Genomic DNA, 48,400 nt, shown 5'->3' on the forward strand with positions numbered 1-48,400 from the left:
GAGGATTTTGGTTGGTTTTCGTCAAAATATAAAAGTGCTATTTTCGGATTAGGAGCAGGGGAAGATCAGCCAGCATTACATCATTCCGATTACGATTTTCCCGATGAACTCATAGATACGGGGCTTTTAATGTTTAAAGGTTTAATTGCCGATATTTTAGGAAAATAGGTATCTTTAAGACAACCCACCTATCCACTAAAAATGAAAAATTCCTTTTTATTATTCTTTGTGGCTATTCAGCTTTTTTCTTGTCAAGATGAAAAGAAAATTGAAGAGCCTATAGCGCATAAACCAAACATTATTTACATTTTAGCTGATGATTTGGGATATGCCGAAATTGGTGCTTTTGGTCAAGAGAAAATAGAAACTCCTAATATAGACGCCTTATCACAAGAAGGCATGATTTTTACCCAGCATTATTCTAGTGCTCCCGTTTGCGCTCCTGCCAGATATATGTTTTTGACCGGTAAGCATGCAGGCAATTCTTTTATACGCGGTAATGATGAGTGGAATGATCGTGGGGATGTTTGGAACTATGAAGCCATGGCAAAAGATTCGACCTTAGAAGGACAAAGACCCGTGCCAGTAGGTACCAAAACGATTGCCAATTATTTAAAAGAAGAAGGGTATAAAACAGGTTTGGTTGGTAAATGGGGGTTAGGCGCTCCACATACACACTCCATACCCAATGAAATGGGATTCGATTTTTTCTACGGATTAAATTGCCAGCGACAGGCACATACGTATTATCCGTTGCATTTGTACAAGAATAGAAACCGCGTGCATTTGGCGAATGATACCGTGGCGCCAAGTTCACCCTTCCCAAAAGGCTTAGACCCAAAAAATCCTGAAAGTTATAGAGATTATACGCTTACAGATTACGCTCCAGACTTAATGCTCAAAGAGCTTACGGGTTTTGTGGCAGAAAATAAGGATAATCCATTTTTCTTGTATTGGGCAACTCCCATTCCGCATGTAGCATTACAAGCGCCGCAGCGTTGGGTAAATTATTATGTGGAAAAATTCGGACCAGAAGAGCCGTATTTGTCAGGTAATGGAAATGGATATTTTTCGCACCAGACTCCCCATGCCGCTTATGCTGCCATGGTTTCGTATTTCGATGAGAATGTAGGTAAGTTGGTACAGCAGTTGAAAGACGAAGGAATTTATGAGAATACGTTGATCGTATTTACATCAGATAACGGACCAAGTTATGCAGGCGGAGCAGATCCTACATTTTTTGAAAGCGCAAAACCGTTTGATGGTGTATATGGTAGAGGAAAAGGATTTGTTTATGAAGGCGGAATAAGAGTACCCACATTTTTTACCTGGCCAGGCAAAATAAAGCCGGGTACTACAAGCGACCATGCATCTGCACATTACGATATGTTGGCAACCTTTGCCGATATCCTAGATTTTGAAAAACCGGCTGATACAGACGGAATTAGCTTTTTACCTACGTTATTGGGCGAGGAGAACCAAGTAGCGCATGAGTTTATGTATTGGGAATTCCCCGAATATGGCGGACAAGTGGCGATTAGAATGGGCGATTTTAAAGTAGTTCGTCAACATTTAAAAGATGACGAGCAGCCAACTATAGAACTGTATAATTTAAAGAACGATCCAACTGAAAAGCATAATATAGCTATAGATCATCCTGAGATATTAGAAAAAGCGGCAGCAATATTCAAAAAAGAACACACCAAACCAGATACCGATCGTTTTCAGATTCCACTGCTAGAAAACGGATTATTAAGTGATTAAGAACATAGTATTTGTTAATGCATCATTTTATATGGTCTACAACATAGTATCCTTTTCAAATTCGCAAGTTTAATTGTATTTTGCAAGGATGGAATATTTGGTAGTATCTGAAATACTTAGGCACTAAAATGTGAATTTCTATAGATCACAATAGCTAAAATGCGAAATCATTATAATAATAGTGAATTAGCACAGATTGAAACTAACACACTTGAACAACTAGAACATGAAAAACTGTATTAAAATTTGCGTACTCGGCATCTTTTTATTCACTGCATTTATAAATGCACAAGCTCCGAAATGGGAAAATCCGGAGTGGGAGAATCCTGAAATTTTTCAAATAAATCGCGAAGATCCAACGGCATCTTTATATCGTTATGAAAATGCAACGTCGGCTCTTGCAAATGAAAGCTGGGAGAATTCCTCTTTCTATCAGTCTTTAAATGGGGAGTGGGATTTTAACTATGCGGCAAGCGTACCAGAACGCCCAACTACTTTTTTCAATGCAGGTTTCGATACATCAGGTTGGGATAAAATTACGGTTCCATCTAACTGGGAATTAAAAGGTCATGGTACACCAATATATACAAATGTGGTATATCCTTTTCCGAAGAATCCGCCATTTATTCCTCACGATATCAACTCCGTAGGGAGTTATAAACGCAGTTTTGAAACTCCTAAAAATTGGGGTGGTAAAGAAGTGTATTTGCACTTTGGCGGTGTAAGTGGTGCCATGTATGTATATATAAACGGAGAAATGGTGGGGTATAGCGAAGGCAGTAAAACGCCTGCAGAATTCAATATTTCGAAATACCTGAAAGAGGGCAAAAATGATTTGTCCGTTCAAGTATTACGTTGGTCGGATGCCAGCTATTTAGAAGATCAAGATTTTTGGCGTTTAAGCGGTATAGACAGAGATGTGTATTTATATGCGACCAATAAAGCGACCATAAAAGATTACACGGTGGTGGCAGATTTAGATGATACGTATACCAACGGTAAATTCAGTTTAAATTTAAAACTGGCTAATACAGGCAAAAAGCAAAAAGGTGCTCAAGTAGAAGTTACCTTGTTAGACGGTGCTAAAGAGGTATTTAAAGTAGACCAGAAAATAGATGTTGTTGAAGGGTCGACCACGATAAAATTCGCACAAGAAATTCCCAATGTAAAAATATGGAATGCTGAAAAGCCTAATCTATACACGCTACTTTTTACATTAAAGGATAAAAAAGGAAATACTACAGAAGCGATCAGTTCTAAAATCGGATTCAGAAAAATCGAAATCAAGAACAATCAGTTTTTGGTAAACGGTATGCCTGTATTGATAAAAGGGGTAAACCTTCATGATCATGACGAAGTAACCGGTCATGTTATTAGCGAAGAAATTACCTTGAAAGATATGGAGGTAATGAAGCAAAACAATATCAATTCCATTCGTTGTAGTCACTACCCTAAAAATGAGTTTTTCTATAGAATGGCAGATAAGTACGGCTTTTATGTAGTTGATGAAGCCAATATTGAAATTCATGGTATGGGAGCGACCAACCAAGGTTTAGATGGTGATGAAGCTGCAATTGCCATTCACCCGGCATATCGCCCAGAGTGGAGAGAAATGCATTTAGATAGAACGATTCGTATGTTCGAACGTGATAAAAATTACACTTCTATTGTTACATGGTCATTAGGAAATGAAGCCGGTAATGGTCAAAACCTTTTTGATACGTATGACTGGTTGAAAGCTCATGATACTACCAGACCGGTACAGTATGAAGGAGCGACTAATTTCTCGAATACAGATATACAGGCACCTATGTATGCAAGGGTAGATGAAACAATTGCTTATGCGGAAAATAACCCAAAGCGCCCTTTAATTCAATGCGAATATGCACATGCGATGGGGAATAGCGTTGGTAACCTACAAGAGTATTGGGATGCTATTGAAAAGTACGATGTATTGCAAGGTGGATTTATTTGGGATTGGGTAGATCAAGGTCTAAAAGCCACCAGTGAAGATGGTGTGGAGTTTTATGCCTTTGGGGGTGACTTAGGTGGAGCAGAATTACAGAATGATAATAATTTCTGTCTGAACGGATTGGTAGATCCTGATCGTTCTGCGCATCCTGCTTTATATGAGGTAAAGAAAGTATATCAATATGTGAAGTTTAAAGCTGAAGATCCTAAATCGGGAAAAATCAGTTTAAAGAACATGTATGATTTCACCAACTTATCTGAATATGCTTTTTCATGGAAATTGCTAGATAATGGGGTAGAAGTAGGGAAAGGTAATTTGGCAGATGTAGATATCGCCCCGTATGAAACTAAAGAAGTTCAAATAGATTTACCAGCATTATCGAATGCAGGTTCTGAATATCATTTGAATGTATATATGACTACAAAAAATGAAAGTGCTTTAATACCAGCAAATTATTTATTGGCTTATGAGCAGTTTCAGTTAACTGATTTTAATCCATCTGTTTTTGAAGAAAATATAGAGGGCTTGAAGGTGACTAAAATTGATGATACCATAATTGTAAAAGGTGACGGATTTGAAATAGGATTCAACAGTAAGAACGGAACCCTATCATCTATCGATTATGGACAAGGGAATCTATTACAAAAAGGACCGACCGTAAATTTCTGGAGAGCACCAAACGATAATGATTATGGCTACAATATGCCTAAACTTTTAAAGAAATGGAAAGAAGCTACCGACACCCAAAATATTATGAGTTTAGAAGTAAACTCAAATGAGGGTAAAAAGATTATAGATGCTGTTAAGCTAACTGCTAATCCGTTTAAAATTAGAAAAGACTTAAAGCTGAGCGCAGATTACCAATTACCTTCAGTAAATGGTCAAGTAAATGTAACCTATACCATTAATTCTAATGGAGAAATATTGGTTAGCACCCAGTTAAAAGGTATTCGCAGCGATTTGCCAATTATGCCAAGATTTGGTAATAATCTAATTATTGATAACAGCTATGACCAAGTAGAATGGTATGGTAGAGGAGAACACGAAAATTATTTAGATCGTAATACTTCTGCTTTGGTAGGTGTGTATGATGCCAATGTTTCCGATTTGTATTTCGAATATATACGTCCGCAAGAGAATGGAAACAGAACAGATATCAGAACCTTGTCATTCGAAAATAAAGAGGGAAAAGGAATAAAAATCACCGCTCCAGAATTATTCTCTTTTAGTGCGCACCATCAGTTAAATTCAGATTTTGATGAGGGTATGCAGAAAAGACAGCAGCATACTTATGATATACCAACAAGAGATTTAATCAATATCAATATTGACCATAGTCAAATGGGTGTTGGTGGTGATAATAGCTGGGGATTACTACCGATGGAAAAATATCAGATTCAACCTGAGAACCTTTCTTTTGAATATGTAATTAGTCCTATTCGTTAAAATCACAGTATTTGACTAGAATTTAAAGAAGAGAAAGTATATTTAGCGCATGAATAAAAGTGTACAGTTTTTAGGTTTGGGTTTACTGATATTTGTAATGGTAAATTGTAAGTCAGAACCCAAAGAAAACAAAGTCCAAGAAAAAGCTGCTGCGAAGGTTGAAGAAACCGCACAGGTAGTCAAACATACAATTTTGAACGAAAAGCCGGAAGGAGTAACTGCTCCCGATGGAATGGTATGGGTTTCTGGTGCGACTTTTAAGCAAGGAGCCGTAGATGCTGATAAAGCGGCAATGGATCATGAAAAACCAGCAGTTGATGTAATAGTTGACGGATTTTTTATGGATGTCACAGAAGTAACCAATGCCCAATTTGCAGCATTTATAAAAGCTACGGGCTATGTAACAGTTGCCGAAAAGGGAATTGATTGGGAAGAACTGAAAAAGCAAGTACCTGCAGGTACCGAAAAACCACATGATTCCATATTGCAACCAGGATCATTAACGTTTAAAAAAGCGAAGTCAACAGTCCCGAATCTATATGACTTCTCACAATGGTGGAACTGGACGATTGGTGCAGATTGGAAACATCCAAACGGACCAAAAAGTAGCATTAAAGGCAAAGATAATTACCCTGTTGTACAAGTATCTTATGAAGATGCATTGGCATATTGCGAATGGGCAAATAGACGTTTGCCAACCGAGGCAGAGTGGGAGCTGGCATCTAGAGCAGGTTCTTATGGTACCATATATAATTGGGGTGATGACGAATCTGTTTTAAAGGAAAAAGCAAATACTTGGGAAGGTGAGTTTCCTGTGAAAAATACTATTGCTGACGGATTCGAGTTGCGTGCCCCTGTAAAGTCATATCCTCCAAATGCATATGGTTTATACGATATGGCAGGCAATGTTTGGGAATGGACGAGCGATTGGTATAACACCAACTACTATAAAGAAGTAAAAGATAGAAATACGGTTTTGGTAAATCCTTCAGGAGCAGAAGCTCCGTTTACACCAAATAATCCACTAGCAAAAGAACGCGTAATAAAAGGCGGTTCCTTTTTATGTAGTGCATCGTATTGTGCTAGTTACCGAGTGTCTGCCAGAATGGGCTCTAGTATGGATTCTTCTTTAGAACATACAGGGTTTAGAACCGTTGCAACGGTTGATATGATAACAGAATAGTCGGTTTAATCGATGCAATTTAAAAGCCGGTCGAGTTCAACTATTTTGGCTCGGCTAATCGGAATTTTCTTGTTCTTGATTTCAATGAATTCATGGTTATAGCGTTCTACCATTTTTAAATTAATGATGTACGATTTATGAATTCGAATAAAATTCTCTGACCCAAGTCTTTTATTAAAAGCATTCATGGTAGAGAGAATAATATAGTTACGTTCTCCGGTCACCACTTTAACATAATCGCCCAAAGCTTCGACAAATAAAATGCCATGCACATTAAGCTCAACCTGCTTCAGGTTATGTTTTACCACTAATTTGCTCTCAGGTTGTTTGTTTTTAATAGATTTAATCTTGTCAATAGCTTTACCTATAGCAGAATCGAACCGAGCAGTACTAAAGGGTTTTAATAGAAAATCGGTGACATTGAACTCAAAAGCCTCAAGGGCATATTTCTGCTCTTTACTAGTAATAATAACCTGCGGATGAATTGTTAGTCCGGCTAAAAATTCGAATCCGTTCATAACAGGCATTTCAATATCAAGAAATAAGAAATCTATTTTTAAAGCGTTTACCTCTGCTAAACTTTCAGAGCTGGCACTAGAAGAATGTAATAGTCTCAGGTTTTTATTTTTCTCAATAATTTGCTCAAGAAGTTTTCTTTGGGTGTTAGAATCTTCTATTATAGCGCATTTAAAAGTTTTCATTCATTATCGATATAAGTTCTAATATACATACGTAAAGAATGGGGGAAGGTTCATTTTCATCAATTTTAATGCAAACTAAAAGTTGTAAAAACATCCGAAAATTACTAAATAGTTATCTTCATTGCTAATTATCGTATAAAAACTTTTGATAACTATATTGTAAGTTTTTAGCTCAAAAACCTACTTTTGTAGTAGAAAATAAGAATTGAACCACTTGATATGATGTCTGATAAAATAGAACGTGTAAAAACATTAATTATAGGATCTGGCCCTGCCGGTTATACTGCAGCTATTTATGCTGCCCGTGCAGATTTAAAACCTGTTATGTATACAGGTATGGAGCCAGGAGGTCAATTGACCACCACAACTGAAGTAGATAACTTTCCAGGATACCCAGAAGGTATCGATGGCCCTACGATGATGGTGCAATTGCAACAACAAGCTGAGCGTTTTGGTACAGAAGTTAGAATTGGTATGATAACTTCAGTTGAGTTTTCGAAAGAAAAAGGAGGTATTCATAAAGTAGTTGCAGATAATGACAAGCAAATAGAAGCTGAAACTATTATTATTTCTACGGGTGCATCTGCTAAATATTTAAATATACCTAGTGAGCAACGTTTACGTGGCGGCGGTGTATCTGCTTGTGCAGTTTGTGACGGCTTTTTCTATAAAGGACAAGATGTAGCAATCGTTGGTGCAGGTGATACGGCAGCAGAAGAGGCGTCTTATTTAGCTAACATTTGTAATAAAGTAACGATGTTGGTACGTAGAGATGAAATGAGAGCTTCAAAAGCAATGCAACATAGAGTTCATAGCCTTAAGAATATCGATGTACGATACAATACTGAGGTAGATGAAGTATTAGGTGACCAGGTAGTTGAAGGTTTACGCATGGTAAACAACCAAACAGGCGAAAAAGAAGAAATTGCCATTACTGGTATCTTTATCGCAATCGGTCACAAACCAAATACCGATATTTTTAAAGGTCAATTAGATATGGATGAGACAGGTTACCTTATAACACAAGGTAAATCTACCAAAACTAATTTACCAGGGGTCTTCGCTAGTGGCGATGCTCAAGATAAAGAGTATAGACAAGCGGTTACAGCTGCTGGATCAGGTTGTATGGCTGCATTAGATGCTGAGCGTTACTTAGCATCTATTGGCTCTGTTGAAGAAGCAATTGCAGATAAATACTAGTAATTAGTATAAAATATAAAAGAGCCCATTCGTTAGAATGGGCTCTTTTTTTGTTGAATATGTTGAGTTAATCTATTCGCACGTAGTTTTCAGAGAATGTTCTGTTACCTTCTTCGTCTAAGCTTATTTGGCTAAATCTATCATCACTAAGTTGAAGTTCAAAGGTGAAAATGCGCATGGTATCCATAGCTTGGATCATTTCATTATCACCATATTCTAGCGTTTCCATTAGTCTGTCGTCGGTAATTGAATAAGTGCCGTAACCGAATCTACCAATTTTGTCAACCGGTACATATCTGCTCCACATAATTTTACCATTGTAGTACATTTTAACCTGTCGGTACCCATCAGCAGTTGGTACGGTGTCGATAACTTCTTGTCCGTCATAATTATAAAAGCTTTCTAGTTCCCAAGTACCTTGAATGGTATGCATGTAATTTTCGTTGATGGAATTTGTTGAGGCAGCTGATACCAATATGAGCATCAACAATACCAATCCTATAAATTTTTTCATAGTGGTAAGGTGTTAGTTAATAAAAGAGATGAATGTGTACTAAAAAGATACGAATTAAATGTTAGAATTTAACAAAAAATAGCATCAATAATTACGAATAACATAGTGATAGTTAAGTAATTGTAATAATTACTGAAGGTTTGAAGTATATGCATTAAGAATGGCGCAAAGCTTTAAAATGTCTTCATTGGTGTGTGAGGCGCTTAAAACTATACGACTCATTAGGGAATCATTTTCTGTCGGATACCTGAAATTAGTAACTATGATACCATTTTCTTCCAGATAATTAGCAAGTATTTCATTTTGAAAATTAAAGGTCGGATGTCCTTCCGCATAAACAAAAAGAGACCTATTTAATATGTTTTTCAAGAATAGACTTAGATTTTCTGCCAATTGTATTCTTTTAGTTGTGATAAGTGAACTGGCATCTCTAAAGGTTGCTAAAGCAGCAGGTGTAGCGGGACTGGCGCCTCCAAAAAACTGTGTATTTTTTAACGCATTAATCATATTATTGGTGCCAAATATCGCTCCGGCTTGAATTCCAAATCCTTTTCCTAAAGAGCAAGAAACCAAAAGTTCTTTTGTTGCCAGCGATTGTACAAATTTGAAACTACCTCCACCATTTTCTCCGGTAATGCCTATTCCGTGAGAATCATCTACAACTAGAATTATATCTTTCAGCGGTAGGTTTTTAAGAAAGTTATACTGCGGATAATTATCACCATGAAAATCGATACTATCTAAAAAGAGAACAGGTGTTTTATCGGTAATGGTTTTAATGGCATTTTCAAGCTCCATCCAGCTTTGAAATATTTCTTGCTGATTTCTAAATAAAGCAGAATGGGTATTTGGCGCATAATATAATTGGTAATCGGGTTGACTAAAATAGTTGCACACCAACTGACCGGCGAGATAACCAGACGACATCGTTACACAATCTTCACTACCAATTATTTCAGCTAAATGGGCGTCTACTTCATCAAAAATTGATATTCTAATATTTGATTTACGGGAAGCGCTGTATGCAGTACCGTATTTTTTAATGTTATTGATGAACAACGATTGAAACTCGGCATCGGTTTGTAAACTTAAATATGAGGTGCCGCCAAAGTATAGGTATTCTTTATCTTCAACGCTTATAGTTCTATCGGGAAATTCATCTATAGTAAACATCAATCTAATAGTTGAACACCGCTACCGGCAAGTTTAGGGAAGATAACTTTTCCGTCAGGTTCAATATGAACTCCAGTTGCAATATCACTTTTCAATAACAAAGCACCATCCATATCCACATAATCTAATTGCGGAATCAGCTGCGCAATGGCAGAAATACCAACGGTCGATTCTGTCATACAACCTACCATAACACTTATACCTAATTCTTTAGCTCTTTTTATCATCCGTAGGGCAGGGGTTAGTCCGCCACACTTGGTCAACTTGATATTTATACCACTAAAATGTAATGCACATTTTTCAACATCACTTTCTACAATACAACTTTCATCGGCAATTACGGGTAATACGCTGTGGTGCATCACTTCTTCCATACCAGACCAATCATCGGCTTTCAAAGGTTGCTCTAAAAACTGTACACCCAGTTCCTTTAAAAGCGGAGCGTTAAATATAGTTTCTTCAGCCGTCCAAGCGCAATTGGCATCTACTCTAAAAATAGCATCGGTATGTTCTCTTAATTTGCGAACAATGGCAACATCATCGCTAGTACCTAGTTTAATTTTATAGATAGGCCATGGCATTTCTTGCATTTTGGCTAGCATAACATCAATAGCTGCAATACCTATAGTATAGTTTGTTGTTGGGTAATTTTCGATGCTTGTACCCCAAATCTCATAGAGCGGCTTGCCAAGTAATTTTCCATACAGATCATGGGCAGCCAAGTCTAAAGCACAAATAGCAAAGTTTGATAAACCTTTACTCACTAAAAACGCGTGAAAGATTTCAGGTTCGGTAAATGAAAACGATTCAATTTCAGAGGATATGGCATTGATTTCATCCATCATGCTCTGCGTTGTGATTTTATAATACGGATTAGAGGTCGCCTCACCATACCCGGTTTTTCCATCTAAAGATAAAGATGCAATCATAGTGTCTTGAAAATCATGAGATTCTCTAGAGATACTAAAAGTATGTTTTAACGGTAATGTATATTTCTTAAGGTGTACTTGCATACCACTAATATACAGATGAGTTCATTAACTAAAAAATGAAAACCCACTGATATTTCAGTGGGTTTTAAAGTTGAATTGATTGAGGAATAATTTAGTATTTATGAACACTACCAGAAACCGATTTGTTCTTTTGAACAGATGGGTCGCCTTTGTATGATATATTACCACCGCTAGAAGCTTCAGCGGTTAAATCATCGGTAACATCGATGCTAATATTTGCTCCACTACTAGCATCTGCAGTAGCTACCAAAGTTGATAAGTCTTTAGCTCTAATATTTGCTCCGCTACTTGCGTCCACATAAACTTCTTTTGCAGAACCTTCTAATGAGATATTTGCACCGCTACTGGCATCTATATCCATATTGGTAACAAGCACATTTGCATTTATAATAGCACCGCTACTAGCATCGACCTCTAATTTGTCTGACTTAATCTTATTTTCAGTAGTTAAGTGAGCTCCGCTCGATGCACGTAAGCTGGTTACATTAGGCATGGTTACGTATACTTTTTTGGTTGCTCTACCAATATTCTCTATACTGTGGATTCTTAATTTTCCATTTTTAATATCTGTACCAATTAAGTCAATGATATTCTCGTCTGCTTCTACGGCAATATCAAAGTCTGCGCCTTGGGTAACAAATACTTCTAAACCTTCAGAACTTGAAACTTCTGTAAAATCGCCAGTAATTTCTCTAGTTTCTTCAACGACTACGCCGTTGCCTTTTTCGCCAGATCCAAAATCTCCGAAGTTAATATCAAAGCCACAAGATGAAAGTAATAGGGCTAATACGAGTGCTACTGTTATTCTTACTAATGTTGTCATGATTGTTCGTTTTTTGATTGATTACTATGTTATGATGATGTAAAAATGATTGTTTTTTAATTCCTTTTCTATTTATAAATACTGAATTGTTGTTTTAGAGGTCTGAACTGTAATTAGTTGATACTATCGTTAGTGTTAACCTTTACTCCATTCTCATCTAACTTCATTTTAAACGATTCTCCGTTATCATTTACGTCGATATCAATTCCGTTTTCATTGATAATAATTTTCCCTTTATCACCATTATCATTGATATTGATATCGATGCCATTTTCGTTGATATTGATGCGATTAGAGCCCGTATCATCTTCATCTTCCATTTCAATAAAATCAGGACAGTCTTGACATTCAAGTTCTCCGCTTTCGGTCATTTTCCAGATATAGCCTTCTAGACCTTCAACATCTCTATCGGTGTTTACAGTGGTAATCCAGTCTCGAGAATTTGTCTGGTCATAAGTTAAAATGGTACCTACTGGCAAGAATATGTTTACTCGAACTTCTTGATCTTTAAACTTAGGACCTTGTGTGGTCAAGTAATCATCAAAAGAGATTGTATTACCGTTTACTTCATATTCATAGATGATCTGACTAGCAATATCTTTTGCTTCTCTATTAGATGGTCCGTCAGCTTCTTTTCTAATTTGAACACGAACCAAGGTGTCTTTCGACTTACGAATACGGAATCTAACATCATCAGAAACCAAAACCTTGTTGCCAGCTTCATCATAAGAAATAAAGGTATCGCCCATGTGCATATCCTTTTCATAATCGTACTCATCTGTACCTACTAACCTAATATTTAAAGTATCTGAAGGCATGATAGAAGTAATTTCACTTTCTACAGAAGTACTACCAGTATACGCATGTGCTGCAGCTTCTCTAATACCAAAGACGACCAAACATATAATGGAGATCAGCCATAACCCTAATAAAGAGAATTTGGCAACGGTACCAATAGACTTTAAGTTGTTTACCAATATTTTTAATCCTAAATACATTAAGAAGAAAAACGGAATACCGATGGCAAAAAATGCAAGTAATGAAACGACCCAAATAGGTAGGTTGGTAGAGTTAACTACATTATAGAAATCAATGCCAGGTACATGAATGATATCTAAAATACCTACGGTGAACATCCCTACAAAAAGACCTATCAATGTAGCAGCACCAATGATAACTAAAAGTATACCAATGAATTTGCCAAAGATTTTAAAAAGGAACATTACGATATCACCAAAGGTGTCAAAAATCGTTTTACCTCCTTTTTTGACGGTATTGCCTACTTTTTCATAGTCAACACTTTTTACACGATCCGCTACGTCATCAAAACCCTCTTTAACTTTACGCTCAATATTGCTGATGTTCACCGTTTCGCCGCTCATATCTAATTTTTGAGCAGTTGTTCTAGCTTCAGGAATAAGGATCCAAAGTAAACCGTATATAAAGATGAATCCGCCCCAAGTAAAAATGGTCAAGAAAATCCAGAGTAAACGAATCCATAACGGATCAATACCAAAGTAATGTGCTAAACCAGACGATACACCGGCAACATATTTCTTTTCGGTATCTCTATATAATTTCTTTACTCTTTCTTTATTTGAAGAAGAAGTTTTGACTCTGGGCTCATCTTCAAAGATGTCCTCATCTACCATATAATCTTCAGGTTGCCCCATAATGGCGATAACCTCGTCTACTTCTTTTTGAGTAATTACCTGTCTTTCATTTTCTAATTTATCATGAAAAAGTTCGGCTATACGAGCTTCTATATCGGCAATGATTTCATCGCTGCCCGGTGTGTTGGCAAAAGAACGTTTTACAGATTCTAAATACCTACGCATTATATTGTATGCTTCTTCGTCTATATGGAAGAGCATGTTTGCTAAATTAATATTTACTGTTTTGTTCATGATTAGCTGTTTTTTGAGTTGGTTACCAGGTTGGTGGCTTTTCTTAATTCGTCCCAAGTGGTATCTAATTCTTTAAGGAATATTTTACCGGTCTCGGTTAATGTATAATATTTTCGTGGTGGTCCAGATGTAGATTCTTCCCAACGGTAGTTCAGAAGTCCCGCATTCTTTAATCTGGTCAGTAATGGATAGATTGTACCTTCCACTACAAGCATTTTTGCATCTTTAAGCGTTTCTAAGATTTCAGAAGCATATTTATCATGCCCATTTAAAATGGACAGGATACAATACTCCAAAACCCCTTTACGCATTTGTGCTTTTGTATTTTCTACATTCATAATCTCTTTTTGCTTTTTATGCAGTCCCTCTTTCGGAGGGGATTGCTCCATTGTGTCTGTTGTCTGCATAGGTTAACTGTTCGTTTTTTGTTCGATGAATAAACATCCTGATTGATTTTTTGATTGATTAATAAACTCTTTAGGGTGTGATGAATACCCGATATATAATGTAAGCTGATGATGTTATTTAATAAATTTTATAGTGAAGGGATATTCAAATACTTCCCCTTCATTTGTTTTTATAGTTGCTAAAATGGTATAAACGATATTGATGATAAATAGGGCTGATTGTGCAAGTCCCAATAACGCTACAGGAACCATCCACGGACCAAAAAAGTCATCAGAATCAAAATTAAAATTGATGTTATTGAAACTGTGAATATTTGAAAAGCTGAAATGATCAAAGTCAAAAATATTTGGAAGAAAGCCGCCTAAGAAAAAAGGGATACTCACCATACCTACAAGAATAGAGTAGAGGAGTACACTAATTTGAAAATTCAGTGCTTGTTTACCGTTATGATCTACAAATTCATATTCCTTTTTACTTGCCGTCCATAATACAAGAGGAATGATGAAGTTCCCGAACGGAAAAAAGAATTTAGAAAAAGTACTCGCATGTATGAGTGCGGAGAGGTTTCTTTCGTGTTTTGTTACTGATTCTGTCATGATTGATTCGTTACTGATGATGATTGATTATAATACTATGTAAAAGCCAATTACTTTGATTACCTATTAACTTCCTATGCAAATATATGTCTAAAAAAAGGTACTATGTAACACATAGTACTAATATTTAACAATATTTTAACATTTTAGAATGGTGTAAATAATAGCTATTTTTATCAAAATTTTCAGATAAAATGGCGGTAACACCTAGTAAAATCAATATGTTCTCATTTTTTAAACTACCGTCAGCATGGTGGTGCGGGGTACGTTTAAGAGAATTAGATAAAATCCGTGCAATAGTAACGGTAAAGCACCGATGGTTCAATCAGAATCCGTTTAATTCGATGTTTTGGGCAGTGCAAGGTATGGCAGCAGAGTTGACCACAGGCGCTTTAATAATAGATCAAATCGAAGCATCTGGAAAAAAAATTTCGATGTTAGTAGCAAACAATACCGCTAATTTTTCAAAGAAAGCAACAGGTAGAATTACCTTTACATGTGAAGACGGACATTTAATTAAAGAAGCTCTAGATAAAACTATTGCTACTGGAGAAGGACAAACCGTTTGGATGAAATCTGTCGGAGTAAATTCAGATGGCGTAGTGGTCAGTACCTTTAAATTTGAGTGGACGTTGAGGTTAAAGCAGAAAAAATAATTAGAATGAAAGAAGGGGTACAGTTTAAGGAAACGCAAAAATTTACACAATGGTGGTTGTGGTTGATTATACTTGCTCCAATAATTATAGCAGCTTTTAATCTTATAAGTAGTATTCTATATGTATTTGGCGGTTACTCTTCCAGTGATTCAGGTAATGTAAGCATGTCATGGATATCGGGTAGAATTTCTATGTTTCAATTTATATTCATAGTAACTTACATAATTACCATTTTATTTTTGGCTTTATCAAAACTAAAAGTAGTGGTCTCAGATAGTGAAATAAAAATTCGACATATTTTGTTTTTTAATAAAGTCATTGATTTAAGTGAAGTAAAAGAACAACATATCATTGATTATGATTTTGTAGGTTATGGTATCAGAAAAACTAAGATGTACGGTACTGTTTATAATGTAAAGGGTAAAGAAGGAGTTGCTTTCACACTTAAAAATGGAGATAAATACCTTATTGGGTCGCAAAAGGCCGAACAGTTTTTGAAATCTCTTTCAAAATAATTAGACATAGTTGTAACAAAAGTACTTTAGGTAGCAACTAATAAGCATCAATCAAAAACAAAATACACATGAACGCACACGAAATAGATTACGAGATTTTTGGAGAAGAAATGCAATACGTTGAAATAGAGCTAGACCCTCAAGAGGCAGTTGTTGCCGAAGCTGGTAGCTTTATGATGATGGATACCGATATTAAAATGAGTACCATTTTTGGAGATGGTAGTAATCAGGATAATAGCGTTTTAGGGAAGATTTTCTCTGCAGGTAAAAGAATGTTGACAGGCGAGAGTCTCTTCATGACCGCCTTCTTAAATATAGGTCAAGGTAAAAAGCAAGTTAGTTTTGCTTCTCCGTATCCTGGTAAAATTCTTCCTATTGACTTATCTGAAATGGGTGGTCGTTTCATTTGCCAGAAAGATGCCTTTCTATGTGCAGCTCAGGGAGTTTCCGTAGGTATAGAATTTTCAAAGAAACTGGGTCGCGGTCTTTTTGGTGGTGAAGGTTTTATCATGCAAAAATTAGAAGGTGATGGTATGGCATTTGTTCATGCTGGTGGTACATTGGCAAAAAAGACTTTGGCACCCGGTGAGGTTATAAAAGTAGATACCGGTTGTATTGTAGGTTTTACCAAAGATGTTGATTATGATATTGAATTTGTAGGTGGAATTAGAAATACCGTTTTCGGTGGAGAAGGATTATTCTTCGCAACCCTACGCGGTCCGGGAACTGTGTACATTCAGTCCTTGCCATTCAGTCGTCTTGCAGGTAGAGTTCTAGCATCTATACCGAGAGGAGGAAAAGATAAAGGAGAAGGTAGTATTCTTGGTACTCTAGGAGATATTGTTGGTGGAGACAATAGGTTTTAAAAATTAAGGACAAGGTACGAGGTACGAGGTACAAGGTAAAAAGTACGGAGTATTAAGTAGTTTGTTTGTATTGTGAGAAGAGAATATAGAGTATAGAGAATAGACTTGTTTTGATTCAGGCATTTTAGGAGAATTTAGCGAAACTAAATTGTAGTTTTTGCAAAATCCAAAATCCAAAATCCAAAAGCCAAATGTAGAAAGTACAAAGTATCAAGTACGAAGTACAAAGAACATTTGATTTTTGAACTTGAACTTGACTCTTGAACTTGAATTTTTTCCAACAACCAACAACCAACAACGAATACATGAGTTTCAAAAACCAAATAGAATTCCTTAAAGACCTGCAGAAAAACAATGCTAAGGAATGGATGGATGCCAATCGTAAATGGTACAAGCAAGTACGTGATGAATATATCGATTGGCTTAATAGTATGAATAGGAGACTATCTGATATTGATGACGAATACTATGATACTCCCGGTAAAAAGGGAATAAATCGTATTAATAATAATCTGATGTTTCATCCTAACAAACCGGTGTACAAAGACCATTTCGGAGCGGGATTCGACAAGAAACCAAAGACGGCGGATTTCTATTTTGAACTGGGAATTGAACGTTGCATTTTTGCTGGAGGATTATGGAGACCGGAGTCAAAAGTATTACGAAGTATTCGTGATGCTATTGATTATGATGGCGAAGACTTTGTCAAAATATTGGATAAGAAGTCCTTTAAAACTCGCTTTGGCGGACTCTTTGAAGATGTGAAACTAACAAACGCACCTAAAGGATTTGCCAAAGACCATAAACATATTGAATTACTCAAAAACAAAACCTTTGCCGTATTCCAAGAGTTTGATACTAAAGAAACCAACAAGGCCAATTTTGAAGACGAATTAATAGACGCCTATAAAGAAATGCTTCCATTTAGGCGTTATTTGAATAAAGCGATTACAGTTTAATTATTTAGCATCTGCAGCAGGTATCCACCTAGTTTTTAAATCTGGCTGAGTCATCAAACTATCTAAAGGAAACATAGGTCTCTTAATTCTTTTATATCCTAAACGATTAAGGTCTTGATCCACTCCACCAGGAGTAAGTGCCATGGTCCAATCGCCACGCATATCGTACAATTCTGGGACTAAGTATCCAATTTTAACGACAAAAATATCAGCATTTTTAGGGTCTAACCCCAAATTTGTAAAATCGCTCATGTGGTGGTAAGGCTTTCTCTTTTTGGTTACGATAACATCAATATTACCCACTTTTACAACCACTTCAATTTCTGCATTTACATCACCTTCTTTAATGGCTGTAATTGTTCCGTCCAATATTAAAGGTCCGGCAAATCTATAATCTACGGCTGCACCAGCTTCCGCTTTAATTTTTCCGCCAATACCTATTTTCATTGCTTTTGCTACAAATTCTGGTCCCGGTATAGAGGCATAGATTAACGACTTTCCATTTTTAGATTTAAATTCAGGTCTAGCCAATAACTCTTTCAAAGTCCAAGTTACATCACCTGAGCCACCAGCAGTTGGATTATCGCCCATATCACTGATTATGTAGGGTTTCTTATCACTTGCCAGGGCAAGTTTTAAGCTTTCATCTAACGTAGTTGTAGGTGCTACAAATTCAAAATCATTACGAACATCCCAAAAGCTTTGAGCTAGTTTTTCGGCACCTTTTTCAACATTTTCTTTATCATCACCGGTAACCATAACGACTGCATGGTTACGTGGTTCGTCAGCCCAAGCATAACCGATCCAAATAGCGGCATCAATAACGCCGTCTTGATCGGCAACGGTGGGCACTTCTGCATAAAGACTTTTACCAGGTTCTATACGGGTGCTGGTTTTCTCACCGGGTAAAAGTATCGGTACAGGAATCCACGCTTTATAGGCTGGTTTACCTTTTCCACTTTCTAATCGGTCAATTAAATTAGTAACTGCTCTCTTTTTAGATTCTATTGCATCTTCATGTGGCGCCATACGGTAACAGGTAATTAAATCGGTATGCTGAGCAAGTCTTTCCGATACATTTCCATGCAAATCCATCGACGTAGAAATTAATACATCATCACCAATAACTTCACGAATACGAGTAATCAAATCACCCTCGGGATCATCTAAACCAACAACACTCATTGCCCCGTGAATATCAAAGAAGAGTCCGTCATAAGGCATATTCTCCTCAAGCATTTTCAAACTTTTAGTCACCAAAGACTCGTAAGCTTCGCGTGTTACGGTGCCACCAGGTAAAGATTTGCCAACAAGTGTAGGCACCCATTCGGCTCTTGTTCTGTTTAATGAATCTGGTTGAAGAAATGGGTATCTAGAGAAAACAGAATCGCCCACTTTAGCATGAAAAGCCTCTTCGGTAGATAATGCAGGTGAAAAGGTGCTACTTTCAATGCCTAGCCCCGCAATGGCAATCTTGGGTAAATCTTTTGAATCTTTAGTGTTTTGACCTTCTTTACAAGAAGTAACTAAGCTTAGAATTAAAATGGAGTAAATGTAGAGTTGTTTCAAGGTAGTTGGTAGTTTAGACTTTCGTATTGAAAAGATAAATAAAAAGTGTTTTAAATAGCAAGAGTTTTTGCTAGACAACTATTTTCAGGCTATTAAGGTAATCGCAAAGAACATGTAAGCAATTTATTTACGATTTACATTGCACTAGTTTATCTTTATAAACGAATACAAAATTCAATTGAATTGAAAAACGGAAGTATTAAAGACGTAGAAAAAAAACTACTTTCTGATAATTGGTATACGCTAAATAAATATACGTTCAAGTATCAACGACCTGATGGCACTTGGGAAAAACAAGAACGTGAAGCTTATGATAGAGGTAATGGAGCAGCTATTTTATTGTATAACTCTAAAAAACGGACTGTTGTGCTTACCAGACAATTTAGAATGCCCACGTATGTAAATGGTAATGAAGACGGAATGATGATTGAAGTTTGTGCAGGACTTCTAGATGGTGATAACCCCGCAGATTGTGTTCGCAAAGAAACGGAAGAAGAAACAGGTTATAAAATTAGTAACGTACAGAAAGTATTTCAAACTTATATGTCGCCAGGTTCGGTGACCGAGATAGTGTATCTTTTTGTGGGGGAGTATGATGAAAGTATGAAAGTCAGTGATGGCGGTGGGGCAGACGATGAAACCGAAAATATTGAGGTATTGGAGTTAGATTTTAATGAGGCTATGAAGATGGTTGCGAGCGGAGAAATTAAAGATGCAAAAACCATTATGTTACTACAGCATGCAAAGTTGAATTCGTTAGTTTAAAGGCTGATAAGCGACTCTTCTCATATGGATAAAGTTTTTAAGGTCGGATTCGGTGGTGGTTGTCATTGGTGTACCGAAGCAGTGTTTATGGCGCTTAACGGTGTAGAGAAATTAGAACAAGGCTTTATTGCTCCAATAGAAAATACAGCAGATTTTTCCGAGGCTGTAATTGTCCATTATAATGCTGCACTTATAGCATTGAAAGATTTAGTAGCCATTCATTTAGATACGCATAGGAGCACTGAAAATCATTCTATGCGAAATAAATACCGGTCCGCAGTTTATTTCTTTAAACAGGAGGATGAAATTGTGTTAAACGGAATCATGACTGATTTACAGCAAGATTTTGAGATTCCTTTAATTACATCAATTCTTCGGTTTTGGGAATTTAAATCATCCGAAGAACGATTTCATAACTACTATTTCAGCGATACCGAGAAGCCTTTTTGTAGAACACATATATCCCCTAAAATTAGAATATTGAAGGAGAAATATGCCAAACATGTATCACCGCAAGTTCAATAGTTAATAGGTATCTCTAAGTGTTTGAAGCATTTGTTCAAGTCTATTTCGTTCTTCTGATGTAGATTGTTTAAAGTGATTGTTCATAAAACTGAAAATCAACACTTTTCCTGAGTTTGCGATCAAGTATCCGCTAAGGCAGTAGTTATTACTTAGGCTTCCAGATTTTGCAAATACATAAGGTTTCTCATCTCCGGCAAACCTATTTTTTAAAGTACCCGATAATCCCCCGGCAGGGAAAATAGAAAATAAACGTTCTTGAGACACCAATGAATACAATTGGTCTAAAACCGAGACCATGTTTTGCGGCGTAAACAAATTGTATCGCGAGAGTCCTGACCCATCAACCCATCTAGGTTCTTGTTTTAAATCTTTCAATTCATTTTCTAAAATATAATCTCTCGTTAGTTTCCCATTTAAGGTATCAGTGAGAACTCCCGATGCTACGAGCAAAAGCTGTTCGGCAATAAAATTATCGCTTTCGTGCATCATACGAACATAAAGTGAATCGGCATTACTACCGTACAGTGTTCCTTTTTCACCCGAAGGCATTGTTGAAGCAATACCAACTTTTTTGGAAAGTAAGTTTTCTAAAATAGACCTAGTAGTTTGGTCGCTTGTGATAAACGGAGTTTCTAATGTATCCTTTTTTGTTGGCGGATAATAGAACCTATTCGAAGTTTCATTTCTATTATTCGTGTGGGTCATTTCTAAAACACTGTCCTTGAAATAAGGAGGAGATACGATGAGCTTTGGATTCTTATAAGTCATCACCACATTACCATGTATAGGTAATGCACTTTTCTCTGCAGAATAATACCATTGGTAATCGTCCCAAGCCCAACCTGGTCCGTACTTTTCATCTTGAAAATTGTTCGCTACAAAAACTAGATTACTCTGATTCTGAAGAAAATTTAAAGCCGTTGAGTCTTTTAAATAGGGATGCAAAAACGATGGATCTGCAGTACCTTCAAAATATAAAATATCATTTGTTTTAATATACTTTATAGCCGGTATTTGAGCTGGTAAGGTTTTAAGTGCTGCGAAAAGTGTGAAAATTTTGGTGTTACTAGCTGGTATAAAATACTTATCACTGTTATTGGTGTATATAGTGTCTTTCGTTTCAGCATCGATAACCAAAACCCCGGTGAACTGATTTTTATAAAACGATGATGACAACTGTTTGTCAAAAGATTTTGAAACCAAAGATTTCTTTGAGCTACAGGCAGATAGTAGCAAAAAAGTAACTGCTAAAAAGAGAAAATTCTTCATGAATTCGAAATTACAAAATTGCATACTTACGAATGCGATAAAATTTTAACAAGTAAGTAATTACTTTAACTTTTTATATACAATATTACACATGCATTTCTGTTTACCTTTATACAACAACAATCTATTAATCTAACAACAACATGTCTAAGTCTATGCTAGAGTATAGTAAAACAGTTCTTAAAAAGGTTAGTTTTGATACCTTACTATTTTGTAAAGAGTTGAAGAAAGCCTTAACGACGTTACTACCCGAAGAGGTGGAAGAGTTAAAAGTCTGGTTAGAAAGTTTTATTACCGATAAACCAGAATTACATCAAAGTTTAGTTTATTTAAAAGCATAATAGAGAGCCACGTTAAGTGGCTCTTTTTTTTACGCAACCTATAGCTTTATTTGTATCTTATATGAAAAGACACTATGGCTATTAAATTTACGGTTGCGATATTTTTGTTATTGTTAATGCAATGTCAAAATGACGACATGCCTTATGATGACACACCTATTGACGATACTAGTTTGGTAGGTGAGTGGTTGTTGACAGAATCATATGTGAGTCCTGGCGGCGCCACAGATTGGAAAGATGTAGAAGAGGGCTATCGCTATTTTTTTGATGAAGTCGGTAATTATGAAAGAACCGATTTTAATAGAAGTCTACTCGAAACAGGGTCGTATGAAATTAAAGAAGAAGAGCTATATCTATATTTTACCACCGAGGGCGAAAAAGATACTTTAGGGTATTGGGCAGATTTCAATGAAAGTAAATCAAAATTGACCTTATCACCATCGTACCCTTATATATGTATAGAAGGGTGTTCGTACCGATTTGATAGAGAATAGCGATTACTTATGCAGCGGACTTATAATCTTAACATCTTGAAAAGTGATTGCACCACGAACAATACTTGTAATAACATCTCTTAAAGCTTCTGTAATCTGTACTTTTAGTTCTTTTTTGTGGTAGATAAGACTTACTTCTCGTGCAGGTGAAGGTTCTTTAAAGTACTTCAAGTTTTTCTTTTTTACATCGTCAAGCTCTAACGTATTTAAATAGGGTAAAAGTGTCATGCCTAAGCCTTCGTTAGAAAGGTTGATGAGGGTTTCAAAACTTCCGCTTTGTAAGCTAAAATGTTCGCCACCAATTTTCGGTGTTTTACAAAGATTTAAAACCCCTTCTCTAAAACAATGTCCGTCTTGAAGCAGTAAAATATCTTCAATATCTAAATCATCAGGTGTAATTTGGGTACAATTTCCTAAACGATGTTCTTTAGGTACGTAGCCAACAAATGGTTCGTAATACAAAGGTCTTTCGGTTATAAAATCAATATCTAACGGTGTTGCAGCAATAGCGGCATCGATGTGGCCGTCTTCGATATTCTTGATTAAACTCTCTGTATTTTGCTCCTTAATGATCAGATTTACTTTCGGATATTTCTGTATAAAATTCTTTAGAAACATAGGTAATAAAGTGGGCATTATGGTAGGGATGATCCCTAATACATAATCCCCACCTATATATCCTTTTTCTTGCTCTACAATATCTTTGATACGTGCCGCCTCGTTTACAATATTTTTTGCTTGCGCTACAATTTTTTTACCGACTTCGGTAATGGTAATTGGTTTTTTGCTACGATCAAAAAGAAGTATATCTAATTCATCTTCAAGCTTTTGAACTTGCATACTTAAAGTAGGCTGTGTTACAAAACTCTTCTCGGCAGCGAGTGTAAAATTTTTGTATTCGGCAACGGCAAGTACGTATTGTAGTTGGGTAATGGTCATGTGTATTGTATAAGTTATAAAATTACTAAAAACCATTATTATAACCTATTGACAATGCTTTTTCAGTGGTTAAAAAACCATTAAAATCGAAGGGTCAATTGCATATCTTCTTTCTCGACAGTGAACTTTGCATCGCTAAATGTCGGTGGACCCATTGGCATAGAATTCCCGCTCATCGCATAATCTTCTTTTGGCATACCGTTAGGTTCAAAATCCATCGAATTATTATCATTCGCATCATGTAGAGCAGAAAAGGCATATTCTCCTGGTTGTATGTTTTCGAAGGTTAATATTAACTCGCCAGCTTCAGCTTTATCATGGCTGGTTTCAAGTCCTTCAGCTTTCATAAAAGTGGCTTCGTTGTGTAATGCACTTAATACATGCCCTTCATCATTCAATACATTTTCAATAACAACAGTCAATGTAATACCTTTTTTCTCTTGAGCATTCATAGTTATGGTCATTGCAAAGACAGTAATAGTAAATAGTAACTTTTTCATTTTATAAGGTTTTAAAGATTAATTGATACTTCAAAGATGCCTTATGAATACACTTTTTAAAAAAGTAACTAACTCAATTGTAGAATTGTATTACTGAATTGTAATAGATTAATGATAATACAGAAAAATATACCTTACTTGAGAGAGATTTAGATATTACCTTCTTTTAGAAATAAAATAATCAAGACCGAATTTACCCGATCCAAATCCCATAAAGAACAATCCTAAACAGAAAAAAGTAAATGTGGGCATAATACTCCAAGAATTATCCCACGGTCTACATACTATGGTAGTAAACATAGTTATGGTAACAAAGAAGGCTGTTATTCTCGTATTTAATCCTATAATCAGTAAAATTCCGCCTAGAGCTTCTGTAAACCCCGCAGACCATGCAAAGAATTCGGGCATATACGTAAATGGTATACCGAATTGTTTGACCAATTCAACAAACCAATCAGCCACTTCTAAAAATTTGAGTCCGGCGGATGTTGGGGTCCATGGAGTTCCGAATTTGTTGATGGCAAAAACAAAAGCAAGTAAGTAGCCCGTTATTACTCTAGGTATGAGTATTAGAATATTCGGCATCAAAGCATCTACCCTAAAAGGTATAATCAACTTTTTTAAATGAAGTAGTTGTTGGTCCATAATAGTGGTGGTTTGTGTATTAAACTTAAAATAAATAAATGAATTTGGATATGACAATTATCAGTTTTCTATATCCACAACATTAAAAATTTTATAAATTTAGTAATGCCATTTATTTTAATTTTTATCTATCATACTTAACTTTTTTATATTTTTTAAGATGGATAAATGCTCTTTTGAGTTAATAATTTAGGGAGCTAAGGTGTACCTTTGGTTTTGAAAAAGATATCATTATGACTAAGATTAAAGCATACGCGGCAGATAATAAAGATGCAAATTTGAAGCCGTTTGAAATAGAGAGAAGAGAAACATTAAAAGATGATGTAAAGATTGATATTATGTATTGCGGCGTGTGTCATAGCGATTTACACCAAGTACAAAACGATTGGAAAAATTCGGTATACCCAGTAGTTCCAGGTCATGAAATTATCGGTAAGGTTTTAGAGGTCGGTGATGGCGTAACAAAGTTTAAAGTAGGCGATTTAGTGGGTGTTGGTTGTTTGGTAGACTCCTGTAAATCATGTAGCGCATGCGAAGATAATTTAGAGCAATTCTGTGAAAACGGAGCTACATGGACTTATAATAGTAAAGACAAACATTTAGGCGGTCATACTTTTGGTGGTTATTCTGAAAGTGTAACTGTGAATAAAGAGTTTGTACTGAAGGTACCAGAAAATTTAGATGCTAAAGCGGCAGCACCACTACTTTGTGCTGGAATAACTACCTATTCGCCATTAGCATATTGGGGAGTGAAAAAGGGAGATAAAGTAGGTGTTATCGGTTTAGGTGGTCTAGGTCATATGGGTATTAAATTTGCACATGCAATGGGCGCAAATACTGTTATGATAACCACTTCTCCATCCAAAAGTGAAGATGCTAAAAAGCTGGGAGCAGATGCTGTTTTAATCTCTAAAGATGAAGCACAGATGAAAGAGCACGCAAATTCATTCGATTTTTTATTGAATACAATTCCCGTTGGGCATGATATGAACCCGTATGCGGCATTATTAAAAAGAGATGCAACTATGGTTATAGTTGGGGCGGTAGAGCCTTTAGATCCATTACATGGCGGCAGTTTAATTATGGGAAGAAAAAGTATTGCAGGTTCTCTTATTGGCGGATTAAAAGAAACACAAGAAATGTTAGATTTCTGTGGTGAGCACAATGTGGTTTCTGATATTGAAATGATCGATATTCAGAATATCAACGAGGCTTATGATAGATTGCAAAAATCTGATGTAAAATATAGATTTGTAATTGACATGAAGTCTTTGAAAAATAACTAAGATTAAACATCATTACCACAAGAGCCATATTCGTATGGCTCTTTTTTATCTTATTTTAATACTTTCAATTTCAAGAGTAAAGTCTTCTTCAACACCGTTCTTAATGATAATAGCGATTTGAGCCAGGTAATCGCCATGATAGTTGGGTAGTTTTAATTCTTCACCTCTAAAAACAGCTTCCATTTCATTAAACGGAATTTCAATAGTTTGCCACTCTTTACTTGATTTGAAATCATAACTATACGTGTGTCGTTGATGTTCGCCAGATTTACAGCGGAAAGCATATTTTTTTCCGTCGCCTTTAATTCGAATTACGAACGCAGAAAAAGCATTTACAGGTATACGTTCCACATCATGTCTTACAAGGCAGAATCCGCCATTATTATCTAAAGAAACATGTCCGCTGAAAACACCGTGACCTTGTATATTAAGCTGCATTAGTGCCATTGACAGACCTCCCATAACATCATCATTGACAATATGCCATTGTTTAATGTTTGACTTTTTATTGAATTCAAAGATTGGTTTTAATTCGCTCATAATTTCAAGTGTTTAGAAGATATGCTAAAACGATAAAATTATAAGATAACTAGGCAAGATAAACACTCTAACCAAATTTATTTTAGCTGATATGAGAAACCATTAAGTCATACGTTTTTTCATCTCAACTGCAACCGCTTTTTCAGGAGCGTCTTGTTTTTCAAGTTCAGATATAATTTTAGGGTGATCATGTTCTCTACCTTGAGAAAGTTTGTTGACGGCTTGTATGTCATTTACCAAAATTTCAAATCCTATAATACCATTCACTTGACTCATGGTTTTTTTAGACATATCATTCAATGAAATAGGATACTCAGATTTTTGCTCATATTTATCTACAAGTGCATATAAAGCGGTAAGTAACTCTTCTGAAGTTTGAATTTTTACAGTACCATAAACATGAACGGCTATGTAGTTCCAAGTAGGTACTTCTTCATGTTGATACCATGATGATGAAATATAACTATGCGGACCATTAAAAATACACAACACTTCATCGCCATCAATCAAGTTTTTACTTTGCAAATTCGCTTTGGCAATATGACCGATTAACACATCTTTACCGTCTGAATTCTTTGATAGTTCTAGGGGAATATGCGTGCCCCAAGGTTTGTCTTCAATCGTATTTATTAAGATTCCAAAACTATTATTTTTTAAAAAGTCGTGAATCTCATCAATGTCATTATTTTTATAGTGTTCAGGTATAAACATGTGGTCTGGTTTTCTATGTAAATATAACCGTTTTGTATCAATGGTTTTAGAACCAATTTTTTAATGTTTCGTGTTACGTAATTAACGATATACTAATTATCTTGTATGTGAATTTTAAAACGAGAATATGCCCTTTATAACAAATACAAAAGCAAAAGAACAAGTAGATATTTTTTACGAAGACTACGGAAGCGGACAACCGGTGATTTTAATTCATGGATGGCCTTTAAGTCGTAAGTCTTGGGAACAACAAGTATGGAAGATAGTTGAAGAAGGTTATCGCTGTATATCTTACGACCGTAGAGGATTTGGAACATCATCTTCACCATGGGATTCTTATGATTATTCTACATTAGCGAGCGATTTAAATGCAATCATAGAAGAACTAGATTTAAAAGATGCCGTTATCGTTGGTTTTTCAATGGGTGGTGGAGAAGTAGTTCGTTATTTAACAGATTACGGTTCTAGTAGAATAGCTAAGGCAGCTTTGATTAGTTCGATAATTCCACTAGTAAAACAAAAACCAGATAACCCAGCGGGAGTACCAGAGGAAGCATTAGATGGAATTGTTGATGCTTTGCAAAAAGATAGGGTTGGCTTCTTGAAAGAGTTCAGTAAAGGATTCTACAATTTTGAAGAAAACAAAGGGAAAAGAATAAGTCAGGCGCAATTAGATTACGATTTTACAATCGCTTCATTTGCATCGCCTAGAGCAACGATACAGGCGGCATTAGCTTGGATGCATACCGATTTTAGACCAGAGCTAAAGAATGTAACCGTACCAACGTTAATCGTACATGGTGATGCCGATGCCACAGTGCCAATTGAAACTTCAGCTAAACAAGCACATGAAGGTATTAAATACAGTACTTATGAAGTGATTAAAGGAGCTCCACACGGACTCAATGTTACGCACCCCGATGAGTTGAATGAAATATTGATTTCATTTTTGAAGAAATAAGTGCATAATAACATTATAAAAATCGGACCCTGTAAAAGGTCCGATTTTTTCATTTAATAAAATATATGTAAAGAATTAATGCGTCTAAATTTTAAAATAAAAGTATTTTTTTTTCTTCTGTTTGTGGTAGTAATTTCTGCCTGTAGACAAATAAGAAAGGTAGCCGATGTCATTGTACAACCTACGGCTAGGGAATTATATGCCCGAGAATTTGAAGATTTAGATTCTTTACGTATTAATAACTGGGAGCTGGAATTTCAAAGAGCAAAGGGAGATAGTTTACAAATACGTTTGCCATATGTGGAACAGGGAGAATATTATAAAGAGCAAATTGCAGTATATAGTTACAATATTCATATAAATGAAGGTGAAGTTTTTCATGTTGCTATCGAAAATAAAGTGTTGGGAATTCGAAATTTTATAAACCTCATTAAAATGAATGACGATAGTAGTCAGACAGATATTTTTCAGAATGACTTGGGTGAAAATGAATTTGAAATAGCCATTGAGGAAACGGGAATTTATAAGATTGCAATTCAACCAGAGCTAGACGCTCAAGGTTGGTTTAGTTTTCAAATGTACACCTCCCCAAGTCTTGGTTTTCCGGTTTTGGGTAAGGATAATACCGCAATTCAAAGTTTTTGGGGAGCGGTAAGAGCTGGTGGAGCCCGTAGCCACGAAGGCATTGATATTTTTGCCACAAGAGGAACTCCTGTTATTGCAGCAGTAGACGGTAGAGTAAGTTCTACAGGAAATAGAGGTTTAGGCGGTAAACAAGTATGGCTAAAAGCCGGACTGTTTGGTAAATCGCTTTATTATGCTCATTTGGATAGTATTTTGGTGTCAACTGGAAAAAAGGTAATGATGGGTGATACCCTGGGTTTGGTAGGAAATACGGGGAATGCCAAAACCACGGCACCACATTTACATTTCGGAATTTATAAATCAGGTCAAGGAGCAATCAATCCATTACCATTTGTAAAGCTTACCGAACGACCAAGTTTTCAAGAATTGGCAAATGCATCTAAATTTCTAAAAGTCTCATCGGCAGTCGCCAATATTAGAAATGCACCTGAGGTCGCAGGCATAAAATTAGCAGAAGCCAAGCGTAACGATACCTTAGTACTTTTAGGATATACCGAAAACTGGGCACATATAGAACTTGCAACCGGAACTAAGGCTTTTATAAATAAAAGTCTCGTATCTGAATTGTAATATAGTCGCTATATGATTTAAAAACATGCCCCTTAAACTATAGAGTTAAGGGGCTTTAAGTTATTGCATTCTTATGCTAGTTATTGTTCTATAATCAGCTTAGCAAATACGGGCAGGTGATCAGAAATATGTTTGTTGTTTTCCATTCTATCATCAATATGAACATATTCTAGAACTTTAAAATTCTCAATAAATATGTAATCTATACGACTTGATAATATGCGCGAATGGTCAAATCCACTAAACGTTCCTGTTGGTCCGTAGAATGGTTTTTGAGTAACACTTTGCCCATCGGCTAATACACTTTGTAAATATTGAATAGGCTTTTCTGTTGGATTCAAATTCAAATCGCCCATTAAAACTACAGGAAGTTTATTCTCACTTATTTCATTGATTTTAGAAGCTATTAATTTAGCAGATTTTTCACGAGCTACTCTTCCTATATGGTCAAAGTGGGTATTGAAAACCAAAAACTGTTTTCCTGTATTCAAATCTTCGAATAAACCATAGGTGCAAATACGTTCCATAGCAGCATCCCAACCTACAGATATTTCATGAGGAGTTTCAGACAGCCAAAAGGTTTCACCCTGTAAAAGCTTGTACTTTTTGGTGTTAAAAAGAATAGGGGAGTATTCGCCCTTTTTCTCTCCGTCATCACGCCCAACGCCGATGTATGAATAATCTGTAAGATGTTTATCCAGATAGCTCAATTGATGGTGCAAAACCTCTTGCATACCAATGATATCAGAATTATAATATTGCAATAGGGCAACCATTGGTGCTTTACGGTTGTTCCAATTGTTCACGGTATCGCTTACATTATCATACTTAATATTATAAGTCAACACATCAACTTCTTGTCCATAAATAGTAGATATCGAAACCAATAATCCCAATATAAATGCTAGCGACTTCAAGCTATTATTCCACATCCTTATACTTTTCGAACCAAGCCAACACACTCGCAATTTTAGCAATTAAATTACTAGGTCTGTTGGCAATACCGTGTCCCGCACCAGGAATTCGCACCATAGCCGTTTCTACTCCTTCTAATTTTAATGCGGTATAGAATTGTTCAGATTCTGCGATTGGTGTTCTATAATCCTCTTCACCAGTAAGCAACATGGTTGGCGTAGTTACATTGGCAACGTACATTAACGGTGAACGTCTAAAATAATTTTCTGGATCTTCCCAGGGTTTTTTGCCGAACCAGTATTTAGAGAAAAAAGCAGCACCATCAGCATAGAGCACAAAACTTGTCCAGTTAATTACTGGCTTGGCAACTACGGCAGCTTTAAATCGGTCTGTTTTGCCAACTATCCAAGCAGTCAGTACGCCGCCGCCGCTACCACCGGTCACGAAAAGATTTTCGGTATCCACATATCCTTTTTCAATAACAGCATCAACACCGCTCATTAAATCCTCATAATCATGGTTAGGGTAGTCATGGTGAATTAAGTTGCCAAATTCCGCTCCGTAACTTGTACTACCTCTTGGGTTGCTGTACAAAACAACATAACCAGCTGCAGCATAAGCCTGTATCTCGGCGCTGTAAACTGAGCCGTAGCTAGTAAACGGTCCGCCATGAATTTCAAGAATAAAAGGATATTTTTTGTTAGGGTCAAAATTTGGAGGAGTCACCACCCAACCTTGAATTTTTTGTTGGTCATACGAAGACTCCCACCAAATTTCTTCAGTTTTACCTAAATCTCTAAAAGAAAAAAGGTCATCATTGACAAAAGTCAATCGATTAGCACCTTTTTTATCAGCAACTCCTAAATCAGACGGGTGCTCAGTATTCCCTAAAGTATAAGCAAATTTTGAGTTATTAGAAACCGTAAAATCACCGGCATTGTATGGTCTACCTAATGACAATCCGCCAAGACCTTCAACGATAGTAGTCACTTTACCATCTAAGGTAATATGCCCTATTTTGGTGGCACCTTCCGTATCATACTGAAAATAAAGTCCTTTACCATCATTAGCCCATTGTGCATTGGCAATGTCCCTATCAAAACTGCCAGAAAGCAATTTTGAGTTGCTACCATCGGTATTCATTACATAAAGGTTCGTAATCTGGTAGCCTTGTAATTTGTCATCATTACCAGTGTAGGCTATCATTTTTCCATCAGGAGATACTTTTGGAGAACCATCAGGACCATATCTAGAAGTTAACGCCGAAACCTTGGCAGATGCTATGTCTAAGGCATACACTTCGCTATTTGCAGGTTCAAAAGCCTCATCAGGATTAAAATTTGCAGAAAAGTATAGCGTTTTATCGTTTTTCGCCCAAACAGGAGCACCATGGTCAAACGATGTTGCCGTCAGTTGTTTTGGTGTGCCACCATCAATAGATAACGTGAATATTTGGTCATGACCGCCTTTTATGTAGCCTTGCCCGTCACCTCTGTAATTTAATTTGTCAATGTATGTTGGTGGAGTATTCCATTTTGCACCTTCAGGTTTTGCAGGTAGTTTCACTATAGATTCTTCAGCTTCTGGTACGAACATGGTAAATGCCAAATAACGATCATCATTAGACCAACTAACCGCTCCAGGTGCTTTAGGCGTATTCGTTAGCGGTGCAATTTCTTTCGTATCCATCCACATGAGGTATAACTTCATTTTATCATCGGTTTGGTTCGATTTAAAAATGATTTTCTTACCATCATGAGACCAACGTGGGTAATAATCGTTTTGGTTACCGGTAGTCAATGGTCTGTTTTGTGAACCATCGTAATTTACCATCCAAAGATTAGATAAATTTCTGTCCGTCATAATGTCCTTAAAATTCCGAACATAGATGATTTTGGTTCCATCAGGTGATATCTGAGGGTCAGATACATACTCCATGTTAAAAATATCGGTAAGCTCAAGATTTGATGAAACTTGGGCAGTTACCGAAACTGTGAATAGCAGGAGAAAGAGAGTTTTGCTAAAAATTTTCATAGTGTTGAGTTTGGTTTGAAATGATGCTATGAAGATAGCGAATTACTTAAAAAAATAAACTTCTTGTATTGAGAATTGAGGAAGTATTAACATTCAAACATTTAATCCTTTTTGTATTTTCACGGTATGGAAGAAAAAGGCTATTTACATCAAATTCATCCAGTACTTCCGGTTTGGGATGTTGTTGAGGCGTTAGATTTTTATGTTAACCGATTAGGGTTTAGAATTGCCTTTGCAGATGATGCTAAGAATCCTAAATATGCAGGTATTTTAAGGGATGATGTCGAGATTCATTTGCAGTGGCACGATAAAAGAATGTGGGAGGCAGATATAAACAGACCAATGTTGCGTATTGTCTCTCAAAATATTGAAGCCTTGTACAATGAATTTTCTAGGGTGGATGTTTTTCATGCCCATACGTTGTTACGAGAAACAGCCTGGGGTACACGTGAGTTTGCATTTTATGACCCCTTTAAAAACGGATTAACTTTTTACAGGGATGTATAGTGTGTTATTTAATTGATTATCAGAATTAAAATAAAAAATGAAAGTATTATTTATAGGAGGAACAGGAAATATCAGTACACCAAGCAGTAGATTGGCAGTGGCTAGAGGAATGAATCTGTATTTATTGAATAGGGGAAAAGCCAAGGTGGAGATAGAAGGTGCACATAGTATTATTGGAGATATCAACAAGCCCGAAGAACTTACGGAGTTGAAAAAACATGAGTGGGATGTTGTCGTAAACTGGATAGCTTTTACTCCCGATGATATTGAGCGCGATATAGATTTGTTCAAAGGAAAGACCAAGCAATATATTTTCATCAGTTCTGCATCTTGTTACCAGACACCCTTAAGTTATCCTGTGATTACGGAATCTACTCCGCTGCACAATAATCTATGGGATTACTCTCAAGGTAAAATTCAGTGTGAGGACAGGTTACAGAAAGCATATCGCGAGGAAGGATTTCCTATTACCATAGTAAGACCATCCTTAACGTATGATACGGTAATACCTATTGCTCTTGGTGGATTTGATAAATTCAATACCGCACAGCGAATATTAGATGGCAAAGAAATAATTGTACATGGAGACGGAACCTCACTTTGGACAGTGACACATTCAGATGATTTTGCAAAAGGATTTGTAGGTTTATTAGGATTACAGACCGCAATAGGGCATGCTTTTCATATTACTTCAGATGAGGTGCTGACCTGGAATATGATTTATAAGATTTTGGCTGATGCCTTAGGGAAGGAAGCAAAAGTAGTACACATTGCATCAGATTTTATATGTAAAGTAGAACCATCATTCACGGGTACTTTATTGGCAGACAAAGCAGAAAGCGTTTTGTTCGATAATACTAAGATAAAAACTTTTGTACCGGGATTCAAAGCCACCATTCCGTTTTCGGAAGGGATAAAGAGAACTGTGAAGTGGTTAAAAGATAATCCTGAGCATCAAAATATAGATGCAGAGACAGAAGCTAAGATTGAGAATGTTTTGAAGGCTTATAAGGGGTTGTAGTGTTCGGGTTAAGTTTTATAGACTATTCATCATCCGTATTACCCACCCCTAAATCCCCTCCCAAGAGGGGAGGTTTACGTTTTTGATTGTGGGGACGAATTTTGAAGTCTATGGTTAACCTATCGACTTTAGTAACAAAGTTTAATTCAAGCAAGAACTATTCCCCTCTTGGGAGGGGCTAGGGGTGGGTCTTAGAGGCAGCGTTTCAAAAACAGTTCGTAATAATTTCAGAGGCAAGAATCTAATTAAACCTTCTTAGTTTGATTAAGCTTTTAGACTAGTTCGTCATCCGTATTACCCACCCCTCAATCCCCTCCGAGGAGGGGAGGTTTTCGTTTTTGATTATGGGACAGGGACGAATTTTGAAGTCTATGGTTAACCTATCGACTTTAGTAACAAAGTTTAATTCAAGCAAGAACTATTCCCCTCTTGGGAGGGGCTAGGGGTGGGTCTTGTGGGCAGTATTTCACAAACAATCAGTAATAATTTCAGAGGCAAGAATCTAATTAAACCTTCTTAGTTTGATTTACCATTTAGACTACTTCATTATTCGTTTTACCCACCCCTTTATCCCCTCCAAGGAGGGGAGGATTACGTTTTAGTTCTGGAGTTTCTAACAGGTCTGCAAATTTAAGGTTGCATTGATCATTCAATGAATAGGTTTCAATAAAGCAACTAGGTATTCCCCCCCTGGGAGGGGCTAGGCGTGGGTCTTTTAGTCAGTATTTCAAAAACAGTTCGTAATAATTTAAGAGGCAAGAATCTAATTAAATCTCATTAGTTTTATTTCTCTTTTTAGACTAGTTCATCATCCGTATTACCCACCCCTCAATCCCCTCCGAGGAGGGGAGGTTTGCGTTTTTGATTTCGAACTAGAAGTGCCTTTAAATCTAGGGTTACAATGTCAATTCTGTAAATATTTTAAAATGTCAGCAAGAGCTATTCCCCTCTTGGGAGGGGCTAGGGGTGGGTCTTGTGGGCAGTATTTCACAAACAATCAGTAATAATTTCAGAAGCAAGAATCTAATTAAACCTTTCTAGTTTGATTTAGCTTTTTAGAGTAATTCACATTCCGTGTTACCCACCCCTTGATCCCCTCCAAGGAGGGGAGGGTTTGCGTTTATGTTTGTGAGTTTGAGTCGTATTTGAAAGTCTAAAGTTACCTTGATGCCTTTCTCAATAAAGTTTATCTAATGTACAATCTATTCCCCTCTAGGGAGGGGCTAGGGGTGGGTGTTGTGGGCAGTATTTCACAAACAATCAGTAATAATTTCAGTGGCAAGAACCTAATTAGACCTCTTTGGTTTGATTTACCATTTAGAATAATTTACGATTGGTATTACCCACCCCTTAATCCCCTCCCAAGAGGGGAGGTTTACGTTTTTGATTGTGGGACAGGGACGAATTTTGAAGTCTATGGTTAACCTATCGACTTTATTTAATTCAAGCAAGAACTATTCCCCTCTTGGGAGGGGCTAGGGGTGGGTTCCTATGTGGTTACATATGCCTTAGACTGGGGTAAGGTTGCTACAGTTTTAGATATTCTCTAGACTAAAGTTTAAATTACTTTTTCTTAAGTTTAGAATTTTTATTCCTTAAATAATTCTAAGCACTCCATAATAAACTGCTGTTAATAGCAGTAGCACAAGACTAATAGCTAAAAACCGAATAGATCTTTGCACGTTTCTAAATTTCCAAGCCGATATTTTAGAATTGATGTATATCTGCTCCCCCAACTGTTCAAAAACCTCTTTTTCATTGATACTTACATCATAAAATTTCTTTGAAAATTCTTTGATGGTACCAAACTTGGTAATGACATCTCCAAAATAAAACACATTATCACTGTAGTTCCCTTCAAGCTTTGGAATAAAGCAGCGTACACTATAAAAAATGGAAATTACGGTAGCAACAAACCACAACCCAATTAGAATGTAGAATAAAATTGCATCTGATACAGAATGCATTACGGGAGCTGCACTTTGATAAATAAAATTCAGAACTATACCGTAGAAAGAGAGTATAAGTCCCGCCTTCAATTCCGAAGCCTTTATGAGTCCAGATACATAATTAATTGTACCCCAATAATGATCCACCAACTCTTCAGCATGCCCTTTAGATTTTAGTTCATCTAATAGACCTTTCTCAAAAGCAGATAGAGGATTCTGATTTTGTTCTTTATTTGTTTTTTGGTTCTTATTGTTTGATGGTTTGGTCATGGCTTTAAATTTAATTTCAATCGCAATTCTATCACATTGTACACCCTAAGAGGTTGTGCTTTATACTTCATGTTAATACTACCTAGGTGCTAACATTTAAAAGCCTCTTTAACCTCTAATATCATAATATTAAATTTTCATTTTATAATTTTGTTGTTTGCTGTGTAATCCAATTATTCACATTGGCTTCCAAAACACCTAAGGGAATGGTCCCACTTCCTAATACTACGTCATGAAATGCCCTGATATTAAATTGATCAGTAAGCGTTGTTTCAGCTTTTTTTCTTAGTTCTTTTATTTTTAATTCTCCGATTTTGTAAGCTAATGCCTGCCCTGGCATAGCAATATATCTATCTATTTCAACGGTAATATCATTTAAGCTTTTACCCGAATTCATTATAAAATAGTCTATGGCTTTTTGTCTAGACCAACCGTAAGCGTGGATTCCCGTATCTACTACTAAGCGTATGGCACGCCACATCTCATACGTTAGCTGCCCGTATTTTGAATAAGGGTCTTTATAGAAACCCAATTCTGGACCTAAGCTTTCCGAATAAAGTCCCCAACCTTCAATAAATGCGGTGAAATTCAGCATAGATCTAAATTCTGGAACGTCTTCAAGCTCTGAAGCTAGTGCTAATTGTAGGTGATGACCGGGAACGGCTTCATGAATACTCAATGCTTCCATTTCCCATTTAGGTCTGGTATTTAAGTTATAGGTGTTTGCATAAAAATAACCAGGTATCCCAGATTGTAAAGAACCTGGATAGTAATAAGCAGTTGTAGAGGCTTTTTCTGAGTAGGCCGGCACTTGCTTTACACCATAAGGTAATCTAGGTAGCTTACCAAAGAGTTTAGGTAAAACAGGATCAATGCGCTTACAAATGTCTCGGTATGCTGTAAGCAGCTCTTCTGGAGTTTCAAAGAAAAATTGAGGGTCTTCTCTTAAGAAATCATTAAAGGCGGTAAGGTCTCCTTCGAAGCTAATATCCGACTTCAAATTTTCCATTTCCTTTTTAATTCTTGCTACCTCAGATAGTCCCAATGTGTGCACTTCTTTAGCGGTCATATTGGTAGAGGTGTGGTATGTAATAAGTTTATTGTACCAAGCTTCGCCATTTGGTAACTGGTTAAGACCATAACTTTCACGGGTTTTGGGTAGATATTCTTTCTCCACAAAATCGGTAAACTTTATGAGCGCAGGATTTATTTTAGTAGCAATAATCTTCTGCGCATCATCTGTTATGGATGCTCTTCCTTCTATAATTATTTCTTCTTTAAGATTGGCGAAGGGGGTATAAAAAACACTTTCTTCGGGAGTATTCGAGATGATTTGTTTTAATTGTTCGGGTACTTGAATGACCGTATTTCGAGGCATCACAATACCTTTTTCAATTCCCTCAGTCAAAATGTTTTGAGCCTGTTGCAATAAATTAGGTAGTCCTTCTAACCTGGAAAGTATATTTTTAACTCCAGTAGAAGAATTGGCGGGCATCATTTGTATAATTGCAGGGAGGTATATGTGAAACCCATCTATTTGATCAATGATTAAATACTTTTCAGGAAACTGACTTTCAAGAGAATATTGAATACTTACAGCTGCGTTGAAAATATCTATATTCACAACCTCTTCTTCTGTCAATTGGTTTACATCAAACCACTTTTGAGCTTCATTAAATAATTTTAAGTTGGCTAATTTCTTATCTGCACCTTCAAGTGAAAAGTCATCCCATACATCATCATATCCAGGTTTACCAAAAAAAGTAGCCATTGCTGGCGATTCAGCTATTTGGTTTTGCGCATAGGCTTCAAAAAAAGCTTTTAAACGTTCACTTTCATCTTCAAAATTAAACTTGTTTTTAATAAAGCTCAGTTGCTCTTCAACTGATTGCTTTGTCCTTTGCTTGACATTCTCTTGCTGATACCCGAAAAAAGGAATCAATAAGGCAATCATAAGTACTATGTTAAAAAATTTGAATTTGTTCATTTGATTGTTTTTTTGGTCATGATTATTAATTTATTTTGGCTAGCTATTCTATTACATTGTACACGGTAAGCGGTTGCGATTTATTTTTCATATTGATACTTCCTAAGTTTTCACATTTAAAGGCTTCTTTTACTTGCTCATAACAACTTTCACAGATAATAATTTGATTTTCTTTTGCCGCATCTTGCAACCTGGCGGCAGTATTTACCGAATCTCCTATAACGGTGTAATCTAGACGTTTAAGAGTAGCCGAACCAATATTTCCCGAAATCATTTCCCCACTTTTAATACCTATGGAAACTTTTGGTTGGTATGTTTCTTTGCCTTCTTCTTTAGGTAGGCTATTGACTTGATTTCTAATGGCCAATGCGGCATCAATGGCCCGGTCTAAATGATATTCTCCTCTAAATACGGCCATAACGGCATCACCAATAAATTTATCTATGATACCATCTTGCTCCATAATTTCTTTTACCATGGCATCGAAATAGGTATTTAGCATTGAAACAACAATGTCAGGACTAGTGGTCTCACTAATTTTTGTGAATCCGCAAACGTCTACGAACATTATGGTGCCTTCAATATTTTCATTTGCCATAATTTTAGACTCATACTCTTGGCCACCCATAAAATTGAGCACATTTTCATCAACATACATTTTAAGAATATTGTTTTCTTTAATGGCTTGCAACGTTTTTCTAATTTCCATGGTATGCTTTAAAGTCTTTTCCATAGTAATGGTCAAGTCTTCAAAATTTATGGGTTTGGTGATAAAATCAAAGGCACCTCGATTCATGGCCACACGAATATTTTCCATATCACCATAAGCGGAAACAATGACCGATTTAATTAACGGGCTAGATTCATGTAACTCTGAGAGTAGGGTAAGACCGTCCATCTCTGGCATGTTAATATCGCTCAAAACAATATCTATACCTGGATTTTCCCCAAGTTTTTCTAGCGCATCTCTACCGTTTATAGCAAATACAAACTCGTATTCGTTCTGCCGTATTTGCTTTCTAAATTTCTGTTTAATGAGTATCTCTAAATCCGTCTCATCATCTACTACCATTATTTTTGCCATAGTCTTAGCTTAAGGTTGTCAGCTTATTTTTTAATAGTGAAAAATCTAAAGGCTTGGTAAGAAAATCATCGGCTCCCAAGTTTTTAGCCATTGTTCTATTCTCGTCATCGCCATAGGCGGTAATCATCATAACCATTGGTGGGGGCTTTACATAATTCTTTTTAATGGTATCCAATAACTCTAAGCCACTCATACCAGGCATATTAATATCAGATAAAATCAACACAGCTTCATGTTCCATTGCTTTCATTAGATTTAAGGCTTCCTCTCCAGAGAATGCAAAAACAAACTCAAGCTCCTCTTTTCTTATTTCTTTTCTAAAGCGCTGCTGAAATAAAACTTTTACATCTTGTTCGTCATCTACAACTAATATCTTCATAAGGTGGTTATTTATAATTTTCAAATAATTTTAATGGGGAACATTAAATCATTTAATTCACTGGTAAAGCGATAGTGAAGGTGGTACCTTCTCCTTGTTTTGTTTCTACCGTTAATTCACCTCCATGAACTTTTACAATATCATAACTTAATGATAGTCCCAGCCCAGTGCCTTCGCCAGAAGGTTTAGTGGTGAAGAAAGGTTGAAATATTTTATCCAATACCTCTTTAGGTACTCCGTTGCCATTATCGGAAACTTTTATGAGCACCATATTATCCTGTTTTTCGGTGCTCACAGAAACAGTAGGATTGTAGCCTTTTGGGTTTTCTTCTTTCTTCTTTTTTACTACATAAAATGCATTGGTAATAAGATTTAGAATTACCCTGCCCATATCTTGAGCTACTATATTTAGTTTACCGATGGAGTCATCAAAATCGGTATTCAAGGTAGCATTGAAAGATTTGTCCTTTGCGCGCAGACCATGGTAGGCTAGGCGTAAGTATTCATCTGATAAGGTATTAATATCGGTCATTTCTTTTTGACCGGTGCTGCTACGGCTATGTTGCAGCATTCCTTTTACAATACCATCGGCACGTTTGCCATGAAAGATAATTTTATCTTCGTTGGCAGATACATCTTTTGCCAGTGCCTTTACTTCATCATAATTACCATTATCAATTTCTTCTTCCAGTTCATCAAGAAGTTCCTTATTTACTTCAGAGAAGTTGTTGACGAAGTTTAGCGGATTCTGAATTTCGTGGGCAATACCTGCGGTGAGTTCACCCAAACTTGCCATTTTTTCAGACTGAATAAGTTTAGATTGGGTGGACTTTAATTCATCTATTTTGGTTTTAAGCTGTATAGTTCTATGGGAAACCCGCTCTTCTAAAATTCTATTCTCTTTAGTTAACTTTCTAGCTCTAAAAACAATGTACGCTCTTAGAATGCTGGCCGCTATTAAACCGAAGAGCAAATATGCCCACCAAGTTTGCCACCATGGCGGCTTTATTTTAAATGAAAGTGTATCTGGTACGGACCAGCCGCTATTCGCACCTCTAACAGCCACTTTAAAGGTGTAATCCCCTGGTTTTAAGTTATAATAGTTCTTGGTCTTGGTAGCGTTTGCAGCATAGCTCCAATCTTCATCTTCACCATCTAGAATAAAACGATAGTTTAATTTATCTCTATTAAATATGGCATCACTACCATAACTAAAACTAATACTGTTCTGATTATAGGGGAGTGTAAGACCTTCTGGAATATTATAAGGAGCTTTAACAGAATCCCATCTTATACTATTGGTACTGGCATAGGCTGAAGTTTGCACATTTGTAGAATCTTTTACAATAGTTAATTCGAACCACGGGTTTTCATCCATGACGAACATGTTGTTGATTTTCACTGTTCCAGTAGTGCTATCTTGTTGTGGTTCTGAGTTAAGAACAAGTAGTTTCCATTCATTGGAAGTACTTGTAACACCTGACCAAAACTGTCCGTTTTTTAAAAATTTAGGGGAATCTTGTAAATAATCGTTCGATTTAAAACCGAGTCCGTCATTAAAATTGTAGAAGCCTTTATCTGTTGTTTTTACAGTGGCTTTTTCCATGGCAATTAAGCCATTACCACTAGCAGCGTACATTATGCCCCCTTTTTCTGTCAGATCATAAAAATCAGTAGGGTATAGTCCGTTTTCTTTCTTTATTGGGGTTAGCGTATTTTGTTCTAAGTTAAGTATGTTAACACCATTTTCGGTAGCTAACCATAGCTCTCTTTCATTTGAAATTTTGGCTGTGGATACATTGTTATTGCCAAGACCTTGTTCTTCTCTAAGGTAACTTACGGTGTTCGTTTTTAAATTTACTTTGGCTAACCCGTTCGTAGTAGGGGTCCAAAGAATTTCTTTATCATAAACCATTATGGATCCACTTCCTGCAATTAAAATATCAGGGTTACTTTTGGAAACTACTTTTTTAAAGCTATTGTTTTCAATATTATAGACATACAGACCCGTTCTCGAATATATTGCAAAAGTATGCTCATTAATAATTGCAATACCTGCTCCGAAAAGATTAGCACCATTGGCGTATGAGGTGAGTTTATTTTTTTGCCGATCAAGAATAGAAAAGCCATCTCTAGTATTTAAAAAGTAAATATTTGGTGTAATCTCCTTAATGAAATTAATTGTGTTAGGATTACAATGTAATTGCTCAAAACTTAGAGCTTTTATAGATTTATTATTCAAGTTGATAATATTGATTCCCGCAGCCGTACCTAACCATATGTCACCATTTGAGTCTTCTTCAATTTCCCATATTTCATTATTTATTAAACCTCTTGTGTCATCAAAATATTCTGTTTGTAAAGTGTAATTTGTGGTTATTAATACTCCATTATCCGTAGTGGCAATCCATAATGAGCCATCATTCCTTTTTATTGGTCTAGGAATTTTTAGAGAGCCTTGTAGTGCGCTATTTAAAGCTATTGTTTTGTGTTTTTCCAGATTTTTACTTAAAATAAACGCCTCTTTAACTCCCAAAATCCAGAAATTACCTTGGTTATCTTCTTCCATTTCGGTACCTACTATGTTGTAGCCATTTTCTGGGTCTAATACTTTTACCGTATTTTTTTTTGATGAGAGTCGTAAAACCCTGGGATAGGTGGTGTTATTGGTAGCAAAAGGATATGGATAATTAAGCCAAATGTTACCCGTTTGATCTTCTGTAACATCCCAAACTATAGAGTTTATTTCAATATTTGCAATTCTTGAAAGTGTTTTAAGTTCCTTTCTGTCTTTATCTAAAACCCTCAAATGATTTGTAAAACCTAACCAAAGGTTATTATTGCTATCTTCAAAAAGCCTCCAGGGTTTATTACTATTAACGTTGCTTACTTTTTGCAAACTTTTTAATTCCGGATCAATAGTATAGAAGCCTTCATTTAGCGATGCTATATACATAGTACCGGTATGGTCACATAGAATGTCGAACGGGGTAAAATTTTCAGTTCTAGTAATGGTATATTCTATATTATTATCAAAATCTAATACATGGATTATGCGATCTGCAGGTCTAACCAACCAAAGTTTGCCTTGTTTATCTAATTCCATTTTATAGACTGTATTGTAGTCATAGATAAATGCATTTTCACCGTCATAAAGTGTTAATGATGTAAAGGACGATGAACCTACCCAAATACTACCATCCTCAGTTTCTAAAAAGGAGGTAATATCATTGGAGGGCAATCCTTCATTGGTAGAAAGTTGTAGAAGATTTACGTTCGTACCGGCAATATTACCAGGGGGTTTCATTTTGGTAATGATCGGTTTTTTTATGGTAGATTTTGTGATAGTAAAGGATACAGAATCAAATGTTATATTTTCTGTAGGAAAACTGTCCCAGTCCAAATCGTATTCCTTCATTGGGGACTTTAGCGGTTTAAACGTGTTTAGTTCAAAAGGTTTGCTGGGCAAGGCATCTACGTTTAAATCATAAGTAACGGGAGTTGTCAGCGTGTCGTTGGTTATAGTTTCCCATTCAAAAGGTTCTGGCTCTGTAAAAACTAACGGTATGGTTTCTGGAACCTTAAAATCACCTACAGTAGTTTCCGTTTCGGACTTGCTTTGTTTGTGACAAGAAACCAAAAGCAAGAAGCAGAAAAAGCTGATTATAAGTACAAGTTTACTTTGAAGTGTATTTTTCATACTGGTTTGGTTGTTGGTTTAGTTTGGTAATTCTATAATGAATGTGGTTCCCTTATTCTTTGTTGTTTCCACTTTTAACTTTCCATTATGTCCTTTTGTCACGATATCATAACTCATGCTTAATCCCAAGCCGGTACCTTGACCGGTAGGTTTAGTGGTGAAAAAGGGTTGGAATATTTTCTCTCTGACTTTTTCTGGAATACCATCACCATTATCAGAAACACCAATGGTGATATGTTGATCAGACTTTTTGGTACTGACAGTAACTATCGGCTTAAAATTAACATCTCTTTGTTTTTTCTCGTTTACCGCATAAAACGCATTGGTAATCAAATTAAGAATTACCCGCCCCATGTCTTGTGGTACAATATTTACTTTTCCAATGTTCTCGTCAAATTCGGTTATGAGTTTGGCGTTAAATGATTTATCCTTTGCCCTTAGACCATGGTAGGCCAAGCGTAAATACTCATCTGCAAGGGCATTGATATCGGTTGGTTCTTTTGTGCCGCTGCTGGTTCTAGAATGTTGTAGCATACCTTTTACAATATTATCCGCGCGTTTACCGTGATGGTTTATTTTTTCAAGGTTTTGTTTGATATCCAATGAAATAGCCTTTACTTCCTCAAGATCTCCTTTATCCAATTCCTCGTTCATTTCTTCAACAAGTTCGTTGCTTACCTCAGAGAAATTATTGACGAAGTTTAATGGATTTTGAATTTCATGGGCAATGCCGGCTGTGAGTTCTCCTAGACTCGCCATTTTCTCGGATTGGATGAGTTGAGATTGGGTGGCTTTTAATTCTTCTAAAGATTGATTTAATTCTGATGTTCTTTCTTTTACTTTTAATTCTAATTTTTCATTTTGTGAGGTAATTAACGCACTCTTTTCAGCTTCTACCTTTACAAGTTCCATTGCATTTTGACGCATATCCTCATTTTTCTCTCTCATGCGATAAGCGACAAATGCTAACATGCCTAAAAAGAGAATGGCTTTACCGATCGTATCACTATGAACCATTATTAACCTTAGACTAAAATCATCTTTTATAGAGGATTGTCTTACTAAAAGTCCAACAAGAGTAAAGACATAAGATAATGTTAAACAATAAAGAAGTATTCTTGCAGATATTACTTTATTCTTAGACTTTATGGATAGGTAGATTAAGAAAATGCCAATACTGATTTTAAATATAAAATATAGGAAATTCCCTATATCGTTATATGCAAAGAAGAAAAATAATGGTATAATCAAACTTCCCAAAATAAGCCATTTTGGAACTTTTCCATAATATATTTTATAGGCGAACAAAACGCAGAATAAGTAAAAACATAATTCTAAATAAAAACTGCAATATGTAAGTATTATCATGTAATGAGAAGGAATTGTAAAGTACAAACTATCACCACCATAGAAAGCTGTGCTAAAATTCTCCAATAACATTATAGTAGAAAAAAGAGCGATAAAGAGTAGTTCACTTTCCTCTTTAATAAGAAAATAAAGAAGCCAGAAAAGAATGAAGAAAATGAAAGAACTCAATAAGTCAAATAATTGTCTATACCCTATAAAACTCATGTAGTCAAAATAGTCATTGGTAACAAATCTGGTAGAGCCCAAATAAAGTAATTTAGCAACGCCCCAATAGGTACTGTAGTCAACATAATGTATGGCTAATGTATATGTAGTGTCAGGTTCTAAAAATATTGGGGTTCTAATTTCAAAATCTTGAATATGCTCTTTAAATGAGGCTCTGTCGTTCCCTTTTTCTCCAAATTGACGGAACAACTTTCCATTTATATAAATATCCTCTGCTGCATGGTCTTCTTTGTCCAAGTAGAGTGGAAGCTTTGCAAAAGCACTATCAATGGTAAATTGCAACCTAAACCAGCCTTCAAATTTGCCAGAACTATCTGCCATTTCATTGGTTATCTGAGAGGGATTTAATCGTTCCCAACCCGTTAAATCAATGTCTATAGATGACGCATCTTGCTTATTTCCTGATTTAAAAATCCAACCTGCTTTATTTGTTAACCTTAAACCAAAAATTGAATCTAAATTTGCTTTCGTAAAATGCACGATTGTATCCAGTGCCATTCCATTTTTGTCTACCGGGTTTTCTTGCCCACTTGCCGTAAATAGCATACAGAAAAATAGCGTGATGAATAGGAGGGATTGTTTAATCATTGATTCTTAAGTTATAGGTTGAACCTGATTCAAAAATGGTGGTAATAAAATTGGAGGTTGAAGAAAGAATTAAAAATACTTTATTGACGGAAGTACCGTTAAAACAATTGTCCTCATTTAAAATGTAAGTATTGGTTGTTAGGTAGAAATTTAAATAATCAAGTAGCCATTTGGTATAGATTTCAATGACTTGATTTTCCCTTTTTACAGCTAATTTCATGCACAAATTGGTGGTTGGTTTAATAAAATAGCACTGATTACAACTTCATACTCGCATTTAATTTTTTGAATTAAACACAAGCTAAATAAGGCTACACATCAGGGGGTGAAGAGCAACATATTGTAAATCAGAAAAATATAGGGGAATTTTACACCCTTAAAGTACATAAATAACTTATACTTTTAAAGTGTTTTATTAAGAATTTAGATGCAAGGGATGAACTAGAATCCTTAATATGGATATTAGCACGTAAATGAAACTATTAGATTGAAGTTATAAAATAACTGTACTCGGTATCAATTCTTCAACAATTTCACCATCCTTTAAATACACGTAATAAGAATGGTTTTCCTCGTTTAAAGAAACAGAAGTATGTACCTCGCCATTAATAAAATGAATAGCAGAACGGTCGTCACACGCATAACCGTCAGATAGCTTCCCGGTTTTAATATTCTCGAAATACAACGGTCTACGTGAAGTTTCAGAATTGTAATGCGGACAGTGGCTTTTGTCTATAAATGCCATACCGCCAACAATACTTAGTTCTTTAGGTCTGGAATCTGTGGTGCCACCATTAAACCAGCAAAGAGAGCCAGCGCTACCACCACCCATAACCACTCCGTTTTCATAAGCTTTCTTAAGAGCAATGTCAATACCTTGTGCTTTCCAAATGGCTAGCATATTTAGGGTATTTCCTCCACCAACAATGATAGCATCCATTCGAGAAATAATTTCCTCGAAAGATTCTTTTTGGTCGTAAGAATTAATCCAAACGGAAAGTACATGCGGAGTAACATCAATCTGTGAACACACATCATAGAAAGAAGCAATATACTGTTCGTCTTCACCGCTAGCTGTAGGAATAAAGCACATGTTGGGCTTTTCTTTACCAGTAGATTTAGCGATATAATTTAAGAAAGGTACGGTATGGCGGCCACTACCGTAAATTACCATTTGCTTTTTCATAAAGACGATAAAATGTTTATGCTAAAGATAAAATGTAATTCTAACAGAAGCTATTCGCTTCTGCTAGAGTCATTTCGTTTTTTAGGTCTGCTTGTGTTTCTATTGTTCTTTCCACGAAAATTGTTGCCACCAGGTCTATTTTTATTTTTGTTCCCTGATTTTCCAGGACCTCTAGGGGTTCTTGCCGGTCTGTCATCTTTCTCTTCTTCACCATTCTCATCTGTAAATTGATGTTCTGGCATACGTGGTACAGGTTGCTTAATTAGCTTTTCAATATCACGTAAGTATGCTCTTTCTTCTTTGTCACAGAACGAAATTGCGATTCCGCTTGCGTTTGCACGTCCTGTTCTACCAATACGGTGTACGTAAGTTTCAGAAACATTAGGTAAATCGTAATTTACCACTAACGATAAATCTTCAACATCAATACCTCTTGCAGCAATATCTGTAGCCACCAATACTTTCAACGAACCATCTTTAAAACTACCTAAAGCTTTTTGTCTTGCCGTTTGCGATTTGTTACCGTGTATTGCAGCAGAACGTATACCAGCTTGGTCTAATTTTTTTACAATCTTGTTAGCACCGTGCTTAGTTCTTGAGAATACGATTAATGTGTTCTCGGGCTTTTCATTAATAAGGTGAATAAGAAGTTTAGGCTTGTTCGCTTTACTAACAAAATATACACCTTGTTCAACTTTCTCTGCGGTTGCTTGTTCAGGTTTAATAGTAACACGTTCAAAATCACCTAACATTTTACGAGAAAGCTCCACAATATCTTTAGGCATGGTAGCCGAAAAGAACAACGATTGTCTTTTAGCTGGTAATTTTGCAATGATTTTTTTAATGTCATGAATGAAACCCATATCCAGCATTTGGTCAGCTTCATCTAAAACTACGTGCTCTAAATCTCTAAAAGAAATAAAACCTTGGTTCATTAAGTCTAATAAACGACCGGGAGTAGCAATTAAAATATCAACTCCGCTTCTAAGGGCATTTACTTGTTTCCCTTGCTTTACACCGCCGAAAATAACAGTGTTACGTAAGCCAGTGTATTTACCGTACGCCGTAAAGCTTTCGCCAATTTGTATGGCAAGCTCACGAGTAGGTGTAACTACTAAAGCTTTAACCTTACGTTTCGTTTGACTTAAACTAATACCTTCATACAGTTGATGTAAAATAGGAATACCGAAAGCAGCAGTTTTACCAGTACCTGTTTGTGCAACACCTAAAAGGTCTTTGCCTTTAAGTAGTATAGGAATGGATTGTTCTTGAATTGGAGTAGGGTGAGTATAACCTTCGGCTTCTAAGGCCTTTAGGATTGGTTCGGCTAAGCCGAGTTCTTTAAATGTCATAAAAATTTTAATAAGTTGCAAAGGTACGCTTTAATGTGGAAGAAGCAGTATAGTGGTTGGTATGTGGTATTTAGTATGAAGTAATAAGCTAGACGTTAGAATAAAGAAGATAGAGATAGACTTATTTAGAGTGATGCAGGATGATTGTTGAGCGGTTGTGTTGAGAAGTAATAAGTATTAAGTATAAAGTGGGAGGTACGAAGTTGAAAGTACAAAGTGGAAAAGAGAAAATAGAGTAGAGAGGAAAGACTTTTGAAAATGAAAATTTAGCAAAGCTAAATTTTACCAACAACCAACAACCAACAACCAACAACCAACAACCAACAACCAACAACCAACAACCAACAACCAACAACCAACAACCAACAACCAACAACCA

General features: G+C 36.1%; 43 protein-coding genes (1 of these 43 only partly in view). 18 read left to right on the forward strand and 25 right to left on the reverse strand.

Annotated elements, in window-relative coordinates; all coding sequences use genetic code 11:
- The 4 genes from CLV90_RS16745 to CLV90_RS16760 form a co-directional block, all read left to right on the forward strand.
- Nucleotides 1-168, forward strand: the final stretch of a protein-coding gene (locus CLV90_RS16745) for an amidohydrolase (protein WP_133688665.1). Its footprint begins 966 nt before the window's first position; the window shows 168 of its 1,134 coding nt (coding positions 967-1,134); the start codon falls outside the window, past its left edge; it ends in the stop codon at nucleotides 166-168.
- Nucleotides 169-201: 33 nt separating this feature from the next.
- Nucleotides 202-1,764 carry an arylsulfatase gene (locus tag CLV90_RS16750; protein WP_133688666.1) on the forward strand — a complete coding sequence of 521 codons (1,563 nt, stop codon included), beginning with the start codon at nucleotides 202-204 and terminating at the stop codon, nucleotides 1,762-1,764.
- A gap of 226 nt (nucleotides 1,765-1,990) precedes the next feature.
- Nucleotides 1,991-5,182, forward strand: coding sequence for a glycoside hydrolase family 2 TIM barrel-domain containing protein (locus tag CLV90_RS16755; protein ID WP_133688667.1), 3,192 nt, complete (start codon nucleotides 1,991-1,993; stop codon nucleotides 5,180-5,182).
- 49 nt (nucleotides 5,183-5,231) lie between these two features.
- Nucleotides 5,232-6,365, forward strand: a complete 1,134-nt coding sequence (locus CLV90_RS16760; protein WP_243835514.1) for a formylglycine-generating enzyme family protein — start codon at nucleotides 5,232-5,234, stop codon at nucleotides 6,363-6,365.
- Nucleotides 6,366-6,370: 5 nt separating this feature from the next.
- Here the strand turns inward: CLV90_RS16760 and CLV90_RS16765 are convergent, their stop codons facing one another.
- The gene (locus CLV90_RS16765; RefSeq protein ID WP_133688668.1) at nucleotides 6,371-7,066 is read right to left on the reverse strand and encodes a LytR/AlgR family response regulator transcription factor; all 696 of its coding nucleotides are present in this window, start codon (nucleotides 7,064-7,066) and stop codon (nucleotides 6,371-6,373) included.
- Nucleotides 7,067-7,288: 222 nt separating this feature from the next.
- Here CLV90_RS16765 and trxB point away from each other — a divergent pair, with 222 nt between their 5' ends.
- Nucleotides 7,289-8,266, forward strand: a complete 978-nt coding sequence (gene trxB, locus CLV90_RS16770) for a thioredoxin-disulfide reductase (RefSeq protein WP_133688709.1) — start codon at nucleotides 7,289-7,291, stop codon at nucleotides 8,264-8,266.
- A gap of 67 nt (nucleotides 8,267-8,333) precedes the next feature.
- On the opposite strand, the gene CLV90_RS16775 is transcribed toward trxB, so the two are convergent.
- The 7 genes from CLV90_RS16775 to CLV90_RS16805 form a co-directional block, all read right to left on the reverse strand.
- Nucleotides 8,334-8,780: a hypothetical protein gene (locus CLV90_RS16775; RefSeq protein WP_133688669.1), complete on the reverse strand. Its 447-nt coding sequence runs from the start codon at nucleotides 8,778-8,780 to the stop codon at nucleotides 8,334-8,336.
- A 129-nt stretch (nucleotides 8,781-8,909) separates the two neighbouring features.
- The gene (locus CLV90_RS16780) at nucleotides 8,910-9,953 is read right to left on the reverse strand and encodes an aminotransferase class I/II-fold pyridoxal phosphate-dependent enzyme (RefSeq protein ID WP_243835516.1); all 1,044 of its coding nucleotides are present in this window, start codon (nucleotides 9,951-9,953) and stop codon (nucleotides 8,910-8,912) included.
- Nucleotides 9,953-10,966, reverse strand: a complete 1,014-nt coding sequence (locus CLV90_RS16785; RefSeq protein WP_133688671.1) for a dipeptide epimerase — start codon at nucleotides 10,964-10,966, stop codon at nucleotides 9,953-9,955. The genes CLV90_RS16780 and CLV90_RS16785 overlap by 1 nt, the downstream gene beginning before the upstream one ends.
- 91 nt (nucleotides 10,967-11,057) lie before the next feature.
- On the reverse strand, nucleotides 11,058-11,789 hold the full coding sequence (locus tag CLV90_RS16790; protein WP_133688672.1) for a head GIN domain-containing protein: 732 nt from the start codon (nucleotides 11,787-11,789) through the stop codon (nucleotides 11,058-11,060).
- Nucleotides 11,790-11,902: 113 nt separating this feature from the next.
- On the reverse strand, nucleotides 11,903-13,696 hold the full coding sequence (locus CLV90_RS16795; RefSeq protein WP_133688673.1) for a PspC domain-containing protein: 1,794 nt from the start codon (nucleotides 13,694-13,696) through the stop codon (nucleotides 11,903-11,905).
- A gap of 2 nt (nucleotides 13,697-13,698) precedes the next feature.
- Entirely contained in the window at nucleotides 13,699-14,034 is a 336-nt protein-coding gene (locus CLV90_RS16800; RefSeq protein WP_133688710.1) for a PadR family transcriptional regulator, read from the reverse strand.
- Nucleotides 14,035-14,217: 183 nt separating this feature from the next.
- The gene (locus tag CLV90_RS16805; protein ID WP_133688674.1) at nucleotides 14,218-14,700 is read right to left on the reverse strand and encodes a DUF4870 domain-containing protein; all 483 of its coding nucleotides are present in this window, start codon (nucleotides 14,698-14,700) and stop codon (nucleotides 14,218-14,220) included.
- 194 nt (nucleotides 14,701-14,894) lie between these two features.
- On the opposite strand from CLV90_RS16805, the gene CLV90_RS16810 reads away from it, so the two are divergent.
- From CLV90_RS16810 to CLV90_RS16825, 4 genes are all read left to right on the forward strand, one after another.
- Nucleotides 14,895-15,356, forward strand: coding sequence for a DUF4442 domain-containing protein (locus CLV90_RS16810; RefSeq protein WP_133688675.1), 462 nt, complete (start codon nucleotides 14,895-14,897; stop codon nucleotides 15,354-15,356).
- 5 nt (nucleotides 15,357-15,361) lie between these two features.
- Complete coding sequence (locus CLV90_RS16815) at nucleotides 15,362-15,871, forward strand: hypothetical protein (RefSeq protein WP_133688676.1); 510 nt, start codon at nucleotides 15,362-15,364, stop codon at nucleotides 15,869-15,871.
- Nucleotides 15,872-15,939: 68 nt separating this feature from the next.
- On the forward strand, nucleotides 15,940-16,737 hold the full coding sequence (locus tag CLV90_RS16820; protein WP_133688677.1) for a TIGR00266 family protein: 798 nt from the start codon (nucleotides 15,940-15,942) through the stop codon (nucleotides 16,735-16,737).
- A gap of 305 nt (nucleotides 16,738-17,042) precedes the next feature.
- Nucleotides 17,043-17,696: a DUF2461 domain-containing protein gene (locus tag CLV90_RS16825; protein WP_133688678.1), complete on the forward strand. Its 654-nt coding sequence runs from the start codon at nucleotides 17,043-17,045 to the stop codon at nucleotides 17,694-17,696.
- Here the strand turns inward: CLV90_RS16825 and CLV90_RS16830 are convergent, their stop codons facing one another.
- Nucleotides 17,697-19,265, reverse strand: a complete 1,569-nt coding sequence (locus tag CLV90_RS16830; RefSeq protein WP_133688679.1) for a M81 family metallopeptidase — start codon at nucleotides 19,263-19,265, stop codon at nucleotides 17,697-17,699. It lies immediately after the preceding gene.
- Nucleotides 19,266-19,448: 183 nt separating this feature from the next.
- On the opposite strand from CLV90_RS16830, the gene nudK reads away from it, so the two are divergent.
- Together nudK and CLV90_RS16840 are read left to right on the forward strand one after the other, a co-directional pair.
- On the forward strand, nucleotides 19,449-20,030 hold the full coding sequence (gene nudK / locus CLV90_RS16835; RefSeq protein ID WP_133688680.1) for a GDP-mannose pyrophosphatase NudK: 582 nt from the start codon (nucleotides 19,449-19,451) through the stop codon (nucleotides 20,028-20,030).
- A 24-nt stretch (nucleotides 20,031-20,054) separates the two neighbouring features.
- Entirely contained in the window at nucleotides 20,055-20,555 is a 501-nt protein-coding gene (locus CLV90_RS16840) for a peptide-methionine (S)-S-oxide reductase (protein ID WP_133688681.1), read from the forward strand.
- Here the strand turns inward: CLV90_RS16840 and CLV90_RS16845 are convergent, their stop codons facing one another.
- Nucleotides 20,556-21,824, reverse strand: coding sequence for a D-alanyl-D-alanine carboxypeptidase/D-alanyl-D-alanine-endopeptidase (locus tag CLV90_RS16845; RefSeq protein WP_133688682.1), 1,269 nt, complete (start codon nucleotides 21,822-21,824; stop codon nucleotides 20,556-20,558).
- A 143-nt stretch (nucleotides 21,825-21,967) separates the two neighbouring features.
- On the opposite strand from CLV90_RS16845, the gene CLV90_RS16850 reads away from it, so the two are divergent.
- Nucleotides 21,968-22,165 (forward strand): hypothetical protein, encoded by a 198-nt coding sequence (locus CLV90_RS16850; RefSeq protein WP_036155302.1) that lies wholly within the window; start codon nucleotides 21,968-21,970, stop codon nucleotides 22,163-22,165.
- A 74-nt stretch (nucleotides 22,166-22,239) separates the two neighbouring features.
- Nucleotides 22,240-22,659: a lipocalin family protein gene (locus CLV90_RS16855; protein ID WP_133688683.1), complete on the forward strand. Its 420-nt coding sequence runs from the start codon at nucleotides 22,240-22,242 to the stop codon at nucleotides 22,657-22,659.
- 3 nt (nucleotides 22,660-22,662) lie between these two features.
- Here CLV90_RS16855 and CLV90_RS16860 read toward each other — a convergent pair whose 3' ends face one another.
- The 3 genes from CLV90_RS16860 to CLV90_RS16870 all read right to left on the reverse strand — a co-directional run bounded on the left by CLV90_RS16860 (nucleotide 22,663) and on the right by CLV90_RS16870 (nucleotide 24,743).
- Nucleotides 22,663-23,598, reverse strand: a complete 936-nt coding sequence (locus CLV90_RS16860; RefSeq protein ID WP_133688684.1) for a LysR substrate-binding domain-containing protein — start codon at nucleotides 23,596-23,598, stop codon at nucleotides 22,663-22,665.
- An 80-nt stretch (nucleotides 23,599-23,678) separates the two neighbouring features.
- Nucleotides 23,679-24,098: a DUF2141 domain-containing protein gene (locus CLV90_RS16865; protein WP_133688685.1), complete on the reverse strand. Its 420-nt coding sequence runs from the start codon at nucleotides 24,096-24,098 to the stop codon at nucleotides 23,679-23,681.
- Between the two features lie 156 nt (nucleotides 24,099-24,254).
- Nucleotides 24,255-24,743 (reverse strand): DoxX family protein, encoded by a 489-nt coding sequence (locus CLV90_RS16870; RefSeq protein ID WP_133688686.1) that lies wholly within the window; start codon nucleotides 24,741-24,743, stop codon nucleotides 24,255-24,257.
- Between the two features lie 233 nt (nucleotides 24,744-24,976).
- Between CLV90_RS16870 and CLV90_RS16875 the strand changes: the two genes are divergently transcribed.
- Nucleotides 24,977-26,029, forward strand: a complete 1,053-nt coding sequence (locus tag CLV90_RS16875) for an NAD(P)-dependent alcohol dehydrogenase (protein ID WP_133688687.1) — start codon at nucleotides 24,977-24,979, stop codon at nucleotides 26,027-26,029.
- A gap of 45 nt (nucleotides 26,030-26,074) precedes the next feature.
- Here CLV90_RS16875 and CLV90_RS16880 read toward each other — a convergent pair whose 3' ends face one another.
- On the reverse strand, nucleotides 26,075-26,569 hold the full coding sequence (locus CLV90_RS16880) for a CIA30 family protein (RefSeq protein WP_133688688.1): 495 nt from the start codon (nucleotides 26,567-26,569) through the stop codon (nucleotides 26,075-26,077).
- A gap of 102 nt (nucleotides 26,570-26,671) precedes the next feature.
- Complete coding sequence (locus CLV90_RS16885; RefSeq protein WP_133688689.1) at nucleotides 26,672-27,280, reverse strand: FMN-binding negative transcriptional regulator; 609 nt, start codon at nucleotides 27,278-27,280, stop codon at nucleotides 26,672-26,674.
- Nucleotides 27,281-27,407: 127 nt separating this feature from the next.
- Here CLV90_RS16885 and CLV90_RS16890 point away from each other — a divergent pair, with 127 nt between their 5' ends.
- Both CLV90_RS16890 and CLV90_RS16895 read left to right on the forward strand, forming a co-directional pair.
- The gene (locus tag CLV90_RS16890) at nucleotides 27,408-28,241 is read left to right on the forward strand and encodes an alpha/beta fold hydrolase (protein ID WP_133688690.1); all 834 of its coding nucleotides are present in this window, start codon (nucleotides 27,408-27,410) and stop codon (nucleotides 28,239-28,241) included.
- 78 nt (nucleotides 28,242-28,319) lie between these two features.
- Nucleotides 28,320-29,456: a M23 family metallopeptidase gene (locus CLV90_RS16895; protein ID WP_133688691.1), complete on the forward strand. Its 1,137-nt coding sequence runs from the start codon at nucleotides 28,320-28,322 to the stop codon at nucleotides 29,454-29,456.
- An 80-nt stretch (nucleotides 29,457-29,536) separates the two neighbouring features.
- On the opposite strand, the gene CLV90_RS16900 is transcribed toward CLV90_RS16895, so the two are convergent.
- Nucleotides 29,537-30,388 carry an endonuclease/exonuclease/phosphatase family protein gene (locus CLV90_RS16900; protein ID WP_243835518.1) on the reverse strand — a complete coding sequence of 284 codons (852 nt, stop codon included), beginning with the start codon at nucleotides 30,386-30,388 and terminating at the stop codon, nucleotides 29,537-29,539.
- On the reverse strand, nucleotides 30,378-32,405 hold the full coding sequence (locus CLV90_RS16905) for an alpha/beta hydrolase family protein (protein WP_133688692.1): 2,028 nt from the start codon (nucleotides 32,403-32,405) through the stop codon (nucleotides 30,378-30,380). The genes CLV90_RS16900 and CLV90_RS16905 overlap by 11 nt, the downstream gene beginning before the upstream one ends.
- A gap of 126 nt (nucleotides 32,406-32,531) precedes the next feature.
- Here CLV90_RS16905 and CLV90_RS16910 point away from each other — a divergent pair, with 126 nt between their 5' ends.
- Both CLV90_RS16910 and CLV90_RS16915 read left to right on the forward strand, forming a co-directional pair.
- Nucleotides 32,532-32,912 (forward strand): glyoxalase superfamily protein, encoded by a 381-nt coding sequence (locus CLV90_RS16910; protein ID WP_133688693.1) that lies wholly within the window; start codon nucleotides 32,532-32,534, stop codon nucleotides 32,910-32,912.
- 37 nt (nucleotides 32,913-32,949) lie between these two features.
- On the forward strand, nucleotides 32,950-33,933 hold the full coding sequence (locus CLV90_RS16915) for an SDR family oxidoreductase (protein WP_133688694.1): 984 nt from the start codon (nucleotides 32,950-32,952) through the stop codon (nucleotides 33,931-33,933).
- 1,595 nt (nucleotides 33,934-35,528) lie between these two features.
- Here the strand turns inward: CLV90_RS16915 and CLV90_RS16920 are convergent.
- The 8 genes from CLV90_RS16920 to CLV90_RS16955 all read right to left on the reverse strand — a co-directional run bounded on the left by CLV90_RS16920 (nucleotide 35,529) and on the right by CLV90_RS16955 (nucleotide 48,021).
- Nucleotides 35,529-36,152 carry a Pycsar system effector family protein gene (locus CLV90_RS16920; RefSeq protein ID WP_243835520.1) on the reverse strand — a complete coding sequence of 208 codons (624 nt, stop codon included), beginning with the start codon at nucleotides 36,150-36,152 and terminating at the stop codon, nucleotides 35,529-35,531.
- 142 nt (nucleotides 36,153-36,294) lie between these two features.
- On the reverse strand, nucleotides 36,295-38,139 hold the full coding sequence (locus tag CLV90_RS16925; protein WP_133688695.1) for a DUF885 domain-containing protein: 1,845 nt from the start codon (nucleotides 38,137-38,139) through the stop codon (nucleotides 36,295-36,297).
- Between the two features lie 43 nt (nucleotides 38,140-38,182).
- Entirely contained in the window at nucleotides 38,183-39,223 is a 1,041-nt protein-coding gene (locus CLV90_RS16930; RefSeq protein ID WP_133688696.1) for an adenylate/guanylate cyclase domain-containing protein, read from the reverse strand.
- Nucleotides 39,224-39,227: 4 nt separating this feature from the next.
- Nucleotides 39,228-39,602: a response regulator gene (locus tag CLV90_RS16935; RefSeq protein ID WP_133688697.1), complete on the reverse strand. Its 375-nt coding sequence runs from the start codon at nucleotides 39,600-39,602 to the stop codon at nucleotides 39,228-39,230.
- 52 nt (nucleotides 39,603-39,654) lie between these two features.
- A complete protein-coding gene (locus tag CLV90_RS16940; RefSeq protein WP_133688698.1) occupies nucleotides 39,655-43,302 on the reverse strand; it encodes a sensor histidine kinase in 3,648 nt (1,215 codons plus the stop codon).
- An 18-nt stretch (nucleotides 43,303-43,320) separates the two neighbouring features.
- A complete protein-coding gene (locus CLV90_RS19480) occupies nucleotides 43,321-45,483 on the reverse strand; it encodes an ATP-binding protein (RefSeq protein ID WP_243835522.1) in 2,163 nt (720 codons plus the stop codon).
- Nucleotides 45,484-45,976: 493 nt separating this feature from the next.
- The gene (locus tag CLV90_RS16950; RefSeq protein WP_133688699.1) at nucleotides 45,977-46,669 is read right to left on the reverse strand and encodes a Type 1 glutamine amidotransferase-like domain-containing protein; all 693 of its coding nucleotides are present in this window, start codon (nucleotides 46,667-46,669) and stop codon (nucleotides 45,977-45,979) included.
- 50 nt (nucleotides 46,670-46,719) lie between these two features.
- Nucleotides 46,720-48,021: a DEAD/DEAH box helicase gene (locus CLV90_RS16955; protein WP_133688700.1), complete on the reverse strand. Its 1,302-nt coding sequence runs from the start codon at nucleotides 48,019-48,021 to the stop codon at nucleotides 46,720-46,722.
- Between the last annotated feature and the right edge of the window lie 379 nt (nucleotides 48,022-48,400).

Origin of the sequence: Maribacter spongiicola (assembly GCF_004364165.1) — a bacterium.
Lineage (GTDB): Bacteria > Bacteroidota > Bacteroidia > Flavobacteriales > Flavobacteriaceae > Maribacter > Maribacter spongiicola.

Coding starts and splice junctions, on each gene's coding strand:
- CLV90_RS16950 (WP_133688699.1), bottom strand. CDS start 46,669: ATGAAAAAGCAAATGGTAATTTACGGTAGTGGCCGCCATACCGTACCT.
- CLV90_RS16940 (WP_133688698.1), bottom strand. CDS start 43,302: ATGAAAAATACACTTCAAAGTAAACTTGTACTTATAATCAGCTTTTTC.
- CLV90_RS16885 (WP_133688689.1), bottom strand. CDS start 27,280: ATGTTTATACCTGAACACTATAAAAATAATGACATTGATGAGATTCAC.
- CLV90_RS16870 (WP_133688686.1), bottom strand. CDS start 24,743: ATGGACCAACAACTACTTCATTTAAAAAAGTTGATTATACCTTTTAGG.
- CLV90_RS16805 (WP_133688674.1), bottom strand. CDS start 14,700: ATGACAGAATCAGTAACAAAACACGAAAGAAACCTCTCCGCACTCATA.
- CLV90_RS16815 (WP_133688676.1), top strand. CDS start 15,362: ATGAAAGAAGGGGTACAGTTTAAGGAAACGCAAAAATTTACACAATGG.
- CLV90_RS16775 (WP_133688669.1), bottom strand. CDS start 8,780: ATGAAAAAATTTATAGGATTGGTATTGTTGATGCTCATATTGGTATCA.
- CLV90_RS16935 (WP_133688697.1), bottom strand. CDS start 39,602: ATGAAGATATTAGTTGTAGATGACGAACAAGATGTAAAAGTTTTATTT.
- CLV90_RS16780 (WP_243835516.1), bottom strand. CDS start 9,953: ATGTTTACTATAGATGAATTTCCCGATAGAACTATAAGCGTTGAAGAT.
- CLV90_RS16860 (WP_133688684.1), bottom strand. CDS start 23,598: ATGACCATTACCCAACTACAATACGTACTTGCCGTTGCCGAATACAAA.
- CLV90_RS16955 (WP_133688700.1), bottom strand. CDS start 48,021: ATGACATTTAAAGAACTCGGCTTAGCCGAACCAATCCTAAAGGCCTTA.
- CLV90_RS16810 (WP_133688675.1), top strand. CDS start 14,895: ATGGCGGTAACACCTAGTAAAATCAATATGTTCTCATTTTTTAAACTA.
- CLV90_RS19480 (WP_243835522.1), bottom strand. CDS start 45,483: ATGATTAAACAATCCCTCCTATTCATCACGCTATTTTTCTGTATGCTA.
- CLV90_RS16905 (WP_133688692.1), bottom strand. CDS start 32,405: ATGAAAATTTTTAGCAAAACTCTCTTTCTCCTGCTATTCACAGTTTCG.
- CLV90_RS16910 (WP_133688693.1), top strand. CDS start 32,532: ATGGAAGAAAAAGGCTATTTACATCAAATTCATCCAGTACTTCCGGTT.
- CLV90_RS16890 (WP_133688690.1), top strand. CDS start 27,408: ATGCCCTTTATAACAAATACAAAAGCAAAAGAACAAGTAGATATTTTT.
- CLV90_RS16800 (WP_133688710.1), bottom strand. CDS start 14,034: ATGAATGTAGAAAATACAAAAGCACAAATGCGTAAAGGGGTTTTGGAG.
- CLV90_RS16765 (WP_133688668.1), bottom strand. CDS start 7,066: ATGAAAACTTTTAAATGCGCTATAATAGAAGATTCTAACACCCAAAGA.
- CLV90_RS16880 (WP_133688688.1), bottom strand. CDS start 26,569: ATGAGCGAATTAAAACCAATCTTTGAATTCAATAAAAAGTCAAACATT.
- CLV90_RS16865 (WP_133688685.1), bottom strand. CDS start 24,098: ATGAAAAAGTTACTATTTACTATTACTGTCTTTGCAATGACCATAACT.
- CLV90_RS16915 (WP_133688694.1), top strand. CDS start 32,950: ATGAAAGTATTATTTATAGGAGGAACAGGAAATATCAGTACACCAAGC.
- CLV90_RS16840 (WP_133688681.1), top strand. CDS start 20,055: ATGGATAAAGTTTTTAAGGTCGGATTCGGTGGTGGTTGTCATTGGTGT.
- CLV90_RS16855 (WP_133688683.1), top strand. CDS start 22,240: ATGGCTATTAAATTTACGGTTGCGATATTTTTGTTATTGTTAATGCAA.
- trxB (WP_133688709.1), top strand. CDS start 7,289: ATGTCTGATAAAATAGAACGTGTAAAAACATTAATTATAGGATCTGGC.
- CLV90_RS16755 (WP_133688667.1), top strand. CDS start 1,991: ATGAAAAACTGTATTAAAATTTGCGTACTCGGCATCTTTTTATTCACT.
- CLV90_RS16900 (WP_243835518.1), bottom strand. CDS start 30,388: ATGTGGAATAATAGCTTGAAGTCGCTAGCATTTATATTGGGATTATTG.
- CLV90_RS16920 (WP_243835520.1), bottom strand. CDS start 36,152: ATGACCAAACCATCAAACAATAAGAACCAAAAAACAAATAAAGAACAA.
- CLV90_RS16760 (WP_243835514.1), top strand. CDS start 5,232: ATGAATAAAAGTGTACAGTTTTTAGGTTTGGGTTTACTGATATTTGTA.
- CLV90_RS16845 (WP_133688682.1), bottom strand. CDS start 21,824: ATGAAGAATTTTCTCTTTTTAGCAGTTACTTTTTTGCTACTATCTGCC.
- CLV90_RS16875 (WP_133688687.1), top strand. CDS start 24,977: ATGACTAAGATTAAAGCATACGCGGCAGATAATAAAGATGCAAATTTG.
- CLV90_RS16790 (WP_133688672.1), bottom strand. CDS start 11,789: ATGACAACATTAGTAAGAATAACAGTAGCACTCGTATTAGCCCTATTA.
- CLV90_RS16850 (WP_036155302.1), top strand. CDS start 21,968: ATGTCTAAGTCTATGCTAGAGTATAGTAAAACAGTTCTTAAAAAGGTT.
- CLV90_RS16925 (WP_133688695.1), bottom strand. CDS start 38,139: ATGAACAAATTCAAATTTTTTAACATAGTACTTATGATTGCCTTATTG.
- CLV90_RS16825 (WP_133688678.1), top strand. CDS start 17,043: ATGAGTTTCAAAAACCAAATAGAATTCCTTAAAGACCTGCAGAAAAAC.
- CLV90_RS16895 (WP_133688691.1), top strand. CDS start 28,320: ATGCGTCTAAATTTTAAAATAAAAGTATTTTTTTTTCTTCTGTTTGTG.
- CLV90_RS16750 (WP_133688666.1), top strand. CDS start 202: ATGAAAAATTCCTTTTTATTATTCTTTGTGGCTATTCAGCTTTTTTCT.
- CLV90_RS16795 (WP_133688673.1), bottom strand. CDS start 13,696: ATGAACAAAACAGTAAATATTAATTTAGCAAACATGCTCTTCCATATA.
- CLV90_RS16930 (WP_133688696.1), bottom strand. CDS start 39,223: ATGGCAAAAATAATGGTAGTAGATGATGAGACGGATTTAGAGATACTC.
- CLV90_RS16820 (WP_133688677.1), top strand. CDS start 15,940: ATGAACGCACACGAAATAGATTACGAGATTTTTGGAGAAGAAATGCAA.
- CLV90_RS16785 (WP_133688671.1), bottom strand. CDS start 10,966: ATGCAAGTACACCTTAAGAAATATACATTACCGTTAAAACATACTTTT.